Origin of the sequence: Chitinophaga silvatica, from assembly GCF_003419895.1 — a bacterium.
GTDB lineage: Bacteria > Bacteroidota > Bacteroidia > Chitinophagales > Chitinophagaceae > Chitinophaga > Chitinophaga silvatica.
Genome location: NZ_QPMM01000010.1, coordinates 346028 through 403698 on the forward strand (window position 1 = coordinate 346028; position 57671 = coordinate 403698).

Genomic DNA, 57671 nt, shown 5'->3' on the forward strand with positions numbered 1-57671 from the left:
TTTTTTTCCAGAACCGATAATACCTGTTGGAGAAACTGTTCATCTACCGGTGTTATAGCAACTTCAGAAGGTTGAAGATCGAGATGTGTCTTTTGTTTCTTACCATTAACTTTGGCCAGGGCAATAAGATTTTTCATTCTTGAAGCCAGTATCTCGTATGTAAACGGCTTAGTCATATAGTCGCTTACTCCAAGTTTATAGCTCTCGAGCTGCATTTCTTCATCTCCTACAGCTGTTAGCAATATGATGGGAACAGATGATAATGTTGGATGTGTTTTAATACGGCGGGTCAATTCTATTCCATCCATAAACGGCATCATCACATCACTAACCACAAGATCGGGTTTCCATTTATCCAGATCTTCCCAGGCCTCCTGTCCATTTGCACATTCTATTACTTCATAATCCTGCTTCAGGTTATCTTTCAGATAAAAACGAAAATCGTCGTTATCTTCTACCAGTAAAATTACCGGTCTGTTCTGACTTCTGCTTTCCTTTGCTTTATTTTCTGCTTTTATTTCTTCAGCCTCGGGTTGAATTAACGGAAGTACTATTGTAAAGGTAGCTCCTTTCTCCGGCTCACTTTCAACGGTAATAGTTCCGTTATGTAGTTTTACAAACTCCTTTGTGATAGCCAATCCTATTCCGGTACCAGGATGCATGATATTGGCAGGTACATCCTGCTGAAAGAATCTTTCAAAGATACGTTCCTGCTTATCCTTCGGGATTCCCATTCCGGTATCCGCAACACTGATGCTAATAGTATCCCCTCCGGTTTCCACAACATTTACGGTAATGGAACCACCTGCAGAAGTATATTTAAAGGCATTAGATAACAGATTGAACAAGATTTTCTCCAGTTTATCCCAATCGAAAAAAGCTCTCAGACTTTTCTGCGGTAAGTGGGTAAGCAGACTGATCTTTTGTCGCTCTGCCACATCAGAGAACGAGTTACAGATATCCTGTATACAGTGAACCACCTCACCTTCTGTTGGCTGCAATTTAAATTCCTGTACTTCCATTTTACGGAAGTCGAGCAACTGATTTACCAGATTTAACAAGCGTTTACCGTTGCGGTGAATCAGCTGCAATTGTTTTTGCTGGGCCGGATCTGATATGGTTTGCAACATTTTATCCAAGGGCCCGAGGATCAGGTTTAACGGAGTTCTGAATTCATGGCTAACGTTGGTGAATAACTTAGTTTTCACAGTATCCATTGCCAGCACCCTTTCTCTTTCAGTACGTTCCTGTACAACTGCAAATCGCATCCTTTCCTTCTCGATAATATAACTTCTTGCCAGATATAAGAGCGCGAGTATTGCAACTGCATAAATGATAAAGGCCAATGGAGTTTTCCAGAATACCGGGGTAATCACTACTTTCAGTGTTTTTTCATTATTACCCCAGATACCATCGCCATTCGTAGCTTTCACCTTGAAGTAATAAGTTCCCGGAGCCAGATTGGTATAGGTTACCTTTCTGTTGGCGCTTGTAGTGTAGGACCATTGAGTGTTTAGACCTTCCAGTTTATAGGCATATAAATTATTGCCTGAGAAATCCAGTGCGGCAAATTCTATTGAAAAAATATTTTCGTTATGTCTTAATTTAATCTCTGAAGTAAATGGAATTGCTTCGGTGAGCACAACATTACGGTTGAGTAACTGACCTACATTAATTTCATTATTAAAAATATCGATATTGGTAAAAACCAGTGGCACACTGCCTTCGCTAGCATCTACCTTATCTGGATTTATAATATTGAAACCATTTGCACCACCTTCATAAATCAATCCTGATTTACTAAGCATTGCTGCACTTTCATTGAATATTTTTCCCTGAATATTATTGCTGTTATTAAAGTTTCTGACTTCCAGGGCAACCACATCCCCATCCTTTCTTTTAATAAGTAACTGGCACAAACCTTTGGAGGTGGTCATCCAGGCATTATTATGTTTATCGATCAGCAGAGAAAGAATTGTGTTGTCCGGTAATCCATCTTCTGTGGTAAATCTTTTAAATTTTTTTGTTCGAGGATTCCAGACATTAAGTCCAACCCGGGTTGCTACCCATACGAGGCCATTCTGATCTTCAACCAGGTCGCGGATATGGCTATGAGTAAGACTGTTTGGGTCGTTGCTATGATTATAGTGAGTAAATGCAGTTCTTTCAGGATTGAGTACTTCTACTCCTTCGGAAGTTCCGATCCAGAGATTGCCCTTACTGTCTTCAAGCATGGAAGGAATGTAGTTGGAATGCAGGGCTAATGGTTGTGGGCTTTCTACAGCGTATTTATAGAATCTGTTAGTTTGATGATCATATCTGTTTACACCCCCCAGCAATGTTCCAACCCAGATAACATTGTTTCTGTCTTCCATCAGGTGCCATACTCTGTCATCGGACAGGGAATAGGGATCAGACGAATCGTGGCGGAAAACTGTGAATTGTTTTCCATCAAAAACATTCAATCCACCTAAAAAAGTACCTACCCAAACTTTACCGCTATGATCTACACATAAACTAACGATAACATTATTACTAAGACTATACGGATCTGATGGATTATTTAAGTATTGAGTGAATTTACGGGTTTTAGTATCGAAATAAATCAGGCCACCACCGTTGGTTCCGATCCATACATTCCCTTTTGCATCTTCGGCAAAGCAGTTGATATCATTATCGGGTAAACTGGTTTTATTATCGGGTTCGTGGCAATAGAGTTCAAATTGTGTAATCTGCTGATCTATATAATTCACTCCTTTTTTACCAGCACCAATCCAGATAATACCCTGGTTGTCTTTATACAAAGTTTCAATGCTGTTATAACTAAGGCTTTTTTTATCGTCTTCCCGGTTGAGGACATATGAAATATGAGCAGGTTGAAGGGCATCTATCACATTTATTCCGCCATGGTCGGTACCTACCCAGATATCGCCGTATTTATCTTCAACGATGCCTTTGATCAGGTTATTATTCAGGGGGTATGGGGAATTAGAATGGTAATAGATTGTTTCGTTGGTATGGGGATTAATTTTCAGTAGTCCAACCGGATCGCTGAAGGTATATGCCCAAATATTGCCGCCTTTATCGGCATAGAGCCGATAATCGTATGCCTTGCCTTTGAATAATTCCTGGAGTTTATTGTTCTCCTGCAGGGGTGTCAATACCCTTCCATCCAGTTGCAGCAACTTCCCGTTTTTAAGCACCAGCCAAATATTGCCTTTTACATCTTCGCACATGGAGGTAAAACTACTTTCGGGGGCTTTGAAGCTCTGAACCTGCCTGGAGGCAGGGTTAAAACGAAAAAGTCCTTCCTTTTCGAAAAGGAACCAGTAATTCTTTTGGCGGTCCAGCAGGATGCAGATGGCTCTTTTGGCAGGAAGGCCCATTGTTTTGAGGTAGCGGGTATAATGGCGGTCGAATTGTTCGGTGAGGGGGTTGTAAATGGCTACAGCATCCAGACTTTTAGAGCCTACCCACATTTTATTACCCGGGAATGGGAAAAGATCGGTGATAAAGCTATCTTCCAGAGAGGTAGTATCGCTGGGGATATTTGTAAATATTTTACAATTATGGCCATCAAAGCGATTTAGTCCGGCGGCGCCTCCAAACCATACAAAACCGGTATTATCTCTATAAATAGTATAAACCTGGTTGTGAGATAAACCATTATCGGTATCCAGTCTTGAAAAATTATAGGTGCGCGGTTGTGCGACCAGTATAATTGGCAGTAATAATATTAGTAAAAATAACCCTACACGGCACTTGAATGGCATAACGTGCTTAAAAAATTATCGTGATTTTGGCAAAATAACATTGAAATAGGCGGTGTTAATGTACTAAAAAAATAACTCAGCACTGCATTCAGGCATACAAATCAGCAATTACTGATAAAAAAGTATCAATATTTTGGCAAGGATGCATAAGGATTTTATGCAGGATGTAAAAAAGTACAACTAATGTATTCCCGGGGGCAATTTTTTCGCGGTGGCATGATAATTACTTAATTTAAATTAAGATTTATGGAGGTATAAGTCATTAGTTTCATATAAACAGGAAAGCATGTTATCTAACCGCCATCTGGTATTTATGGAAGTGGCCCAGCAGAAGAATTTTTCCAAGGCCAGTCAAGCGCTCTTTATCTCCCAACCTGCCGTTAGTATGCATATAAAGGGGTTGGAAGAGCATTACAAAACCAAATTATTTGAAAGAAAGGGATTACAGGTTGAATTAACCGAAGCTGGTCAGCTATTGTATAACCGCCTGATTACAGTGCTGCATATACAACAGGAGACAGAATTTGATATTTCTGTAATGAATGATGAGCAACAGGCCAAGGGGGTGCTTCACCTGGGCGCCAGTACTACCGCTGCCCTGTATATTTTACCCAAGGTAATGTCGGCCTTTCATAAAGAATACCCACTGGTTGATATTACACTGCTAAACAGGAATAGCGAAATTGTATTACAGGCACTATTAGATAAGGAAATAAATATAGGTGTTACGGAAGAAAAAGGGCAGTTGAGCAATATTACCTACCAACCATTCCTGAAAGATCAGATTGTAGCGGTATGCAGCCGGCATAATCCTCTTGCCAGGAAAAAAAACTATGGCATTAAAGAATTGTTAAATATGCCTGTTGCCATCCGGGAACGGGGAAGCGGTACTTTGGAAGCCATCCGGCAAGGACTTAAGAGAAGTAAGATACAATTGAATGATTTGAAGATAAAAGTTAGGCTGGGGGGTACCGAAGCCCTGAAAAACTTCCTGCTGGAATCGAATTGCGTAGGATTTCTATCTACCCGTTCTATTGTAAAAGAATTGCAACATGGAGAACTAACTATATTATCATTTGAGGGGTTACGTATTGAACGTAATTTTTATTTCGTTCAGCGCAAGGGTGAAACGAGTGAACTGAATAAAAGGTTCATCAAAATGGCCAAATCTATCTATAATTATTAATTATAGGTTATAAGTAGATTATATAGCCAGAATTATAGCTTAAGCCCTACTTTTGAATGAGACAAAACTGCCGGTTTATGAACATGCTTTTTTATTACGACGAATTATACCATACTGCCGTTGAAAGAATTAATAAGATAGTAGATCTTTCCGTTAGTCAGAAAAACAGCCTGTTACAACGTTTGCAACAATCACCATTTCTTTCGGCTACTACTGAAGATATTGAACAGGTAACCAATAAAATAATACATTCATTAGGTTCGGTACTTTGTCCGGAAGCCTATGCAGATTATGCAGGCAATGGTAAATTACTGGAGATGGAAATGTTGGATAATGAAGAATAGGCTACTTCTATTCTTCATTATCAATTTTCTTATCTGTATTCTCTACAGGGGGCTTTTTTAAAATATCTTCCTTTTCCCAGGGATGGGATGCTAATGCCAGCAGTAAAGTATATCCTTCCACTAAATTCTTTTTGAATTCTGCCTTTTCATTTTCAGTTTTTATTCTCGCATGAAAGCGGAGAAAAACATCCAGATTTCTGTCTGGCTCCCAATTATTATTCTTGCTATCATTTAATTCATCCAACATGATAGCATGACGCTCCTTTAATAAAAAACTAAACAAGGCTTTTACTTCTTTTCTAAAACGGCTAAACAACAAAGGCATCCTGATTTTATTTACAAATACTCATATTTAGTGGCTCCCCGGCTTTCATGCCACGGGTATTGAACTCTTTAATCTCCCTTCTCATATTCGGATATGTAATTCTGATCTCGTAATCTGTATCTCTCTCCAACATCAGATTAATTTCCCTGCCCGATTCTCCCAAAAAGCACCACCCCATATCACGCTGCTTATTGTAGATATAAATACAGGTTCCTGCCAATTGCGGGCATACTGTACCCGTAAATGGAATTACGAGCATTGTAGGGATCTTATTTACTGTATAAATCTGAGGAGTGTTGATCATATAAATATCATCACTTCCCTTTCCATTCATTCTGTTGGAAGCAAAATAAGTACTGCCATTTGGAACCGGCATGAAATAAAAATCATCGCCCGGCGAATTCGTAGGATAACGTAAATTCTCAGGAGCACTCCATTGGGCTCTGCTTCCGGTAGCATGGAATATATCAAATCCACCCATGCCTACCCACCCTTTACTGGCAAAAAACAATCCACCGTCTAAAGCAATTGTTGGAAATTCTTCATCATCCGCAGTATTAATTGTTGGACCGCAGTTGACGGGAGCACTCCACTTACCATCTGCCTGCCGCTCACAATACCATATATCAGTTCCTCCCTGCCCTCCAGGCATATCTGAAGCAAAATAAATAATACTTCCATCTCCTGAAATCGCAGCATGACCTAAAGAATATTGATCCGGATTATTATAAGGGAAAGCACCTACGTTTTTCCATTGTCCGTTATTTTCCATTTCCGCCTCGTAAAGCTCTAATCTTCTGTAACCATATGTTACAGCCGGTTTACCTTTCTTCACTTTACCAAGAAGCTTCCGCTCAGGATAAGTAAGCGTATAATAAGCACGCCTGTAATCATTGGTAAAAACAACAGGACCCGAATGATATTTATACTTGTTAAATGCAGGAGAAAAATCCCTGACAAACACATAGCCATATTTTCCGGTATCAGCCGCATATAACCTGTAATAGTTTCTGCCAGTACGCTCATAACGGTTGCGATTATGCTTACTTCCAGGGTCTAATTGATTACGATATAAAGTATCAGACATAAAGACGATACTTCCGGTTCCGGGATAATAGACAGCCCCCCAATCTGATTTAGCTGTATTTAAGCGCTCAACATTAATGATGTTTACATTTGTAGGATGTTGCATCCAGTCTTCCGCCGCATTACAACCCTCTATTTTATTCTGAAGAACAGGTGATGTTGCTCCGCTTTGTGCATATTGACTATAAGCAGCTTTTGCCTCAGCATATCTTCCAAGGCTCTTAAGCATATCCGCATAATATAATCTGGCATCAGGCGGTGCATCGGGTCTGGCCAAAAGTTTGGAATACCAATCGGCTGCTCTGCCATAATCATTGATTTCCCGATATGAATTGGCCAGTCGTGCTATCACAATAGTTGGAGTTTTCTCTTTACGTCGGGCAACCACTCTTTCATACATAGAGGCTGCACGTGCATAATCGTACTTCGAATAGTAGATGTCGGCCTGGCGGCTAAGCGACTTTTGTTCCTGCGCCTGAACCGAGGATGCAGATAAAGCAATCAATAATATACCCAGAATTTTTTTCATAGATCAATATTATATTAGTAGCACCTGGATTATTAAAAATATCGTGGACTAATCACCCTTGGTTTTTTACCAGGGAATAAAAAGCCTAGAGATATTTCATGAGATCCACTTTGGAAAGAAGCCATTTTATTGATCATCAGATCATAAGAATAACCTAACCTAAGTTGATTGGTGATATTAAACATTACGATGGCACTGCATGCATCCAGTTGTTCGAGGTTGCTCGCTAAAGCAGGTTTGCTCCAGATCTTAACTCCGGTACGATAGGAAGCACCTGCCCAAAGCCTGTCGGCAATTAAAAACATGGCAGTAAGATCCACATTGGAAGGACCTTTAAAGTCTTCCTTCCACAATATGGAAGGTTTAAATTTTACCTGCTCCGACAGATCGAACATAGCACCAACATTTACATACAAGTGCTGGGTTTTGCGAATTGTTTTATACTGATATCCTCTCCAGTAATACCTGGTGGGATCGGTATATAGTGAGAAAAGGTCCATTACCGAAGCACCAGCATAAAATTTAGAGGTATAATAATAAACTCCAAACCGGGCATCCGGAATCCATGTAGAAGCTCTTCCCATCGGAATAGCTGCATCATTGTCATCTATGTATTTCAATGCATTTCCATCGATCCCATATTGAGTAACTCCGGCTCCTACTCCGATACAAAATCTTTTATCTCCATCTTCGTTTAATGGAATACGATAGGAATACATTCCATAAATGGAGGTAGCATCCTGAGGCCCCAGCTTATCATACATAGCCTGAAACCCTAATCCAACCCTATTATCGCGGGAAGCATTCAGCGCTCCATCAATTGAAACACCACCGGTTTGTGGTCCTCCCGGAAAATCGACCCATTGCTTACGATAAATAGCATTCGCAAAAAGATCTTCCTTATACCCCGCATATGCAGGGTTTACGGCCAGCATGTTGAAGGCATACTGACTAAACTGAAGATTTTGTTGCGCACCTGCTTTGCCGGGCATCAGCACAGGTGCAATACACATTAGCAATAATGCCCACCTTAGTTTTAAAAATGAATTCATATTGATTCCATTTAGGATGTCTGTAACAAACAGTTATCGTATTAATAAGATCCAACCCTTATACTTTCTCTCACCTTGTGGTGTACGTAATCTGAGGATATAGTAATATGTTCCTTCATTCAGATCATGTCCATCCCATGTATTATCATAGTTATTACTGTGGTATACCTGGTTACCCCATCTGTTGTAAATATCCAGAATAGAGCCAGGGTATCTGTCTATTCCCGGTATTACAAAGTGATCATTCTTACCATCTCCATCCGGTGTGATTGTATTCGGTATATCAATATCCCTACCTGTTATTTCCTGAGTAATAGTGACTGTATTGTCTGACAAGTCAGGATCGATTTCATTACCAGCAACTGTTGCTGTATTGGTAAGTGTACCTCCCGACATCAGTTTCACATTAAACGTTAGTGTTTCTTTAGTACCAGGTGCCATATCCGGGATAGTCCATATTATGCTCCGTGTACTTATATCATACACTCCTACTCCCTTAGTCGTAACAATATTGGTTGCCTGTTGCAGTTTATTTTCCAACGGATCTTTCATCACTACACCTGTAGCCGTATCCGGACCATTATTTTCTACTGTAATTACAAACTGCAGCACCTGATTTACATTCAATGGCAACGGTGTTGTCAGTTGTTTGGTAATCTTCAGATTTGCATACTTGGCAGTATTAATGATTACAGTATCAGTACCCGGGTTACTGATATCCGGTGGTCCTTCCACTACTGCTATATTCTTAATTGCACCGGCAGCCTTAATTTCAGTGGTATAAGACCAGGTAGCTGTTTCACCACCGTTAAGGGCGCCTACTGTCCATATCAGCCTGCGATCTGCACTATTAAACACTGCACTGCCTTTTGCAGGAGCGTTGAATACCGGATCACCCAGTTCTGTTGCAGCCGGTAATTGATCCGTTACCACAACAGGGTCTATGACAGTAGTTCCCGGATTATTGACCGTTAATGTATAAGTGACCTGCTGACCTATAGCGTAAGGACCAGTAGGTGGACTCACCGTCTTGGTAATATTTAATGTTGTTTTATTAGTTACCTGTGTGATGATGGTAGCGCTGCGGTTATTGGAGCTATCCAGATCCGGAACTCCGGCAGGAGTATTAATAACAGCAGTATTGGTGATAATGCCAACCTGCGATGCAGTACCTTCTATTTCAATTACGACTGTAGCTCCGGCCGGGAAGATGCCTATATCTGCTCTCACTACTTCACCAGTCAGACTGGTTGATACATTACCCGCACCACCGGTAGTTTGCACTACTGTGATTTGAGGCCGTGTAAGCGTTGCAGATATCGTATCCAGCATCACTGCATTATCAGCAGCATCAGGCCCATTGTTTTTAATCGTCAGCTGATAAACAACCTGACCATTCACCACTACCTGGGCAGGACCGGTTTTACTAATCGACAGATCTGTACTTGCTACTATAATTGGTACTATAGAAGTATCTGGCCTGGTGGTATCAGGAGGCCCGGTTACTATTGCAATATTGCGAATTTCGCCCGCACCTTTGATCACAGTGTTATAGTTCCAGGTTACATTCTCACCTGCAGCAAGAGTTCCAATATTCCATACCAGCACCCTGGTACTGCTATTGTAAGTAACAGTGCCTTTTGGTGGTGCACCATAAGTAGGATCACTAAGTAACTGAGCAGAAGGCAGCGTATCTGTAACCACAACAGACGGAGCGGACGCCTGTCCGAGATTGGATGCAGATAAAGTATATGTTAGCTGTTGCCCTACTTTATATGGCCCAGAATCCGGTGTTACTGATTTGGTAATATTAAGCTGACTCTTAGCTAATATGATAGTATTAACAGTTTGACTACGATTATTCGCACTATCAGTATCCGGTACTCCGGCCGGGGTATTTACAACCGCTATATTGGTAATTGCTCCTGGTTGTCCGGCGATTCCTGAAATCTGCAACACTACTTTACCGTTAGCAGGGAAAGTACCTATAGTTGCAGTGGCAATATTGCCGGTAACAGAAGTCTGTACATTGGCCGCACCGTTGCTGGTACCTGTTACACTGATTACCGGATTGAGCAACTGTGCAGATAAGGTGTCCTTAACCACGGCACCATCTGCCGCCCCTGGTCCGTCGTTATCTATCGTTACTGTATAAGTGATATTAGCACCTGTGTAAACGGTATCTGGTCCGGCTTTGGTAATAGCAAGATCGGTACCGGTAACCTGGATTACATTGGTAGAAGTATCAGGATTGCTTACATCAGGAGGTCCGGTAACTATAGCCACGTTTTTAATGTTGCCGGTTCCTTTGATGATTGCATCATAACTCCAGTTCAATGTTTCGCCGGCATTCAGCAATCCAATGTTCCATTGCAGTACTCTTGAACTGTTGTCGAAGGTAATAGTGCCTCTTGGAGGAGCAACATAAGTTGGATCACCCAACAGATTAGCTGCAGGAAGTGTATCTGTAATAAATACAGGATTTACTCCGGCATTGCCTGCATTAGTGGCCGACAAGGTATAAGTAACCTTTTGACCTACTGTATATGGTCCGCTTACCGGATTGATTGTTTTGGTGATGTTGAGGTCTATTTTTGGCAGCACAACCGTAGAAGCGGAGCTGGTATTATCTGGCAGATTGGTTTCTGTAACATCTGGCGGAGTGGTAATTGTAGCAGTATTGGTTACTGTACCCACTTCAGTAGCTGTACCAGTTATCTGCAATACAACCTGGCCAGTTACAGGGAAGTTACCTAACGTAGCCGTGAGCTTATTATTTACGATAGTTGCCTGTACATTGCCCGCGCCGTTATTGGTTTGTAAAACTGTTACTGTAGGATTAACTATACTAATCGGAATAGAGTCTTTAATCACTGCATTATTCGCATTGGCAAAACCAGTGTTATTTGCAGTAAGTGTATATATCACCTTACTACCAACATATACCTGAGGAGTAGCAGTTTTTACGATATTCAGATCTGCGGTACTGATCACGGTACTTACAACTTCCCTTGAAGGATAATCTGTTCCGTTTACACTTGCATGAGCAGTATTAAATACAGAACCGGCAGGGGCATTCAGATCTACTATACCATCAATCCTTATAACTAATCCGCTTGTATCGGCAGGAATATCGGCTACAATATTCAGGTTATTTCCATTGCCTGTAGCGCCGGATTTAATTACAGTATTTTTTACTACCTGGGTGGTCCATACTACATTCTGAAGTACGGAAGGTATCAGATCTGTAATCACCACGTTCTTAGCATCACTTGGACCAGGATTTAACAATGCGATTTCATATTCAGCATCCTGACCTCTGAACATCAGTGTTGGTCCTACTTTCAGAATCTGGATATTTGATTGAGTAGCAATTGTAACGGCCGTAGATGAAGAGGAAGATCCTGCTCCCGGTTCAGAAGGAGTAACTACAGCTGTATTGGTAATAGTACCTGTTGCACTACGAGGAACTAAACCTGTAACTGTAATCATCACTGTATTATTAACACCCGTTGGTATATTAGCCGATATATTGATGTTATTACCAACTCCGCTACTGCTTCCATTGATAGTTGCAGTTCCGGTAACCGTTGTTTGCCAGCTAACCTGAGTAATAGGAGCAGGTACCAGATCAGTAATTGCTGCATTAACAGCATCACTGATACCCTGGTTACTTACAGTTATATTATAGATGATCTGCTGACCAGCAATAATAGTTGACGGACCACTCTTAGTAATACTTAAGATTGGTTGTGGAACTACAACTGTTTCAACAATGGCCGAAGTATCTGCCACTCCATTGGGTTCGGACGGATATGCAGCTGCAAAGTTTTTCAGTGTATCACGGAACGCAGGAGATACAACACCATTTACAGTAATTGTTATCCGGTCGTTAGAGCCGGTTGGAAGGTCGCCGGTTACATCAATAATATTACCACTACCACTGGTTGCGCCATTGATTTTGGCATTACCAGAAGCAACTGCCGTCCACTTCACATTTGATACCGGTGCCGGCACCACATCCTGAATTAATGCATTCAGCGCCAGGCTAGGACCAGCATTATTGGCAACAATTGTATAGGTAATATTATCTCCTGACCTGATCACAGCAGGACCACTCTTAGTAACCTGCAATACCGGTTTGAGCAGCACTGTAGTTACGGCACTACTAGAATCGGCTGCTACTCCAGGTTCGGATGGTGTTATGGTAGCAGTATTTCTGATTGCTCCTTCAAAGGCCGAATCCATCGTTCCTTTTACTGCAACCAGTATTTCAGCACCGGCAGGAATATCGGCTGAAATATTTAATGTATTTCCAGTGCCTGTATTACCTGTATGTATCACTGCCCCTCCGCTTACTGATTGCACATTCCAGCTTGCATTTTTAATTACAGCCGGTACCTGATCAGTGATTACACTATTCACTGCATTACTTACGCCATTATTATCTACCTGCAATACATACTCAATTAATGCACCTGCACCCAGAGATACCGGACCGCTCTTAACGATCTTCAGCAATGGTTGTTGCAAAATCTGAGTGATTACAGGTGGTGAAACTACTGGCGGGTTAACGGTTAACTCAGGAGTCAGTGTAGCCGTATTCCTTAATGTACCGGTAGCACCAGGAGCAACTGTTCCTGTAACTGTAATAATTACTGCTGCATTATTAGTTGGAGGAATGCTTGCAACAAGCGACAGTTGATTGCCGCTTCCGCTGCCACCACTTTTAATTACTGCGCCGTTTAATGTGCTGGCTGTCCAGGTAACTCCTTGTATTCTGCTATCCAGTGTATCGGTCACTGTTAGGTTATTGGCAAATGCAGGGCCCTGATTGGTAGCCGTTATGGTGTAAACGATCTGTCCACCTGCTGTAACGGTAGCAGGACCATTTTTCTGAATATCAACAGCGGCAATACCGTCTACCTGTGTAGATACGGAGTCGCTTACTTCCGGGATACCTGTACCACTTGCAGTAGCCCTATTTAGAATAATGCCGTTGAACTGGTTATTTAAGGTGCCTGTTACAGTAATAACTACACTATTTCCAACACCTGCAGGAATATTTGCTGTGGTATTAATATTATTGGTAGTTCCTGAGAATGGCCCTGTTATGGAAGCGCCACCGAGTACAGAGGCATTCCAGCTAACATTTTGTATTTCAGCCGGCACTATGTCTGTAATCTTTATTCCGGAAGCATTTGATGGTCCGTCGTTCGTTACAACAATACGATAGGTGATTCCATTACCGGCAACTGCCTGTTTAGGGCCGCTCTTTCTTATTTTCACACCGGTAGACCGGCCTACTACTGTTTCAACCGTGCTGGTATTATTAGCAGGGTTATAATCAACCAGGCCTGTTACTTTAACATTAGCGGTGTTTACAATAGTACCCGCTGTGAAATTTCCATCCACTATTCCGGAGATGGTGATAGTGATGAAATTACTTCTGCCTGCTGCCAGCTTGGCTGGTAAATCGATATTACCTGAACTATCGATCTCCATACTATCCAGTATAGAACCATTTCCTGTTACAACCGCTTTCCAGCTAACATTGGTTATAGCCGGTGGTATTACATCCGTAATCTGCAACTGATTGGCATCTCTGGGTCCATCATTAAATATCTGGATGGTGTAATTAATTGGCTCACCTGCTAAAATATTTTGTGGCCCACTCTTTATCAACCTTACTTCTGTTGCATTATTGATTAAAGTAGTGATAGAACTTTCCTTATTACCACCAGCAGTTACAGTAGCAGTATTAGTAACAGTAGTTCCGGCAGTTGATTTAACTCTGCCTTGAATCAGGATGAAGATTGCATTACCTGCTCCTACCGGAATATCGCCCGTTGTTTGAATAGTATTGTTAGTTCCTGAAGTAGCTCCCGTAACTGTAGCTGCACCTAATCCGCTGGCATCCCAACGGGTTACATCTATGGCTGCAGGAACAAGGTCTTGAATCAATGCACCGGTAATGTTACCTGAGCCACCATTTGTTACAGTGATACGGTAAACAAGACTATCATTAATATTTGCAATATTAGGTCCGCTCTTGGAAATCCTGATTACAGGATCATTGTCTATTACCGTAGTAACTGAGCTGCTGTTATCCGCAGGATATGGATCCACAATCGTTCCAGGCGGTAATGATACTACTCCGGTATTGGTAATGGTTGTATTATTTGTAACCGCCGGACTAACGATACCAGTGATTGTTACCAATAAATAGGTATTTGAATCGGCCGGTATATCGGCAGTCAGATTTACATTACCATTTCCTGAAGTCGGAGAAATGTTGGTTACATTTCCTATCGTGGTGGTGGTCCATGTTGCATTTAGAATATTTGCCGGTAGTATATCTCTTACAATGGCACCTACAGCAGTAGACGGACCATTATTTTCCACTCTCAGTACATATTGGATAGATTCACCAGCAGCCCTGTTTGCCGGACCGCTCTTGGTTAATCTCAGATTCGCCAATCTGGAAATCGTAGTAATAACAGTAGATGTATCTGAATTTACAAATACAGCAGGGTCATTTACAACAATAGCTGTATTAGTCATAGTTGGATTAGGATACACCGGATCTACCAATCCAATAACGGTTATATGAATAGATGATAATGGAGTATTAGGAATATTACCGGTGAGAAGGATATTACCAGTTCCGGTATTACCACTGGTAATAGTTGCGCCATTCACGCCAGTGGCTGTCCATGTAGCATTTAGCAATCCGGCAGGCAGATTGTCTTTGATTGTAATATTGGTAGCGTCACTCGGGCCAGCATTAGTGATATCAATATCATAACGCAGACCGCTACCAGCAGGGGCTTCAGCCGGACCAGATTTACTGATCTGCAACTTCACTTCCCTTGTCACAGTTGCTGTTACATGCGAACTAACCGGCGGTACACCAGGTTCTGCTGGTGTAGCTACTGCTGTATTTTCAAGTGTTCCGCTATAATCTCCTTTCAGGGTACCATTGATCAGGATTGTTACTGCATTTTGTTCCCCAACCGGAATATCGGCAACTACTCTTACCTGATTACCGGAACCAGAAGCGCCAGACTGAATAATTGTAGAACCGCCACCGATGGCTAACCAGCTGGCATTTAACACCGCAGCCGGAATAGCATCTGTAATCACTGTTCCTATTGCATTGCTAGGACCAACATTCACTACTTTAATTCCGTATATCACAGGTTCTCCTGCTCTTAATTCCTGAGTTCCCACTTTAGTAATCAGCAATCCGGGTTTGCTCGAAATTGTAGTTACAACAGTATCAGAGTTCACCGGAGGATTTCCGGATTCTGAAGGAGTACCGATCGCAAAGTTGCTGATAGTTTGAGCACCAGCGTCTGGAGGAATAGTACCAATTACTGTAATTGTTACCAATCCCTTCACCGGAATATCTGCAGTTACCCTTAATGCATTTCCTGTTCCGGTAGCACCATTATCAACCACTGCTCCACCACTGCCAACTGCCTGCCAGCTAACATTATTTAAAAGGGCAGGCACCTGATCTGTAATAACTGCATTTGCAGCACTTGAAGGACCCTGGTTAGAAACCAAGATGGTATATGTAACATTATTTCCGGAATTAGCGGTAGTCGGACCTGATTTGGAGATTCGCAGCGCTGTTTGTTTGGTAACCGTAGTAACCACCGGAGTAGCAGATCCAGGAGTAGCGCCAGGTTCTATTGGCTGGTAAGTAGCGCCATTCTGGAATGTACCGCTAAATGTAGGATCAATAATACCGGTAACAGTAATAGTGACAGTGGCAGTTTTACCACCTGGAATATCGGCGCTAAGATCTACATTATTACCTGTGCCATTAGCCCCTCTTATTATATTGGCTCCATTAGTACCAACTGCCGACCAGGTTACCTGTTGTACCTGTGATGGCACCTGATCATTGATTGTCAGTTCCTGTGCATCAGCAGCACTTATATTGGTTACAATAATCTTGTAGGTAATCTGAGATCCAGCTGCCGCAGTAGAAGGACCGGATTTGGAGATAGTTAAATTAGGAATTCTCCTTACTCTCACTACTTTGGTAGCACTTACCGGAGGTACCGGTTCTGATGGAGTTGCAGTAGCTGTATTGGTAATACTTCCCTCCAGAGATGACGGAGTGGTACCTGTTACGGTTACGGTAATTGTATTGGCAGATCCTGCAGGTATAGAACCAGTAAGGCTTATATTATTTCCGGTACCGCTATTTGTTCCGGAAATAGTAGCATTACCAGCAGCAACAGCCATCCAGGTTACATTCATCAATTCAGCAGGAACTGCATCTGTAATTTTAAGATTATTTGCATTTGCATTACTGATATTGGATACAGTAATGGTATAAGTAATATTGGTTCCGGCGCCTACTATATTGCTGGCCGATTTTGTAATTGCCAATTGAGGCAGCCTGTTTACAGTTGTAATTTTTGTGGCGCTATCGGTAGTTCCTGTACCCGGTAATGGGGCAACAATAGCTGTATTGGTAATCTTTCCATTAAATGCCGGATCAACAGTTCCCTGTATGGTGATCGTAATATTATTTCCAGTACCCGCTTCAATATCACCTTTCAGATTTATATTATTACCAGTACCATTCCTTGAACTGGTAATTGTTGCATTACCGTTGCCAACTGCACTCCAGATAACATTCTGAAGCGTTGAAGGAACAATATCAGATATTGTAATACCTGTGGCATTACTAGGGCCATTGTTGGTTACAATAACCGTGTAGGCAATACGGGAACCTGCACTGGCAGTATCAGGACCTGTTTTTGTGATATTTAAACTGGCCTGCTGACTCAACGTTGTGGTTACAACATTGGAGTTAACAACAGGGATATTTAATTCGGAAGGTGTAACAACTGCACTATTTTGTATAGGATTTACAGCAGATGGCCTGATAGTACCCTTGATAATAATCCTGCACAAACTACCAGCATTCAGGTTGGCAGTTACCTGCACTGCATTTCCAGATCCTGTTCCACCGTTAGTAATAGTGCCGGTGCCGCTAACAATGGAGGCCGTCCAGATTACATTTGTAATGGATACTGGCACATTATCACTGATCAACGTAGCTGTGCTGTTTGATGGACCATTATTTCCAACATCCAGCGTGTAGGTGATAGACTCCCCGGCTACTGCAGTTGCCGGACCACTCTTCACTGCTGTTAGTGCCAGAGATTTCTGAACAGTTGCTACATCAATATCCGTTACCGGAGGTATACCTGGTTCTGAAGGTGTAGCCGTTGCAAGGTTGGTAATAGTACCACTAAAACCAGGATTAACAGTTCCTGTAATATTAACAATGATGTTATTTGAACTACCCGCTGGTACGCTTCCAACTACTCTGATAATACTACCGCTACCAGTCTGACCGGAGGTTATCACAGCTGCACCTTGTGCGGTGGCGGTCCATGTTGCATTCTGAATAGCAGCTGGTAATGTATCCGTTATTACAGAATTCACCGAATTACTTGGGCCGTTGTTCATCAATGTCAGCACGTAATTGATGGGTTGACCGGCAATAACTACCGGGCCTCCAGTATGGCTTTTATCGATGATCAGCCCCGGAGAACTGGTAATTAATGTATGGGTAGTATTAGAAGTTGAAGGATTTACAGTTACTTCTGTAGGAGTAATATTGGCAACATTATCTATGTTTCCTGTTGCATCAGACTTTACTGTTCCGGTAATTTTGATATATACTTTACCGGTATCTCCACCAGGCATATTTGCACGAACCTGCACTAAATTTCCGGTTCCTGTATTGCCGGAAAGAATAGTGAGTTTACCTGTTGCGGTAGCCGTCCAGCTAACATTTGTCAGCTTACCGGACACCTGATCTGAGATCAGGGTATTAACGGCATCACTTAATCCGGTGTTATTGACAACCAGATTAAAGGAAATATTGCTGCCGGCTATGGTGGAAGAAGGTGCAGACTTAATTGCCTGGAAGAACGGTTTACGAACCGGTGATACTGTTATTGTACTGGTTGCACCATTAGGATCTGGCACATCAGGCGATACAGCGGTTGCTGTATTGGTAAGATCACCTTCAAAGGAAGGGGAGATCTTACCACTTATTGTAATAATAACAGAGCTTCCATTATTTGTAGGAATATTTGCAACAACATCAACATTGGTTAATGTTGAATTATTTTGAACTACCTGTGCACCACCTGTAATATTCACTGTAGCAGCACCACTTGCAATGAAGCCTGCAGGTAACGGATCTGTAATTCTTACATTGGTAGCATTACTTGGGCCTGCATTTACAACAACAATACGATAGATGAAATCCTGCCCTGAAATATAAGGGCCCTGTTCCAATATTGTTTTCTCGATCTGAATATCTGCCAGCGAAATGTAGGTTAATACAATTGTATCTCTGCTAGGCGGACAAAAATCATTTTCAATTGTCCACACCAGTGTTGCACTGGTATTAGGTGAAAGTGTGACAGCTGTATTATTATGATCAGGATTCGCAATGAATGCAGTACCGCTAACAACCGTCCAGGTACCTGCACCTACAGTTGGTGCATTAGCATTCACTATAAATATACCAGTATTGTATTGGGTTTGATCGGGTCCTGCGTTGGCAGTAGTTGGAGGAGCCGTAATGGTTATGCCTACTGTACTGGAAGAAGATGCGCAACTTCCATTTGCAATAACCCATCTGAAAACATAGTTCCCTGGCTGTAGTCCACTTACTGTAGTTGCCGGATCATTGCTGTTTGCAAAGCTGGCGGTTGTAGGGCCGCTTACCTGCATCCAGGTACCCGTACCTACTGCAGGAGTATTGGCGGCAAGGATAGTTGACGTTGCACCACATAAATTTTGATTTGGACCTGCAACAGAAGTTGAAGGTTTTCCATCAATATTAAGTGTAAACGGATAAGTGACAGAAGAACAATTACTACTACTATTATTAAAGGTGATATTAAAATGATAAGTACCAGGGGCAATTCCTGAAGGAATCACTACACTTATTGGAGAAGCTCCCAGCGTACCATTGGTAATACTAATGAAGCCAGGTATATCTGAACTGGTCAGGGAATACCTGTTCGGGCTTCCGGATGTAATAGTATAAGGTAAAGAGAATACAGTAGTTCCTTCACAAATACTATTTACAGTACCCAGAGTGGCTGAAATATTAGGATTAACATTTACCAGGAAGGATTGGGAAGCACCATTTCCGGAGCATCCATTTACGGTGGCGGTAACACGATAATATGTATTTGCAGTTAATGCCCCCGTATTTAATGTGGCACCCGTCTGGCCTGCAACCACTGTCCATCCACTGGTTCCATTAGCACTGGTTTCCCACTGATAAGTAATACCAGTTGATGGAGTTCCGGATCCTACCGCGTTAATAGTTGCCGAAAGCTGGGTGCTCGTATTATAACAGATAGGTTGATTTCCACTTATACTTACAGTGAAGTCTATTACTTTTAATTCTATAGGCGAAGAAGTAACGCGGCAGTTAACGTTACTGATTTCTGTTGTTCCACCAGCTGCCACTACCCTATATTCATAACCTCCTACGGCATTAGGAACCGAAAAAGTATGTTGATTGTTACCACCATTATTAACAACGCTACCTACATCTGTCCAGTCGGTTGCTCCCAGCAATCTTCTCTGTAACTGGAAGAAGTAGGAAGAATAGCTTCCTGCCGGCAGGCTTACATCTAATGTAGCAGTGCCACCTTTACATACTGGGCCAGATCCCTGAGTGAAAGTAATTGGCGGGCCACATGCTGCAAAAGCTATATCGTCCAGTGCCAGGTCATTACCATTGCTGCTGGGTGTATTACTGAATATTTTGAGGATCACTGAACTGGTAGTAGAAGGCATTCTGAAAACGCCAGCCTGGCGTACCCAGGTACCGGGCGACTGATAACTTACCTGTCCGGTAGATACACTGGCCAACGGGGTTCCATTAGGATCGTTGGCATCCATAATATCAAATCTCAGGCTAGGTTTGGATACTCCGCTCTGAGGATTTATATTCATGATCCATGCAGAAAACTCAAAAGTCGTTCCTGCACATAATCCGGTTATAGTACGCTGATAAAACTGATCGGGTGTAGCATTTGCATCTACCACCATACAGTAACCGGTAAAATCACCGGTGGTGTGATCTGGTCTATCAACAAAATAAGTGTTATTGTAACCCCTGGTTGTATTACTAATGGTATACTGACCAGGATAAGGACCAACTGGTCGACTTACGGTAGCCGGGCTATAATAAGTATAAGTAGTAGTTCCGGCGGCCAGTGGTGGGCCCAGGGTAGGCCTTACCGTAGTTCCGGCGTTACCGAATGTTTCCTTAAATATTGGATCTCCTAAAGAGCCAGTACAGGACTGTGCAATTGTTGTGGCTGGTAAAAATACAGAAAGGAATATAGTGATATATGCTATATATCTCCGGGAGATTGATTTTTTCCTATCTAACAAACGTGATAAGATCAATCTGGATCCCAGACAATCGGTAATTGAGGACATGGATGACTTAAGCCACATAAAATAAAATTTGAGTCAATCTGGCGCTAACCAGTTTATCATCAGAGGATCAATACAGCCATCTGCATACTGCCACATGACTATCATTGAGGTATTTTATTAAATTTTCCAGGATCAATACAGCCGTCTGCATACCGCGACATCGCTATAATTGAGATATTTTATTATAGTCTTTCAGGATTAATATAGCCGTCTGCATCTTGCGACAAGACTATAATTGAGATAATCTTTAAAATTCTGTCAGGATCAACATTGCTGCTTGCATAAACAGACGTACAAACCAGATATAGACACTACAGCCACAAATGCCGATCAAAAAAATTGGGAGATACAAATCGATTTTTCTACATCCATCGACGACAAAGTATCTAACAGGATTTATCAACAATAAAAAAGTCAGAAAGTTTAGAAAATTTATATGATTGATAATTAGTTATACTAATTAACATACTGAATGAGTATACGAAAAGCCTGAAACAACAAGTAGCAACACCCCCTCCTCCACTGCTGATGGTGCATCAGCGGCAAATGGCCTCATTTAGATCACCCAAACAGGCATCCTAAACACGAAAACTTACAGTTCGATCATGCTTACATAACTGATGTAGGGCAGCCACTTACTTTTACAGGTAATTACGGGGGAAAAATATCGACCAAATATCATTCTGCCTATACAACTCAATATACACCTGTCAACAAACTCCAAATTTTCAAAAGCTAAGAAATGAGAAAATTACTACTTGGGTTATTATGTGTTTTGTTTACGTTAGTGACAACGGCTCAAACACAAACTAAAACCTACACCGGAAAGGTTACAGACAACAAAGGTAATCCGTTGCCCGGAGCCACAATTCTGGTTCTTAAAACCAAGAAAGGCACGGTTACCTCAGTAGACGGACAATTCAGCATTCAGGCTCCTGAAGGATCTACGCTGGTTGTCAATTTCACTGGTTACAGAACGCGGAATATAATTGCCGGTTCGGAATCATTAAATATTAAAATGGAAGAAGACATCGCCAAGCTCGATGAAATTGTAGTAACAGGTTTGGCTACCAGTGTAAAAAGAAGTAATGCCGCCAATGCCATTGCTACGGTATCGGCAACAGAGCTTACGGGAGCCGCACCAGCGCAAACCTTCGATGTGGCACTCAGCGGTAAAATTACCGGTGCAAACATTGTTTCCAATTCGGGTGCACCAGGTGGAGGTATCTCCGTGAAACTGCGTGGTATTTCATCCGTATATGGTACTATACAACCATTATTTGTAATCGATGGAGTACCTATCAGTAACCGCGCTATCAGCACCGGTTTAAACGCTATAACCAATGCCACCGGTAACAACTCTATCACTTCTACTCAGGACAACGCTACCTCCAGAATTGCAGATATTAATCCACTGGATATTGAGAATATCGAAATCCTTAAAGGCGCTTCTGCATCTGCTATCTATGGTTCGCAAGCTTCTGCCGGTGTGGTACTTATCACCACCAAGCGAGGTAAGGCTGGTAAAACCAAGATATCCGTTTCCCAGGATGCCGGTATTAACAAAATACAACGCTACATGGGAATTAAGACACTCTACACTCCGGATGAATTACACATTCGCGTAATTAAGAACGGCTGGGACTCATTAGAATATGTAAATGCCAGAAATTCCAATAAGCTGATTGATTATGAGAAAGAAATTTATGGAAATACAGGACATTCAAGAAATACCAATATTAATGTTAGTGGCGGTAACGATAAAACAACTTTCCTTTTTGGAGCAGGTATGCGTAAGGAAACCGGAATTATCAGAAACACCGGATACTCCAATAATAATTTACGCCTGAATGTTAGCCATAGAGTAAATGACAGGATTAATGTTACATGGACTAATAGTTATATCAATACATCATCCGACAGAAGTTTGGCTAATAACGATAATACAGGTGTATCGATTCCGCTTACCGTTTTAACTACCTCTCCATCAGTTGATTTCCGCCCCGATGACAAAGGAAACTTCCCTGATCCGGTACATGGAGCAAACCCACTACAGATAATAGAGCTGATGGTTAATAATGAAAAGATTAACCGTTTTGTGTCGGGAGCTAACGTTGATGCAATAATTCAACAATCTCCCATTTCCATTACTAAAGTTGTGGGAAGAGGCGGACTTGACTTCTATCATCAAAAAGGACAGGTACTTTTCCCTGCTAACCTGACTTATGAAATAGACAGAGAATCGGGCGGTAGAAACGTACAGGGAAATGCTTCTGAAATCAACACAAGCTGGGCTGGTTTTCTGATCAATACCTTAACACCAAATTCCAATCTGACCTTTGTTACCACAGGAGGTCTGACACATGAATACGGATCGTTTGATAACATCATGAACATAGCTGCCAAACTGATTGGTACCCAGACCAGTGAAAGCCAGGCAGGTTCTGTTTCCGTACAGCAAACCAGATACGCTTTCAGAAACGATGGTATTTTTGCCCAGGAAGAATTTGCCTTCCGCGATTTCTTAAACTTCACTGCCGGAGTAAGATTCGATAAATCTACCAACAACGGTGACTACAAGAAATACAACATCTATCCTAAAGCAAATATGTCGTGGAACCTCACTAAAATGCTACATAATAACAGCGCAGTGCTGAATGACCTGAAGCTGCGTGTTGCATATGGCGAAAGTAGCGGCTTTCCGACATTTAACAGTCGGTTTACCGTCTTAAACAGCCATAATATCGGTGGCCTTCCGGGTTCAAAGGTATCTATCGGAGCCGGAGATCCGAATATTAATCCAGAACGTCAGACAGAATTGGAAGGAGGCATAGATGTTAGCTTCTTTGATGGTAAAGTAAGCCTGGAAGCAACCATTTACAATAAGGTAATTAAGGATATGTTGATGGCTAACAGAATTCCAATGTCGACGGGTTATACCACTAACTGGACCAATGCTGCCACTCTTCGTAACCGTGGTGTGGAACTCGGATTGAGAGCTACTCCGGTTAATAATGAAAAAGTAAGATGGAATACAACGCTCAACTGGTGGAAAAACCGTTCTAAAGTAACTCAAATGTCGGTTCCTGACTTTGATCAGGGAGAAGATTTCGGAGGTTCCTATGGCTCTTTCTACATTCAGAATGGCCGACCAATTACACAAATTGCAACCCAGAGCAGTACTGGAAACTGGCTCATTGTCGGCGATTTAGAACCAGACTTCCAACTGAGCTTCTTCAATGAAGTGAATTTCCTGAAAAACTTCAGCTTACGGGCCTTACTACACTGGAAAAAAGGTGGTGATAACGTAAACCTGACCCAAAACGTTATGGACTTAGGCCGACTGACACCAGACTGGGACGAAAAAAATGAGAAAGGAGTCGCAAAAGGACAGGCCAGATTAAGTAGTAGCAGAGCCGGTTCTTATGTACAGGATGCCAGCTACATCCGTATCCGTGAAATCGGGCTTTATTATAAAGTACCATTAAAATCCAAAACAATACAGGGTCTTCGCCTGGGAATGTCGCTGAACAATTGGTTTACATGGACTAAATACTTCTCCTATGATCCTGAAGCCTCCAACTTTGGTGCTGGTTTCGCTTCAGGTATAGACCTAGCTCCATATCCATCATCTAAGCGCATGCAGTTCCACCTCTCTGTTGATCTATAAAAATGATATTCATGAAAAAAGTAATTAAATCAATATATCTACTATCTGCAATAACGTTGGGTTTAACAGGTTGTAAAAATGAACCTATACTCAATCCCAATGCCCCAACAATTGAGGCAATTATTAAAAATCCAAGCATTGGTGAATTAAATAACCTGGTAACAGGTAGTGAATCAGCGATGCGGGTTGAACTTCCACTATATACAGATATAGTAAGCATCATCGGGCGTGAATATTATTATATTAATACATCAGAACCCCGCTATGTACAGGAACTTGCCGGAGATAAGGATTTTTCATTAGGCTCCAGTACCTTTTATGCAGGTAATTCATGGCTGTCGCGCTACAACGTTGTAAAAAACTGTAACATACTTTTACAGGCAGTTCAGAATTGTACATTCCTGAAAAATGATAATGAACGAAATGGTTACATCGGGTTTGCCAAAACAATTATGGCCTACCAGCTGCTGTTAAACCTGAATAATGTTTATGAAAATGGGATACGGGTAGATGTTGCAGATCCTAAAAAGCTAGGCCCTTTTGTTACTAAAGATGAAGCACTGACAGCTATTGCCGGGTTATTGGACGAAGGAGCAACTGCATTAAAAAATGCAACCGTTCTGTATACTTTATCTTCTGGCTTCGCAGGACTTGATGATGCCGAAGGTTTTAGAAAATTTAACCGTGCGTTGGCCGCCCGTGTAGCACTTTACAGGGAAAAATGGACAGATGCCCTTCAGAATATTTCTGAATCCTTTGTAAATCTGCCTCTAACCAATAATAATTTATATGTTGGTGCAAAACATATTTTTTCGGCCTCTAATGGTGATCTGTTAAATGATATGAAGTCATTACTGAATGGCGAAAATGAAGCGAGAATAGTACAGGCAAAATACCTTCCGGAAATGGAAGCTGGCGATGATCGTGGCTCGAAAGTAGCTGCCCGTAATAAAGCTTTATCAGCTGGTGGTCTTACCTCCAACCAGGATGTAAATATCTATCCTGCAGATGTATCACCGGTTTATATTATCAGAAATGAAGAACTCGCGCTGATAAAAGCTGAAGCAAGTATTCAGAATAATGATCTGGCTACTGCAAAGGATATCTTAGATAATATTCGTCAAATTCATGGCCTGGCCCCTACGCCAGAAACCACAAAAGATGGTTTAATCAATGAAATGCTGAAGCAAAGAAGATACTCCCTGTTTGGAGAAGGACACAGATGGATTGATATGCGTAGATATAACAGACTGAATCAACTACCACTCGACAGACAAGGAGATCAGGTTTGGAAACAGCTACCTATTCCTAATCAGGAAACAACCAAGTAGTTTAATCATGATGGTGATATTTCAGATTTTCAGGAGGGCTCCGGCTCTCCTGTTTTTTTATAACCAGCCGGCCAGCAAAGCCGCCGCCAGAGTATTACCCAGGTTAACCATATCATTTGTGATATATCCTTTACGCTCTAAAGTAGCGCCTAAAACAGAATCTACTATATTCCCGAAGAAGCCGGCCAACACAATGATATAGCAATTTGCTCCAAAGCCATAGAACGCACCATATACCAACGCGATAATTACAGCCCCAATTACCCCTATTATAGTGCCTTCGATACTAATAACCCCATCGAGACCCTTAGGCTCATTTTTGAAGGTTAAAATGTTGAATGTGCGCTTTCCGTAAACCATTCCTAATTCAGAAGAGAGCGTATCGGCTGTAGCGGCTGCAAGGCTCGCCGCCATCATCAGAATATAAGTTGAGGGGTTATGAGAATGTAACCAGGCCAGGGCACCCATTAGGCCGGCTACTCCCCCATTTGCCAATACCTGTTGCGGAGTACGTTCTTCAGAGACAGTGTTCTTTTGTTCTTTCTGATGAGAAGTAGCCAGAACACCCAGAACGAAAAAGACACCCAAAAGCACTACCCCACCAACTCCGGCACCTAAAAGTAATAACAATCCGATTAAACCGCCGGACAGCGCTGCCCGTAAAGAGAGTTTACCGGTTTTAACAGACAGGAATACGCCGATTATAATCAGCAGGAGGCATAAAATATTGGTTACAGACATTTGCATAGGGGCGTAAAGCTATCAAATATCTTCCATAAAAAAAGAGCAAAGGATTGTGGCAAGCATTACAATCCTCTGCTCTGGGTTTCTACTTTTTAGAAACTGTTACGGCATTACTGTGGATCCAGAACCGTCTACTGTAACTTCCTCAATCATTCCGTTTCTCATGACATCAACACTGTAACATGTTTGTCCGTTGGAACAAGTCATGGTTGTAATGGAGTACAGACTGGCTCCAAAAGTATTCCGGATATTAGATACTACATCTGCTGGCACATAGTTATTGGTTACCGGTAAGGATGGCATAGGCCACATATACTGATAACGATAGCGATAGTATTCAGGATTGGCATTATAATCATAATAATAATAACTATAATTCATGTTAGGCATTTCAGCTACCCACCTTTTTTCTTTTCGCACTTCACGGTGACGATGCTCTTTATTTTTTTGCTTCATAGCATAGTCATAATCCTGATCCTGTGCTTTAGAAGATAATGGGGCCAATGCAAATAAACCGATTCCCAATCCTACCATCAAAAGACCTTTCATCAACTTTTTCATAGTACTTCGAAATTTAGATGAATTGAATTTGTTTTGCGATTCAAAGATCCAAACTTTCCATATTCTAACCACCAGTTAAGCTTGTCTTTTTGCCAGGTTGATTTTTCTCAACCTTTCAAACCTCTGTCAAATAAGCATTTCATCCGATGAGCTGCAGTTAGCAAGCTGCAATTTTAACGTCATTTAAATAGATTGTATAATTAATTATGTATCCGATAATTTATAACTTAAGAATTTTATCTACATAAAAAACGTCTGAAAGACCCTACTTTCAGACGTTTTTAATTATTTAATTCGCTCTTTATCTAATCGTGTTGTTGTTTACGTCGGTGAAATAAGTTACTTCACCTTCAGGAGAAACCTGTAGAACAACCCGTTTGTTTTTCTTATCTGTTACTTCAATAAAATAATTATCTGAACTTTCGAATTGAACACCATACATAATCATGTCATCTTCATTCAATTCATTATCATCGTAGAAGATAACTGGTGCATCTTCATAGTTCGAATAATGCCTCATAATATAATCTTTGGCATTGGCTGGCAGATCATTGAAGCTGACTGGAGTGGAAGTACCCACCAATTGTCCGTCATAGTCATAGAACGCGGATGTTCTTGTTCCCTTTGAATTAGTAAAGGTTGCTTTGTCGAAGTATACATCGTGCGACCATACAACATCTGGCTTATCTCCGAAGTCACTTATAAATTGAAGTTTAGACTGTTCGCTTACATCAGTTCCATTTAGCTCACGTAAATATCTCCTTTGTTCGCGACGGTCTTTTCGTACTTCTTTACTCTTCATCTTTCCTTCTTTGCTCTTCATTTTCGAATTTGCCATCGGCGGATCAGTTTGGGCATTCGTTGCCAACACAGCCAATATAAGAGCCATCGAAATCATTAGTTTTTTCATAGTCAGCGTATTTTTACATTCACAAAATTTCATGCTCATACCAATAACAACTGACCAGAAAAAGGGGTTTACAACAATATGTTAAAAGGCTCATGGAATTCGGCCCGAATTATCTAAATCAAATGCTGCGTCTGTATTTTTATTTTTTGGCAGGCGGCCTTCTGTCAGCCATCTCGGAGGATTTTCGTTTCGCAGGTAATAATTAAAAAACTGCATCATCCTGATATTAAAATCATCACCTTCCTTCCCTGTTACAATATGACTGCTGTTGTTACCATACTCGAGCAGCCAAACTTTTTTACCCAGGCGCTTGGCAGCCAGATAAAACTCCATGGCATTGGAAAACGGAACCGTAAAGTCTTTGGTGGTATGCATCAGTAATAAAGGTGTTGTTAAATCAGGAACATTAAAAACCGGCGAATTACGAATATAAGCCTGTGGATTTTCCCATAGCTTGCTTCCCATCTGATAAGGACCTCCATCTTCAAATTGCTCCTGTTTTATAGCTCCTCCGTTGATGCTATTATAACCACTCACAAAATCGGCCAGTCCGGATGCCGAAGCCGCAGCCGCAAATCTGCCGGTATGTGTAACTATATAGTTGGTAGTAAATCCACTAAAACTACAACCCTGAACACCCAAACGCCTCTCATCGATATACGGCCGCTTAACTAATTCATCAGCGGCAGACGTTAATGCATCCAAAGCACTCTTTCCGGTTTCTCCTTTTGTGAAATAAATATCCGGAGTAAATACCAGGTAACCATTGCTAACATAAGTAGGAATATCGATCACGCATCCGGGATACTGTCTGGGAATCATATAGGCATTTAAGTTAGCCGATGCCTTCCTGTAATGATAAAAAATGATCGGATACTGGCGGGTTGAATCAAAATTTTCAGGCTTATATAAAACTCCCTGTAGCATTCTTCCTCCCGGCACCTGCCAATTAACCAATTCAGTGGTAAACCAGTTATATTCCTTCTCGGGATGCAAATTGGTAAGTTGTGTAAATTTATTAAAGTCTTTCGTAAGAAAAAGATTGGGAAATTCTGTAGCTGTCGAATATTCCAGAAGGTAAAGGTCCGAATTGGCAGCTTTAACCGGCTTAAATGAATTACTGGTAAGTCCAGGAAAACTTAATGCCAGAGATGAAATCCAATAGGTTCCATCTTTCATAATCAATTTAACCGGATCTCCTGTTGCCTTGCTGTTTTTAATATAATAAAAGCCATTCTGTTTAGTAACTTTATTAAATGCCACCAAAACTATTTTCTTATCAGCATCTATAATCAGCTGATTAAACATTGGTTTTGTTTGATTAACACCTATAATTGTAAAAGCAATTTTATTTTTTCTGCCATATTCAGCAGTCAGGCATTTGGCGCTGGTTTCACCAGTAAGATCAAATTTCCATAGATCAAATTCATCCGCGATGTATACAGAATGGTCATCTTTTCCCCAGGCCACAACACCTGCTGTAAGGTTGGCAAAATCATAATCTCCATCTTCAGTTTTTATCCAGGTATTATTTAGATGAGCTGTAAGATTTGTTGTGGTTCCGGTAGCAATTTCATAGGCGAAATAATCTTTCCCATTTACATATACCAGAAATTTACCGTCAGGAGCTGAAAAAACATAGGGGCCAAACTCTTTCATAACCCGGCCATCGACAGAGGATATTAAACTCGATTTCGGAGTAAACCTACTTCCATCCAATAGCGAATCTCTAATTTCAATAGCATATCTATCGCCGTTGCCGCTAAGTAAATCGATCCTGCTTTTTCCATGCTGCAGGTGCACAATACTTTTATCCTTAAAAGAGAAAACAGAATAAAGATCATTCCCAAAACTCATTATCGGATCATACATCCCTGGTGCATCTCTATAGGACCAGATATTCAGATCTGCCAGACTTTCGCTCCTGGTACTATCGAGTTTTGATTGCAGAAAAAATAAACGGTTGCCATCTTCACTAAATCTCATCGGATAAATCAGCTCGGTTGTTGACCTAAACAAATGAGTAGATTTATTCTCTGCAATGTTATAATGCCAGAGGTCTGTGGTATGATCGCCTATGGTAAAAGTAAACTGACTATTTATGGTATCAGGAGTAATAACCCTAAGATCCTGCGATTTGGAAATTTCCCTTACTTTAAGAGTTGTTAGGTCTATCAGTTTCAAATCGAATTGTAAAGAATCTTTTACTTTTACGAGCAATGATTTCACCTTAGGAAAGAAATAATAACTATCAACAACTCCCAGGTCTTTTATCTCCCGGTTCTCTTCAGAAGTAATATTCCTGATAAACAAATCATTATTGCCGCTACTCTGAAAATATAATACATTCCGCGCCTGATCATCTGACATACCATAGGAGGATACCTTTATAGAGAGGGTTTTATCAGTACCTAATTTTATTAAATGCAAAGTATCCGAACTCTTAATCAAACAATATTTTTCGTCGGCTACCATTTCTCCATAATATTGATCAGGAATAGTTTTGTTCCATTTTCCATCTGCCGACATCAGGTGCAATACACGTCTGTTTAAATCTCTGTTCATCAGCGTATAGGAAATATATTTACCATCGGCAGTCAGAGAAGGATAACGGATTTCACTCCAGTTGGCATACGCTGTTGTATCTATTATTTTCTTTTGGGAATAGGCAGGCAGTGAAACCAAAACAATATTCAATAGTAAGAGGATAAATTTATTCATTACAGTGGAATTTTGACATAGGAAATACTTCAGCTACTGTAATGTAAACAATGGAGATGCAGCGGCACGACAGTTGAGAAAGCTTTTACATGAAAGATTTCATAGGATACAGGATTTATACTTAGTGGTGGTGCAAGCTCAATGCTATTAAATTAAAGAGATCAGTATATATTGAATATTGATTTCAATTTAAATGATTGAGGTACTTTACCGTAAGCAGGGCCGGGCAAGCTTAATGCTATAAATTAAGGGTTACTGTTCCTATAATTTTGAACTCCTATTTGTTTGTAAAACTTTTGCGGCCGTATATAGGGCGGGGGCAAGCCCCGCCCCTACAGGGCTTCAGCTCATTACAGTTTCTATATTGTAGATTTATTTCTTTATAGAATTGAAATTAGTAGATTGACATTTAACATGAAATATTAATACCAGATGAAAATATAATTTCGATGAAACCCTGTAGGGGCAGGGTTTACCCCTGCCCAACCTACGGTAAAGGAACCAAGTCCTTTAAATCGAATTCAATTCGAACAACATCCTTCCTCTTAACTTAATAGCATTAGGCTTACCCCCGCCCTAGATACGGTAAAAGAAATAAATCCAATAATCAGATATCAAGAGTCCATGAAATCTATTTCTTTAACTTAAAAGCATTGGACTTATCCCACCCTTCCTAAAAGAAATCCATCAATCACATAAAGACGAATATTCTCTCTTTCAACGATTCAATATAAAATTTACCTGATCAACAATACCCATCCTTTGTAATCTTTGAATCCTTGTGGGGTGTTTAATTTCAGGATATAGAAGTAGGTACCTTCATTCAGGTTATGTCCATCCCACTCATTCGCATAATTTTTAGATTCATACACCTGATTACCCCAGCGATTGTAGATCAGTAAGGTAGATCCAGGGTAGTTCTTAATTCCAGGAATTACGAAATGATCGTTTTTACCATCGCCATTCGGGGTAATGGTATTTGGTATTTCAATTACATCACCGGTTACAGTAACGGTAGGCGTACGTGCGTAATTGTTAGTAGAATCAGGATCTGGTGTCACAGCAAATACTGAAGCTTCATTATATACTTCACCGGTGGCCTCAATTCTTGCTACCAGCTGCAGGGTTGCCGATTCTCCGTTTGCCAGGCTATCTATAGACCAGGTAATGTTATTACCAGCTGCTTGCACTGTTCCTACACTAACATTATATCCCGGAAGCAGCGTTAGTTTATTCTGAAGTGCATCCGTTACAATAATAGTTCTGGCGGTGTTAGGGCCCTGGTTCTTAACGGTAATAACAAATGTCAGCTTATCTCCAACCTTTAATGTTGCAGGTGCAGCACTGATAGTTTTGGTAATTGCCAGATCGGCCAACACGGCAGAAGAAATAGAGGCCGTTGCCGAATCCGGTGCTACTATTAACCCACCGGATTGAACAGGAGCACTTGCTATGGCCTTATTTTCGATCTGTCCTTCTGCTATGATTGCAGCCTGGTATTCGAGCGTAGCTGATACACCCGCCTGCAGCGTACCTACGTTCCAGGTAATCTGGTTGGTAGCAGAATTATATGAAGCATTCGGATCTGTTAATACAGGATTGCCGAGCAAATTGCGCGAAGGGAGTATATCCGTCACTGTTACCTGGTTGATGGTAAACGGACCAGGATTTTCTACAGTGAGTTTATACGTTACCGACTGGCCAGGAACATATGGACCAGGAGTTACTACTTCCTTCTTCATTATTAATTGGGTTGCACCTTTTACCAGGGTATTGACGAAGCTGAAGTTATCTGAATTATCTACATCCGTGATACCCTGCGGAGTTGCTACCACAGCCAGATTGCTGATATTGCCCAACTGCAGCGGCACTGCACGGATCACAATTGTGGCAGTAGCATTGGCCGGGAAGGTACCCAGGGTAGCGGTTATATTATTGTTTGTAGTATTGATAGAAATATTTCCTGCACCACCACTGGTACTGCTTACAACTGCATCTACCAATTTCAGGGCTGGCAGCAGGTTATCAGTTACAATGGCATTATTAGCGGCCATTGGGCCCAGATTTTTCACGGTGAGCAGATAGCTGATAGTATCGCCAAAGTTTACAGATGAAGGAGCCGATTTAACGATAGAGAGATCTGTTTCCGGTATTACTTTATTTACGAGTGTAAGCACGGTATTGCTGCTAACACTCTTACCATCGGCAGTTCCTTCGGCCGTATTGGTGAGTATTCCCTGGAAGGAAGTATCTACCCTGCCTTTGATAAATATGGTAATCAGTCCATTGATCTGTAACTGACCGCTAACCTGTACAGCAGTTCCTGTACCGGTAGCACCACCTGTTACAGTAGCATTGCTCACCGCGGTGGCCGACCAGGATACACCACTGATACCATCTGGTATGGCGTCTGTGATAGTCAGGTTACTGACAGGTGTGTTGCCTGTATTGGTAATGTTCAACTGGTAGGTAATACTATCACCGGCATTCACCTGGTCTGGTGCTGATTTTACAATACTTATATTGGTGGATGACGGAGTTGAATTAACGATGGTATTTGTTAATGCCACTGCCTTGGTTGGGTCGATAGTTCCGGCAGGAGGATCAAGGGTTACCAGGTTAGCAATGGTGCCTGAAGCTGTATTCATGACAAGACCTTGTATCCTGATGGTTACAGTGCCGGTATTGGCCGGAATATTAAGCAGCATCCTCACATTATTTCCGGTGCCCGACTGAACAGAGCTGCTGGCACCACCAGTAGCCGTAACCGTCCAACTGGTGCGGATGATAGAATTAGGTACTATATCTTCCAATATGGCGCCGGTAACATCGGCAGGGCCCCTGTTTGTGGCAACAATTATGAATTCGATAGCGCCACCTGCATTAACAGATACCGGAGCCAGTTTGGTAACATTTAGATCGGTGGATCTATTGACTGCCGTGGTTATCTCACTTACTTTATTACCATTGTACGTAGCGGTAATGGTGTTTTTGATGGTAGTTCCGGCGGCCTGGGTAACAATGCCTTTCACATTAATTACAACGGTGCCACCACCGGCAGCCGAACCTGCAATGGTTGCCTGGAAGGCAATGTTATTACCGGTACCACCAGCTTGAGTGATCGTAGTATTACCGGTTCCTCCAAGTACTGAGGCCGTCCAGCTTACTCCCTGAATTTCTGCCGGGATCATATCGGCAATCAGTACAGGCGTAGCAGTGGTAGTACCTGAATTGGCTACGGTAATGGTATACCTGATGGTATCGCCTATATTAACGGATGCAGGACCCGATTTAGATACATTAATACCAATGCTGGTATCTACTGCAGTAGTGATACTGCTCTTATTATTGGCTGTATTGATTTCGGCCTGGTCATCTTCTGCTTTTACGGTAGCGGTGTTCATGAAGCTGCCACCCATCAGTGATGCATCTACTGTTCCGGTGATATCAACGATTACACTATCTGTAATAACAGCCGGTATATTCACTGTTGCCTGGAATACATCATTCACAAATTGGTTGGAGCTAACACTTGCCCCGCCGGTTGTGCGGACTACGGCTTTAGGATTAAATACCTGCACCGGCATCACATCTTCAATAAAGGCATTTGTAGCATCGGAGAAACCATTATTGGTAACAACCAACCTGTAAGCAATGGTAGCACCAGGCGTTGTATTGGCCGGTCCGGATTTCACGATGCCTAAATCTACCAGGCGTAGGATAGCGGTAGGTTGACTACTACTCAATGTATCTGCATACGCCGTATTAGTAATTGTTGCACCAGTGAATGATGGATCTATTTTACCAACTATACTGATAGCCACAGCACCATCTACCGGTATATTGGCTGTAATATTGATATTGCCTGTACCACTGGCTGCGCTGGCGGTAGCCGGGCCAGAAGTGGTAACCGTCCAACCGGCGCCAATAATACCTGCCGGCAGGATATCCTTAATCGGTACATTAAAGGCCGTAGAAGGACCTGTATTCGTTACAATAATAGCATACTTCACTGTGCCACCGGCTACTGCCTGGTTATAACCGGTTTTACTGATCTGTAATCCTGTAATACTATTGATGGTAGTAATTACAGAATCCCGGATAACAGGAATGCCTGTATGATTAGCAGCAGCTACATTCACTATTCTGTTACCCGTAAAGGAAGGATCTACGGTAGCATTAATAGTAACCGTTACGCCTGTGGCAACACCTGCCGGAATAGTAGCCCGCAGATTTACATCCCCAATTCCGCTGGTGGCAGATACCAGGGTACCGGTACCCTGAGTGGTGGCCGTCCAGGTAGCATTTATTAACCCGGCTGGTAACAGATCGGTGATTAACAGGTTAGAGACATTGGATGGTCCTAAATTATGTACCACCACACTGTACTGGATGTTACCGCCGGCGGTAGCAGTAGCCGGACCACTTTTAATAACCCTTATATCAGTTTTATGCTCGATATGGGTGATTACCGAGTCGGCTCCCGTAGCCCCGGTATTTAATGCCCAGGTTGCAATATTCCTAATGATAGTATCCGGAGTTTCAGGTTTAACCGTTCCCGTAATATTCAGGATTATTGCATTATCAGGGCCCGGAGCAATATCTCCCAGTATTTTTAATACGCGACCATTGCCGGTAGAACGACTCCTAACAAATGCCTGTCCAACTGTTGTAACAGCTAAGTCACTCAGGAGAATGGCTGAAGGCAAAGAATCTGTAATCAGAATATTATGTGCATAAGATGGTCCGTTGTTCTGCACCATTACAGTATAGGCAATACCACCACCTGATGTAGCCGTAGCCGGACCAATTTTACTAATAGTTAATGCAGCTTGCTGAGTTACCTCCGTGAGGATAGTTGAATTACCTGTTTTACCTGTTACATCTGTGTAGGAAGCTGTATTGTTTAGCGTGCCTTCAAATTCAGGATCAATAGTACCACTAACATCTACCTCCACATAATCATCATCTTCCGTAAACAGATCCGCATTAAATATTATGGCAGCAGTAGTACCTGTTAATTGTTTAACTCCGTTGATTGTAGAATTGCCACCCGCAGTAGCCTGCCATTGAATATTTCGTATCTGAACAGGAATTATATCCTGGAATGAAACATTGGCAGCTTCAGATAAACCGGCATTTACCAATCTTATGTGATAAAGAATATTTGTTCCGGCAACCGCAGTTGACGGGCCACCTTTAGAAATAGTTATTGCTACAACCCTACGTAATATAGTATTTACAGAATCCTGTGCAATTACTACACCGGCAGTATCCACTGTGGCCACATTCTTCAGATTTCCGGAATCGGATGGAATCACAGTTCCATCTATCTGAATAATTACACCGTTAGCAATACCTGCAGGAATAATTGCCTGGGTATTTACCTTATTACCCGTACCACTCGTTGGTCCGGTGATAGTAGCAGCGCCAATTGTAGTAGCGCTCCAGGTTACATTTATTACATCCACCGGCACATTATCCAGAATATTAAGGATATCGGAGGTAGATGGACCTGCATTATTTACCTGTAGTGCATAGTGAATTTTATCGCCTGCAATGGTAGAACCAGGACCATTTTTCGTAAGGCTAATCACAGCCTTACGGGATACAGTAGTAGTCACCTGGTTACTGCCGATATTATTTGCAGTTGCCTGGTTGGTGATAATGCCAGCGAATGTTGGATCAATAATCCCTGTTATTTCTACTATTACCTTGTTGGAATCACCTGCCGGGATATTAGCCGTAAAGTTTACAGGCCCTGTTTGCCCCTGAAGGTTTCCTCCCTGTATGGTGGCATTACCAGAAGCTATGGCGTTCCAACTCACTTGTTGTAAGGTGTCGCTCAACCGGTCGAAGACCTTCACTCCGGCAGCATCCGAAGGACCGGCGTTACCAACGATTAACTGATAAGTAAGCGGATTACCTGCCAAAGCAGTAGCCGGACCTGTTTTACTGATAGTAACACCGGGAGTTTGTTTGATGACTGTTGTAACGGTATTTGAAGGTATACTACCCGCAAAAGCCGTGTTAGTGAAACTGCCACTGGCCGAAGAAGGGGTTTGTGCGGAAACCTGAATACGAATGCGGTTTACAGCGCCAATTGGTAAATCGACTGTCAGATCCGGATTACCGGTTTTATTGATAATATTTCCTCCAGCAATACTTGCTGTACCATCTGCAAATGCCGACCATAATACATTGGTTAGTACACCTGGCAGCATATCGCTGATTCTAACGCCGTTGATGGCAGCTGTTCCCGTGTTATAAACGGTTACCGCATAATCGAATGAAGCACCTGCACTTACTGTATCAGGGCCCATCTTCACAATTTCGATCTGTGGCACACCCAGCACAACAGTAGTAACAGTATCGCTATTGGTAGTTTTGGTTGCTTCAGTTATGGAAGCAAAATTTGTAATGCTACCAACGAATGTACTATCCAGAGTTCCATTCACCAGTATATTGACAGTACTGTTACCATCGCCAGGAATATTGGCATTGATAACAACCGGGCTACCACTACCCGTAGTTGGACCAGTAATAGTAGCTGCACCCGATGTATTAGCCACCCAAATTACATTCTTCAGGGCAGCAGGCAAGGTATCAATTATCTGGCCTGTAGCACCGGAAGGACCATTATTGGATACTACCATCAAATAGGCCACCTGACTTCCGACTGTTACCGTATCAGGACCGGATTTCAGAATACTAACCCTGTTTACATTTAACACCTGGGTAGTTATTGTATTACTTGCTAAGGAATCATTACCATTGATAACAATTCCTGTATTGGAAAATATGCCGGTAAAGTTTTCATCTACCTTACCTATTATTTCAATGTTCACTGTTCCGTTTACTGGCAGATTAGCAGTTAGGTTGATGGTATTTCCAGTACCGCTGCCTGCACTTACAGTAGCTCCATTATTAACTTTGGCCGTCCATATTGTATTGGTAACCGGATAAGGAATTGTATCAAAGATTTTAAGCCCAGTAGCCACAGAAGGACCTGCATTATGTACAATCAATGAATAAGTGATGGTAGTACCGGCAGCAATTTTGGCAGGGCCACTTTTCACTATGCTGAGGTTTGCAGCATTTGTAACTTTGGTTGTAGCCACCGCCACTGCCGGAGTGGGATCAGTAACCCCAGGGCCAGGATTGGCCACCGCACGATTTACAATAGTACCCGTAAACGAAGGATCTACAGTACCCGTAACCGTAATAGTTACTAAACCAGTGCCAACAGGGATGCCAGCAGTAAGATCTATATTTCCGGTACCACTGGTTGAGTTTACAGTTGCCCCTCCGGCAACAACTGCTTGCCATGAAGGATTCAGAACCATAGCCGGAATAGTATCCTTAATAGCAACGCCTCTTGCATTACCTGGTCCGTTATTCGAAACTGTTATTGTATAGGTAATTGGTAAACCTGCCTGTAATTGCTGTGGTGCTGTTTTGGTAATTTGAAGATCTGTGTTATTATTTAATTTGGTAACAACTGTAGCAGTATTTCTTCCTCCAAAATCGGCATGCGCATTATTTACCAAACTACCAGCTGCATTTTGTGAAACAGTACCATTTACTATAATAGTAATAGTACCCGGCCCCGAAGTTGTGCCTTCTATATTTGCAGAAAGATGTATGATGCCCGGGGTAGTGCTTAGATCTGTAAAGGTAGTACCGCCATTTCCGGTTACCGAAACCGTATAAGAAGGACTAATAATACCAGCAGGAATAGTATCCAGAATAACTACACCATTCGCATCCGAAACACCGGTATTACTTACATCTATCCGGTAAGTGATCGGATCACCTACATTAAGGGCAGCCGGACCATTTTTGGAGATAGTTACTCCCACCTGGTTGGTGATCTGAGTAGTAACACTACTACTATCATCGAAGGTGTTAATCACATTATTACCGCTACCCGGGCGCACGTAACCTGTATTCTTTATGGTACCAACAGGAGTAGAAGGATCTACTACTCCATTTACCGTAATCGTTACTTTATTACCTGCACCAACAGGGATATTTACCACTGCAAAAATCCTGTTACCAGCAACAGGTTGCAGGTTCACCGTAGCTGTGCCTGTGGTAGTAGCCGTTACCGATACATTACCAATGGCAGCAGGAATAGTATCAGTAACTACCGCAGCTATTGCATCGGCAGGGCCATTATTTGAAACAACGAGTTGATATTGAATTGGCTGACCAGCTACCTTAGTAGTAGGCCCCGATTTCACCATTACTAAATCTACCTTATTGCTAATCACTGTTTGCACTTTGCTGCTGACTGCAACAGTATCCTGGTAGCCGGAAGGTAATTGAGCAACAGCAGAATTTATAATAGTAGTATCGCGTTGTGTTGCTGCAATAGTACCATTAACTGTAATAATTACTTTACCGGTAGTAACAGGAATATCGGAAGTAAGTAAAATATTTCCAGTACCGTTATTCACGGAAGATGTAGCACCACCGGAAGTTTGAACCGTCCATACAGGATTGATAATACCAGTAGGAATTGTATCCGTAATTCTGACTTGTGAGGCCAGTGAAGGACCGGTATTACCCACAACAATCTGGTAGCTGATAGCATTACCTGCGTTGGCAGTAGCCGGACCCGTTTTAATAATGGTAAGTTCCGCATCTCTGACGATACGAGTGGTTACCGTATCTGCAATAGTAGTACCTGTTTCATTCACTAATGCGGTAGCAATATTTCTGATGCTACCGGCAGCAAATTGTGAGTTTACTGTACCTGTAATGGTAAACCTTACCGTAGCCGAAGGATCGGCTGGAATATTGGCGGTTACATTAATATTTCCAGTACCGGAACTACTACTTACAGTAGTTCCAGCGCCGGAAGTAGTGGCCGTCCAGCTGGCATTATCTATACCAGCAGGTATAACATCCCCGATATTTAAGTTCGTAGCAGTGGCAGGACCAGTATTGGAAACAACAATGCCATAGGAAATAGGTTCTCCTGCATTTACAGAATCCGGTGCCGTTTTAATTACAACAATACCCGGAGTTACTTTCACGGAGGCGATAGCGGAATCCTGTTGTAAGCTGCCACCATTGGCCTGGGCAGTTGCAATATTTTTCAGACTTGTACCAGTATATGATGCATCCAGTTTACCATTGATAGTAACAGTAATGCTATTGCCTGCACCTGCCGGAATAGTACCGTTGACTGAAATATTATTACCACTACCGGTAGCACCACTTGCAATGGTAGCAGTACCTGCCGGGATAGCCGACCAGGTTACATTGGTTACAGCAGCAGGAACCAGGTCTTTGATCTGCACACCGGTGGCATCGCTTGGACCAGTATTTGAAACCAATAAAGTAAATGAAACTGGTGCCCCGCTATTTACCTGTGCCGCACCCTGTTTGGAAATTCTGATACCCGATTTATTTACAACGACGGTATTTACCACATTCGACTTAACTGTGTCGGTATTTATCACCAACGCTGTGGCGCTGTTTTTTAAAGTACCGGTAAAAGAAGGTGATATGATTCCATCTACAAAAATCTGAATAGTATTATTATTACCTGCCGGCAAATTAGCAGTGATCTTTATAAGATTTCCACTACCTGTTGCACCAGCTGTAATAACTGCAGCAGAAGCAGGTTGAGTACTCCAGGTTACATTGGTGATCTGCGCAGGAAGAGTATCTGTAAATACCGCCTGCAAAGCATCGGAAGCGCCTTTGTTTTGCCAGCTAAGCACATAGTGAATAGCCCCTCCTGCATTGGCAGTATCGGGCCCCATTTTAGTAAGAGTAAGTTGCGGACGACTGGTCACAACTGTTTTAACCGTATCAGAAACTACCGGAGGCTGGCCAGGCAATACCATATTGGCAGCATTGGCCAGTGTACCCACAAATGAAGTTCCTGTAGTACCATTAATTCTGATGGTAATGATATTGGCAGCACCAGGCGGAATAGTTACTTTAGTTTTAATAGTATTGCCGGTTCCACTATTGGCAGAATCCACCGTTGCCGCACCCGATGCAGTCACCGCCCAACTCACCGCATTTATGGAAGCAGGAACAATGTCTGTAATTGTAACACCCGTAGCAGTAGATGGACCATTATTATTCGCAGTAATCGTATAGGCAATACCCTGACCAGCATCCAACGTAGCCGGGCCTATTTTTGAAATATTAAGATCAGCAGATGTAAATACCACTGTTGTTACGGTTCCGCTACTGGCAGAATCATTATCCCATTTTGCATGAGCCGTATTTAACAATGTGCCTGCAAAAGCCGGATTGGTAGCACCGGTAACCTTCACCACTACCTCCGCACTGCCAGCTGGAATATTGGCAGTAATAGCCAGCAAATTACCAGCACCGGTAGTACCGGAAAGAATGGTAGCACCATTACTTGCAGTAGCCACCCAGGTAACATTACCCAGATTATTAGGAACGGTATCCAATATATTTACTAATGGCGCATCGGATGGCCCGTTATTGATCACAAGCAGCGAATAGGTTATACTGTTACCCGCCGCAATCCTTGCCGGACTGGTTTTGGAAATGCTAACAGCACTTTGCCTGCTTACTACCGTACTTACAGAATCGCTTACCGATGGCTTACTTGTTAGCGCCCCTGTAGCTTTATTGAGAATGGTGCCTGTAAAGTTCTTATTAATAGTACCCTGAACATTTACCACAATACTATTGCCACTACCAGCAGGAATGTTTCCGGTGACGCGGATATTATTACCGCTGCCAGTTGGATTGGCAGTAACAACCGCTTTTCCGTTGATGGTAGTAGTGTAGGTAACATTGGTAATAGTTGCAGGTACCTGATCTGTAATAATCATTCCTGTGGCATCAGACAACCCATTATTGGCAGCAATGATGTTATAGGTGATTATCGTACCCGCGATGCCGGTAGCCGGACCAGTTTTACTAATAGCAGGCACTGCATTATTCAGCGCTGTAGTTACAACTATGTTGGAATTAACAGAATCATTTTTAGTAGCCGCACTTGCCTGATTTTGGAAACTACCGGTAAAGGAAGGATCTACAGTTCCCTGCACTGTAATAGTGATACCATTGCCATTACCAGCCGGAATATCGCCGGTTACAGTAAGCAACCCATTTTGAAGATTGTTGTTGGTGATTACTGCCCCACCGGTAGATGTTACCGTCATATTGGGCTGAAGAATCTGGGCAGGCAGCTGATCTTTAATACTTACACCATAGGCATTGGAAGGACCCAGATTTGTAACAAACAACTGATAGGTAATACTACCACCAGCAGTAGCCGTTGCCGGACCAGTTTTAGTGATCTGTAACGATGTTTTATTTACCACATTGGTAATAACGGTATTGGAAGTAAATGGCGGGATACCAGGAACAGTAGCAATAGCCGTATTTTGAATAGCTCCCTGGAAGGCAGCTGAAATAGTACCACTGATATTTACGGTAATTGTATTGGCATCGCCGGCCGGAATATTGGCAACAACAGCAATATTGTTACCGGTTCCGGTAATACCACTGATAACAGAAGCCTTGCCAGCAGTGGTGGCCGTCCAACTGGTATTGCTGAGCGATGCCGGGATCTGATCCGAAAGCAGTACTCCATTTGCATCCGAAGGACCACTATTCCTGTACACAATAGTATAGTTGACCACTCCACCTGCATTCACCTGGGCAGGCCCAGATTTCACCACCGTAATTGTTGGCTTGCTGGTGATAGTAGTTTGATTAGAGGACGATACCTGTCCACCTGCGGTAGATTGTGCCGTAGCCGTATTCGTGATAGTACCGGTAGCTCCCGATAGTACCGTACCCGTTACATTTATGACTACCGAATTAGCCACACCCGCCGGCATAACAGCCGTTGTAGCAATGCTGTTTCCACTTCCGCCGGAAGATGCCCCGGTGGCGATTGTGCTTTTTCCGTTGGCGGTAACCGTCCAGTTTACATTTGTAATAACTGCAGGCACCAGGTCATTGATGTTGACTGCCGGATCGTCTGATGGCCCGGCATTGGTAACCGTAATCGTATAACTGATTGGCTGCCCTGCGACCACCGTACCGGTAGCAGGCCCCGTTTTCACGATATTAAGCCCCGTTTTTGCCTGCAAGGTGGTAGTGACAGTGTTTGAGACATCCCGCTTCCCGTTAGGCCCAATTCCCGACGCAAAATTCGTTATCTGCCCCGTTGCATTGGTGGCAATAGTGCCGGTAATATTCAACACAATGGTTCCATTGCCGCCGGCAGGTAAACTACCCTGAAAATGAACCGGACTACCAGTACCAGAAGTTACACTGGCAGTAGCCGATCCTGTGGTAGCAACGGTGTAGCTGATATTCGTTAGCTTACTATCGAGCGTATCATAGAAATTTGCATTCTTCAGATCGGAGAAACCGGTGTTTGTGAATACTACCTGGTAACTGATCTGGTTACCCGCAATAGCACTGGCCGGACCGGTTTTAGTAATATTCAGCGCATAGTTGTTCTGGATTCTGTCGGTATCTGAAGCGGTGTTATTACCAGGATTAGGGTCTGTAATATTCTCATCCAACGTTTGAACCGTGACAGTATTGATCAGGGTTTGCTGACTATAATTGGCAGGAATATCGACTGCGAGCTTAAAGGTGATGGTAGAATTACCCGGCATGGCTGCCTGCTGAAAAATAGTTCCTGTACCGCTGGTAGTTGGGAGGGTAGCGCCTCCGGAAGTGGTGGCCGTCCACCTGGCGGTATTAATGCCCGGTGGCAGGTTATCCTGAATTAATACCCTTTGCAGGTTTACCTTGCCGCTATTGGCTACCACCATGGTATAAGTGGTTTGTGAACCAGGGGTGAAAAATTCGGTGCCATCGGTTTTAGTGACGGATAAATCGGTACGCTTTACTACCGGCGTGGTGATAGTGCTGGTAGGTACATTTACGACAATTACATTATTAGGTGGTTGTATGGTAACAATGTTGGTAATACTGTTGGGAGTATAATCCGGCCTTACCACTCCAACCATGGTAGCAGTAACCGTTTTACCGGGAGGGAAATCGAAGCCCGTCCATCTTCTGCTGTTGGGATCAAAAGTACCTTCATTTACCGTTAACGACTGCACGTCTAACCCGTATGGCACTTGTTCTACCAGGTACCATACCTCATTGGAGTAAACGGGAGAAGGGCCATTGTTTGTGAACGTGAATGTGTAGGTAATTGGCTCGCCCACATAAGCCGTATCGGGATTGGTGGTTTGTTTCAACACCACATCTGCCCTTGCCGGAGCAACATCTATCAGCACATTTCCTACTGCACAGGCACCATTTTTATCACAAACCCTGTAGGAAAATCTATCTACCCCAAAAAACAAATTATTGGGAGTATAGGTAAATGACCCGTCGGCCCGCAACACCAGGGTACCATTTGTAACATTGGTAACCGGAGTGGTTTGCACTGTAAGAGGGCCATTTCCATTGGCATTATCATTGGCCGTTACATTGGCATTTACAGGCACTCCCCTGAATGTATTATAATTATCGTCTACGGCTGTTGGGGCTCTGTGACGCAATCCTGCATTAGCTACACCAGCTAACAGTAACAGGGTTAATAAGAGCAATTTTTTTGACGTACGGACACAGTTATCCGATCCAAGTAAATGTCTAATCATTTGCAGGATTTTTATTGCAGGGTAAACAGGTAGAATAATGGTAAACCTGGAAATAAGCCGATGTCAATTTAACAACAGTCTCCTGCTTAGGTTCATCGAAGCATGATTTTTTTTAGAACAGGAACCAGATCATCGCAACTGCGGCTGCAGTCATCAAAATAAAAGTAAGTAATCCTAATGTATTAGAGAGAGAAGTATTCGTGTATTCTTTCATGACCTTCTTGTTATTGCCAATATGCATTATCATGATGATCATAACCGGAGCGGTTACCCCATATAATATAGCGGTATATAATAATGCCTTCATGGGGCTAATTCCTATTACTTCCAACCCTAAACCCACAATCAACGAAATCACTACCGAAAGATAGAAAGGCTTGGCCTGGGAGAATTTCTTATCTAATCCTGCCTCCCAACCAAAAGTTTCGGCCAGCATATACGACTGAGAACCCGCCAATACCGGTATAGCCAACAAACCCGTGCCTAATACCCCGGAGGCGAAAATCAGGTAGGTAAGCTTACCAGCCAAAGGCTCCAAAGCCCTCGCAGCTTCATCTACCGTATTGATATTTGTTATCCCCGCCGGAAATAATACACTGCCCGTAGTAAGTATAATAAAAAACATTACCAGGTTAGAAAAGAACATCCCCGAGTTAACATCCGTTTTCATATCGCTCATCAACTGCTTATCTACCACAATGCCCTTGCGGCTATCTTCGGCCTCCATCGTTGCCTGCCAGAAAAATAAATAGGGCGAAATAGTAGTACCTAAAATGGCTACGATGATGGCCCAGAAATCTTTGTTCCACTGAATTTGCGGCACAAATGTATTAAACGCCACATTCTTCCAATTTATCGTTAAAATAAACGGTACCACAACGTATAGCAACAAGGATATACATAGCCACTTCAGGATTGTAGCTATTTTCCTGTAAGGATACTGAATGATTACATACATCATAGCTGCTGTAATGCCCACACAAAATACCCAAACCGGCACCGATGGCACTATCATATGACATACCGCCCCCATGCCCTGAATATCGGCTCCAATATTTAATGTAATAGCCGGAAAACTAAACAACAGCATGATATATAGTACAGGCCTGGGATAATGGCGTTTCAACGTTACCGTTAGCCCCTGCGAAGTTACCAGCCCTATTCTTGCACACATCCCCTGTATTGCCGCCATCAGCGGAAAAGTTAATAATGCAGTCCATAAAGTGAGGAAACCAAATTGCGCACCTGCCTGAGAATAGGTGGCAATCCCGGAAGGATCGTCGTCGCTTGCTCCGGTAATAAGACCCGGGCCCAGTTTTTTGAAGAAACCACGCATCCTTTAAGATAAGGTATTTTTCATTCTCCATGAATATTTGTCAATTTGTTATTGGTTTGTTAATCCGTTCAATCAGGGGTATTCTATTTACAATTCGTATGTCGATTTACTACTACATTAGCCACCTAACATGCACATATGAAACCATCAACTCTCATCCATTGGAAGAGCCAGATTGAACTTGCGATCGCAATTACCCACGACGACCCATATGGTTCGCTTAACCTTAAAAAAGTAGCCGCGCTACTTAATGAAGCCGAGGATAATTTCGGTCACAAATTTTCTCTCTTCCAAGGAGAATCATTTACAACCTATAACAGACGTAGGCGAGTAGAAGCCGCTGCCGGAGAACTAAGGCATAGCGGATATACTATTACAGATATTGCCGACAGATGGGGTTATACCAAAGCCAGTTTCACCAGGGCATTTCGTGACCTATATAATGAAACTCCCTCCTCCTTCAGAGACAAAAAATACATCTGGAATGAAGAACATACTTTATACAGAACCCAAATCATTACCTCCCCACATCAACACTATCTGAATAGTATGATCTTTAATCCGGATAATACAATCGACATTCAACTCCCCCACAGCGTACTTTATTACAATATTCTGCCCGGGGAAGGCGATCCTATTAAAGAACTGATGCACTATTACAAGATGTACCAGCAACAACATCAGGGAATCAAAGATACGCTGATGCTCGACGGAACAAAGGTAATACTAGGTACATTGGATGTAGTTCCCGTAACTCCCTATCACAAAATGAAAATGTATATTGGCATAATGGTTCCTAAATTATACCTCTACGATGCCACACATATACAAATTCAACGGAGCTTCCAGGATCACTTCAGATTACATACCAAACATATGACTGGCGGTCATTTTAAAAAAATGAAAGTACCAATGAGCTATTCACAAGCCGGATTGCCCATGTACCAGTTCATCAATAATTCATGCAGGGAAGGCATATTTAAAATGAGCAGCAATCATTTCTTTATGTCGGCATTTACAGAAAACTCCTGTGAAGTGTATATTCCCTGGCTGAAATACTACTAACTTAACTATGGTAATTACACATCTCGATCATCTGGTTCTCACCGTACACGATGTAGACCAAACCTGTGAGTTCTACTCCAACATCTTAGGCTTTGCAGTTATCACCTTTGGAGATAACCGCAAAGCCCTCCAATTCGGTAATCAAAAAATAAATCTGCATCAATACCGGCACGAAATAGATCCTAAAGCCGCCTATCCTACTCCAGGCTCGGCCGACTTATGCTTTATTGCTGCCACACCAGTAGAAGAAGTACTGAAGGAATTAATGTTGCACAATGTGGAGATGCTGAGTGGGATCGTAGAGAGAACCGGCGCTGTGGGAAAAATTAGATCCGTGTATTTCAGAGATCCGGATGGGAATTTGCTGGAAGTAAGTAATTATGAATAAAAATCAAGAAGGATGCAATACATCCTTCTTGATAATATTTAAGGTTTCAAATTAAACGAAGATAACTTTGTTGGAATCCAGATCTCCATTTCTCCCTGGCCCCTATTGGCCCAGGAGAAGTAGGGAATAGCAGTAACCGTTTGTTTTTCTGTAGTGATAGATTCTCCATCTGCCGCAAGCTTAACTACCGGTACTGTAGCTTTCAGGGTAACAACTCCATTTAATAACCCTGGGTTCATTTCTGCCTTAAACGCAGTTTGCTCGGGTACAATAATATTCTTAACCTGTCCATTATTATCTATATGTTCCAAACAATACACCAATGGTCCTCTTTGCAAAGCAATCCTGTTTTTATTCTCTTTTATTTTATCGATAGCGGCAACCTTTCTAACCTCCATCGGTAAGTTGAGGGTGATTACATCCCCCTTCTTCCAGGTACGGTTAATAACGGCATAGCCTTTATCCATACTATATTCTACATCCTTACCATTCACTTTAATCTTATAGCCATCCGAAATCATATCCTTAAAATAATAAGCAGAACCTGGTGTTACTACATTCTGCGCCCAACCCGGAATCCGAAGGTGCAACGGAAATCGAAAAGTCCGTTTTGGGCTCACCGTTATATTCACATTCCCCTCCCAAGGGTAATTCGTTTGTTGCTGAATATAAACATTATTATTCTTCAACTGAAGATTAGCCGTACTTCCCACGAACAGATTAACCCATATATCCTCATCAGTTTTAGCATACACATAATCTCCTACCGAAGCCACTAACCTGGATATATTGGAAGGACAACAAGCAGTGCCAAACCACTCCGACCTGGAGTGCTGCCCACTGCTCGACAATGGATTGCCATAAAAAAAGCGATCGCCACTCAGCGAAAGTCCATCTAATGCTCCGTTATATAAACTACGCTCCAATACATCTATATACTTAGCATCGCCCGTTAACCCATTCATACGCTGATTCCAAAATACCATCCCCACCGATGCACAGGTTTCGCAATAGGCATGCTCGTTAGGCAAATCATAATTTTCCGTAAACCCTTCGTTATGCCCCGACGAACCAATCCCTCCTGTCAGATACATATTCCTATGTACCACATCTTCCCAAACAGCTTCCATTGCCGTCATATAACCACTATCCTTCAACGCCGCCCCAACATCTGCCGCCCCGGTATACAAATACATAGCCCTTACCGCATGCCCGGTTATCTTTCTCTGCTCCCTCACCGGAACACTATCCTGACAATACGCAGCATTTTTCCAGTCATCCCAAATCACTCCTCTCCCATATTTATGCCCCCTCTGCTGCAAAAACCAATCGGCCAACGTCAGATATTTCTTATTCCCTGTAGCCTTATACAACTTTACCAAAGCCAACTCTATCTCCTCATGCCCCGATACCCAATGCCTGTTCTGCTGCCTGAAAGTAACATCTATATGATCGGCCATCCTTGTAGCCACATCCAACAACTTCGTTTTACCCGTTGTATTATAATACGCCACCGCCGCCTCAAATAAATGACCCGCACAATAATCTTCATGCTTCTCCATATCCGTCCACCTCTTATCTAACCCATTTAGCGTATAAAACGTATTCAAATACCCATCCGGTTGCTGCGCCGCCGCAATCTTATCTATCCACTCATCCGCCGTTTTCTGTAGCTCCGCATCAGGATGGGTTTTTAAACTGTAAGAAATAGCTTCCAATGCCTTGTAAACATCCGAATCATCGAAGTAAATTCCCTCATGCCTCTCTCCCTGCTTCCTGGCCACCTTCTCGAAATTCCTGATCCTCGGAGTTTTAACCTCCGTCTGGTATATACATACCGGCAAAGTAACCCTACTAACCGTCTGCTGCCTGGGTGACCAGAATTGATCGTTGATCGTTACCTGGGAGAAGTTGACCGGTTGCAGCTGCAAGGATTGTGCGGTGGCTTGAGCTGAGATAAAGAGTAGCCCTATTATGAGTTTGTGCATTGGCAAAGTTTCTATCGTGACTGGGTAAGATAGAAAATTTTTGCTGTTATTTATTCTACTTTACGTAGGAAGTTTTTGAAACCACAATAACCTGGTACCGTAGTATATGTCCATAAATAGGTACCCCCAGTTACATAGCCACTTCCCAAAAATTGTGTACAAATTGTAGTATTAAATAATGCTGGAATATATACATTAAAAGTACCGGAACCTTTGTATGCTAATGCTCCTCCGGTTATAGCTAGAACAGCGGCAGATACTAAGGCGAATTTTGCTTTCTTCATAGATTATAGGCGCCTTTATGGAAAAGGCTAAATTTAAATGGTATGATCGGGTTAAATCTAAAAGATTGTAGTGCAAGTCGCTTGCATCTGGTTTTAATATTTAAAAGTGAAGAATTTCTGCAGTAGCTATTAGTATCTTAATCTTATGAAGAAAGTAGCTTTAATATTCTTAATTATTAGTTGCGTTGCAGCTGCGTTGCCAACGATTTATTATATGCCGGCTAAGGAGCATGGTGTATGCACCGTGCGAACTGTAATTTACTATAGTATTTCGCCTGATACATTTGTAAATAGACCGGAGTTGAAAAGGATTAGGTTGGCTACGGAGCCTGGAGAGTGTAGGGAGTATGTGGTTTATGATTGAGATCTAGCATTAAGTGTTTAGGATAAAAATTATTTCTGGCATGCTCTTTTTAAATTTGTAGCTTACCAGCAGGCACTCCAAATACATAGCCCTTACCGCATGCCCTGTTATCTTTCTTTGCTCCCTCACCGGAACACTATCCTGACAATACGCAGCATTTTTCCAGTCATCCCAAATCACTCCTCTCCCATATTTATGCCCCCTCTGCTGCAAAAACTAATCGGCCAACGTCAGATACTTCTTATTCCCCGTAGCCTTATACAACTTTACCAACGCCAGCTCTATCTCCTCATGCCCCGATACCCAATGCCTGTTCTGCTGCCTGAAAGTTACATCTATATGATCGGCCATCCTGGTACCCACATCCAACAACTTCGTTTTACCCGTTGTATTATAATACGCCACCGCCGCCTCAAATAAACGCCCCGCACAATAATCTTCGTGCTTCTCCATATCCGTCCACCTTTTATCTAACCCATTCAGCGTATAAAACGTATTTAAATAACCATCCGGCTGCTGCGCCGCCGCAATCTTATCGATCCACTCATCCGCCGTTTTCTGTAGCTCCGCATCAGGATGAGTTTTTAAACTGTAAGAAATAGCTTCCAATGCCTTGTAAACATCCGAATCATCGAAATAAATTCCCTCATGCCTCTCGCCCTGCTTCCTCGCCACCTTCTCGAAATTCCTGATCCTCGGAGTTTTAACCTCCGTCTGGTATATACAAACCGGCAAAGTAACCTTGCTAACCGTCTGCTGCCTGGGTGACCAAAACTGATCGGAGATCGTTACCTGGGAGAAGTTGACCGGTTGCAGCTGCAGGGATTGTGCGGTGGATTGAGCTGAGATGACGAGTAGCCCAATTATGAGTTTGTGCATTAGCAAAGTTTCTATCGTGACAGGTAAGATAGAAAATTTATTTCAAATTCGAAGACAAGCCGTCTAAAAAGAAGAGACGCCTTTTTCTTTATGTACATCTCTTATCAATAAGATTTATTGATTTTCATTTTGATATTTATTAATTTAGTTTGATTTAAGCTATCTTTTTTCTAAAATTATGCGCTAAAGCCAGTAATGCAGCTTCGATGACTACTTAGTGCATTCCTTTTAGCATAAAATATGAGTTGAAATACTTGTTGTAATCGTTCACCTCGGAACCTATTGATTGTGTTATAATCAGGCTTACTCATCCCACTACGCCACATAAAATGTATATTCTGCCTTAGTGACTCTCCTATTTTACGGCTGCAGTATATATTATTTATAAGCATAAATAAGAACCTTCAGCAACATCCTTGGATGATAGCTACTAGTTCCTACTGCTTTATATCTATGCAATAGTTGGCTGATATCTATCCTTTCAAGTACATCATCTATAACTCGCACTGGATGATGCGTTGCTATCATATCACCTATCTCTGGGGGAAAAGCATCGCCTGATGCTACCCATCGGCTTTAAAGACTACTGAAAGTGTTTTTCCTTTGGGCATACTATAGAAACGAAAAAAAACAATCCCAGGATTTTCCAAACAAAAAGAAGGTGTCCTTTTGAGACACCCTCTCTTCGATGAAAATTGGAAAATCCGTTTACTCCATTCTGCTGATAGATATTTTCTGGCAGGGGCCAGGCGTTTCAATTGCACAAGTAGTTAATGAACCAACTCCTGTAACATACATACCTGCATATGCACCACATATGCTAGCTGTTGAAGTAATTTTTTTATAGACTGTAGGATCGGAAGGTGATTTATAAGCAATCGCACCGCCAATAATAGCAATGGTTGCAGATGATGATAAAATGAATTTTGCTTTTTTCATACAACTATTTTTAAGGTAAAAAATAATAACAATATTTCTATTATTTTACAATACTTCCTAAAGAATGAAAATAGGTTTTAAAGAGATGATAATATTAAAATTAGCTCTAGTTGATCTACCAGAGTAATCTTTAAGCTTATACTACAGTCCAGTAATTGCAGCCATTCAATTCTAACAAAACTGTCTTCAATCGTCTTCCACATTATCTCATTCGAATATTTTAAGATAGTCTCTTTTGTCAGGATAACGAGTAAATTGTAACTCTTCTACTAATCATGGCCTCTATTTAAAACTATGGGCTATTTATTATTCTACTTTGTGAAGAAAATTTCTAAGACCACAATAATCGGGGCGTGTGTTATATGTCCAGAAATAGGTTCCCCCAGTGATATAACCACTCCCTAAAAATTGAGTACAAACTGTTGGATTAAATAATGCCGGAATATAAATATTAAAAGTAACAGAACCTTTATAAGCTATTGCTCCGCCAGCAATGGCTAGAACAAAGGCAGATGCCAAGGCAAATTTTGCTTTCTTCACGGCTATAGGTGCCTTTATAAAAAAGGCTAAATCTAGATGGTTAATATAAAGATAACCAGATCTATTGACTTCTCCGTCGTTTCAAAGGAGAAAAAGTTTAAATAATCGAAAGTTTGAAGTAAATATTTCTTGAATATAGCTTGGTCAAATTTATATTAATAGAGTGCAATTCACTTGCAATTACTAATCTATAAAGAATGGCCAATTTGCAACTCTTCAGTTATTTTCTAAGTTGAAGAATCACAGCAGTAGTCTGTAGTATTTTAACATTATGAAAAATGTAGCTTTAATATTTCTAATTATTAGTGGTATTGCTTCTGCATTGCCAACAATTTATTATATGCCGGCTAAAGAAAATGGTGCGTGCACAGTACAAACCTTAGTGTACTATAGTATTGCACCTGATACTTTCACCAATAGACCTGAATTAAAAAGGATTAAATTGGCCACCGAACCAGGGATATGTAAAGAGTATGTGATTTATGATTGAAAATTGACATTATTTATCTTGGAATCCACAAAAATACAATTTTCATTTCGACATAAACGTTTCATATCCAGCATTCCATCGTGTTATTTTCGAGCTCCAGAATCGTCCGCTGTTACTAGGTATCAGTATTATAAAAATATAGTTCCTTTCTGTAACCCTTAGATTATTTTTCATAATGAAATTCTTGAAAACGAAAATTAGGAAAATTGTATCCCCTCAATTTAGGATTCCCATAGGGATACATTTCTTAATCAAATCCTTCATCTAATTGAAAAGTCAAAAAATATCGATTGTCAGTGTCCATAAAAAAATCCAATTGTAGATTTTTGCTAGAAAAGCTAATCAAAATCTATAATTGTGAAATACCCTGATTTTTAATTAGATAACTTGAATGCATTTAGATTGGTAAAGCAAAAATTAGCCTTGACAACCTATTATGAAGGATGATATGTCGCCATTCTTGATGCATTTCCCATTATATTAATTTTAACTCACCATTCTAATTAATTTATCATTTTACATGGGCTTGAGATATTAATTTCTGTCTATTGTCAATATTGACAATTCCCACTAGGTGATTAATGATCCAATTGTTTGATAACTCGTTTGAATGTCAAACTTATCAATAGCTGTATTCAGTACTCCTAGGTTGTATTTTCTACGAAATTTAAAGGATCACCACGGTACACAATTAGCTGATCTCTAAAGATTATCAGCATATACGTCGTGAAGACAGACACATGAATATTTTAAATTTGCAAGCAGATTGATATAGAATATATGCTCACTTGCCATGTGCAGATATTACAGTAGGTAATTATATACAATACGCACCTTTATAGTTTTATGAATAAAGAAGCCTGTCATTTTTCGACAGGCTTTAATTTTATTTGAGAATTTTTGCGATGGCCGTTTTTTGGTGTTCATCGTTTAGCTTGAACCACAAAACAGCTTTCATCACATCTTGATCTTCAAAGTAGTCTTTCGTAGACCAATTAAGTAGAAAATCTAACGCTAAGTTCATGTCGCTTGCCTCTTTCGGTGTGAGTTTTTGTTTAACCCCATTGAATACAGATTTAGCGTTCATTGTCGCCCGGTTCGCTTCATTTAGGAATAAAGCAATCTTTTCTGGATCAGAGTACTTCATGGCGGATTTTATCATTGATTGCGCCGTTATATATTGATCGTAAAAAGATAGCCCCTTAGCGTTTTGAGCAAATGAAAGGGAACATACTAGCAATAGTACAGGAACAATAGAAAAAACCTTTTTCATTTAAATTGTTAGTTTTCTTCACTGCCCCGCGTGAAGGGGTTACAAAAAATTAGCGTGGGGCATTTAGCTAATGGTAAGAAGGTACTGGTATACCTATGGCCCAAATAACTAAAGCCCACGCATTGCGTGAGCGTTAAGTCTATTTAGTGGGCCGTTTGAAAGATTACCAGTTTTTCTTACCCGAAATAGCTAACCGCTAATATTTTCTATATGTTAAATTACTTTTCGTCCTTTTTGTCTTCTTCCTTATCGTCCTCCTTTTTCTTTGGTTTTTTCTTTATTGGCGGAGTATTTAATGCCAATAAAAGCAAAGTGTCGAACGACTGATTGTTTGTTATTATAACATCAGGCATGTTTTTTACTTCTTTCTTCTTTGGCTTTTTGCCCATAATTCACTGATTTTCAAATAAACACGTATACTCCTTTTGCAGCCTTTCAGCCGGAAAAAACAAAAATAGCATAATTAACCGTATTTGAAAATTCCTACGTATCGGGAAAATAGCCAGTTATGTCAATATTTTTTACCCTTATTTTGGAACATTTCAAAAGTTCCGTAAATCGTACCTCAATACACTTTTTCCGCGTGTTATACTTAAACTCAAACTCTCCGCAATAGTTATCTAAATATTTCCGACTAGGGCGATGATAAATGCCCCGGATTGATCTTTTCAATAGTGACCATGCCCCTTCTAATGAATTTACATGGGCATCGCCGTTTACATACTCTTTTATTCCGTGCTGTACTACTTTATGGATGTAAAACTTGTTTAACCCGTTATACGCCCTAAATTCATCTGACATTATTGTACTACCTCTTACAACATTCCCGCAAATTAATCCCTTTAATGTTTTTCCGTTTACTTTCCCTACCGGCATGATTCGTAACGTTCCATTTCGTTCTAACATACCAAAAACAGGTGTTTTATGTTCTGCACCGCGACCGCGTTTAGAACCTCTCCGTTTCCCTCCTACATAAGTTTCATCTACTTCTACAACTCCCCGTAACTTTTTTAAAACGGCCTTGTTGTTTAACATCTCTCTAATCTTATGTGCAAGGTACCAAGCGGATTTCTGCGTTATTTTCAATTCTCGCGCTAATTGCAAAGAAGAAATACCCTTTTTATTCGATGATAATAGGTACATAGCAAGAAACCATTTTCGAATTGGTAAGTTACTACTTTCAAATATAGTTCCCGTAGTCACGCGGAATTGCCTTTTGCATTCTACACATTTATATACAGGTCTGCTTTGATATTCGTAAATTTTCGTGCTTTTGCAGTGTGGACATTCCGGAACACCTTTCCACCTCAACTGTTTCAAATACTCTCTACAATCTTCATCGTCCTTAAACTGATCTAAAAACTCTATTAAAGAGGTAAATTTTTGCGTCAAATTATAGCCGATTTATACAATAAAAATACGCAAAAGTCAGGGTATTTCAAAGACAGTGTAAGGGTTTAAACATTTGATATTCATTTAATTATCATAGTTATTAAAACAATGGTCTATAAAACGATTAAAAACCTCATCCCCCATCCCCTTTTTTAAATCATCAAATGATATTTTTTTGTCATTTGATATTGGGAAAGTAATAGAAAGTAATTTGGCATCTTTATTCGTATTCAGCCAATAGGCTGTATCTCCCATTACGCTGCCAGATTTCTCAAACTTCTGCATTTGTAAATATGCCTCAACTATCTCTATATCTGCGTATAGACTTATAAGTTTATTCATTTCAGGAACCACTATTTTTACTTTCGTGGCCTTTAAAAATACATAATTTTCAAGGTTAAATTTTGTCGTAAATATAGAAATTAGGCTCCCTTCCCCAAATAAGGGGGTAGGACGCAACAAATTATCTTTATGTACCCAACCTATTCCTTTTAGGTATTCGTTAATTACGCGGCTATCCAACAGTTTGTGAAGCTCTTGGATATAATAATTTCGAAACGAGAAATTTATGCTTTCGGGGTCTATGCTCTCTAAGTGTAGACCAATTTCTGGGCAATATATACCAATATTGTTGTCCTGTTTATTCCGATAGTATATAAAATTTGCGTTGATTATCATAGCTCGTAAATTAAAAAGCACACCAATTACGATGTGCCTTAGTTTATAAATATTTTGTAAATTTTAGTTTACTCCGTCGTTAGGTGCGGATAGTATATAATTGCGTTACAGTATTTTACTGATAAGCTCATTCCTGCAGTAAGATTATTGATGCACAGAGTAATAGCAAATAACTACTATCTTTTGCATTAAAGGAGATACCAACGTTATATACTATAAAATAACCATTCAGGGCGGGATAATTGAGAAGCGCAAATAAAGTACCATTGGATTTTGCTATCCTAAATCATTTAGGTGAATGGATGTAAAAGGAATAATTATTACTCAATCCTCAAATCTCTTATTATACAAATGTTTGCCTATAGCAAAAAAAATATAATAAATTAAGCATATATCCTCAAACTAGTAACTTAATGATCGATAATAACGCGATAGTAAACTGATCTAGCCTATTTTTACGGACACTAAGTTAAGTTTGCAAATCTTAATTTGGATCATAGGTCACAGAGAAAGACTTACAATAAAGGATTTAAAGAAGAAGCCGTAAGTCTGGTAATAGATTCTGGAGTAACGCAGATGGCACATGACTTATGTATCCATCAGAATATGATGTATATATCAAAGTGTCAATAACTGGACAGAATCCAGTAGTGCTAAATAAAGTATATACCTTAAGGAAAATACAAACTAAAAAAACATATCAGTTCTGAAACTTCTCAAGGGAGTAAGACTCTACTGCATTTTAGTTGCAATGAATTTATTGAAATTGTAAATTCAGTAAATCTATTGCATGAAAATTCCTTACTTAATTTTTTTAGCACTAATATATATAAATGTAAAGGTTCAAGGACAACAAATAATAACTGGGCATATAATCGATAACGAAACACTAATTCCTTTACCTGGTGCATCTATTCAATTTTATAGATCAATAGATTCTGTAAGGATAAAAATAACAAGTACCGATTCAAATGGTAAATTTCACATTGATAGTGTTCCTGCATTTCAATTATACATATTGGTAAGTTATTTAGGTTATGAGAACAAAATGATCGAAATTTCAAACAACAAATATCCATCTTTGATTGCTTTAAAGAGACTCCAATATAATCTTAGTGAGATAAAAATAATAGGACAAAAAAATCCAATTACTGCTCAAAAAGACACAATATCTTTTGATCCAACTTTTTACAAACTTAATGAAGAGGCAAATCTTGCCTCTATTTTAAAGAAGTTCCCTGGATTTAGGTTCTCTAGTGATGGGCAAGTTACTTATTATGGAAAAAACATTGATAAAATAATGATCAACAACCATGTGTATTTCGGTAATGATATCAAGACTGCCTTAAAAAACATATCGGCTGATTTAATAAGTAAAATTCAATTAATAAACAAATACACAAGTGAATTACCTTCTTCCGAAGACTTAACAGAACCGGAAAAGATATTAAACATTGAAATAAAGAACAATAAAAGGAATAAATTTCTAGGAGATGTTAAAGGCTCAATTGGAGAAAAAGGTAGATTTAGTTCACAGCTACAAATTAATAGATTTGGGGTAAAAAATAATTTAACTCTCTTTATATCAGGTAATAACTTAAATGGGTACCTAGACGGTAATTATAATAGTGGACAACTAATAAGGAATTGGGAAGGTGGAG

At 41.2% G+C, this 57671-nt stretch carries 28 protein-coding genes (2 of these 28 running past the window's edge); 7 read left to right on the forward strand and 21 right to left on the reverse strand.

Translation table 11 applies throughout. The features are described from left to right. Nucleotides 1–3773: the 5' portion of a hybrid sensor histidine kinase/response regulator gene (locus DVR12_RS19290; RefSeq protein ID WP_116977423.1), read on the reverse strand. 286 nt of this gene lie to the left of the window's left edge; the window shows 3773 of its 4059 coding nt (coding positions 1–3773); the start codon lies at nt 3771–3773; the stop codon falls past the left edge of the window. 286 nt (nt 3774–4059) lie between these two features. On the opposite strand from DVR12_RS19290, the gene DVR12_RS19295 reads away from it, so the two are divergent. Together DVR12_RS19295 and DVR12_RS19300 are read left to right on the forward strand one after the other, a co-directional pair. Further along, on the forward strand, nt 4060–4959 hold the full coding sequence (locus tag DVR12_RS19295) for a LysR family transcriptional regulator (protein ID WP_116977424.1): 900 nt from the start codon (nt 4060–4062) through the stop codon (nt 4957–4959). A 77-nt stretch (nt 4960–5036) separates the two neighbouring features. Then, nucleotides 5037–5303: a hypothetical protein gene (locus tag DVR12_RS19300; protein WP_116977425.1), complete on the forward strand. Its 267-nt coding sequence runs from the start codon at nt 5037–5039 to the stop codon at nt 5301–5303. A gap of 7 nt (nt 5304–5310) precedes the next feature. Here the strand turns inward: DVR12_RS19300 and DVR12_RS19305 are convergent, their stop codons facing one another. Genes DVR12_RS19305 through DVR12_RS19320 form a run of 4 tightly spaced genes read right to left on the reverse strand, consistent with a single transcriptional unit; the run spans nt 5311 to nt 20829 of the window. Next, nucleotides 5311–5628, reverse strand: a complete 318-nt coding sequence (locus DVR12_RS19305; RefSeq protein ID WP_116977426.1) for a hypothetical protein — start codon at nt 5626–5628, stop codon at nt 5311–5313. Nucleotides 5629–5635: 7 nt separating this feature from the next. Continuing rightward, nucleotides 5636–7243, reverse strand: a complete 1608-nt coding sequence (locus tag DVR12_RS19310) for a tetratricopeptide repeat protein (RefSeq protein ID WP_116977427.1) — start codon at nt 7241–7243, stop codon at nt 5636–5638. Between the two features lie 32 nt (nt 7244–7275). Beyond that, nucleotides 7276–8295 carry a PorP/SprF family type IX secretion system membrane protein gene (locus DVR12_RS19315; RefSeq protein WP_116977428.1) on the reverse strand — a complete coding sequence of 340 codons (1020 nt, stop codon included), beginning with the start codon at nt 8293–8295 and terminating at the stop codon, nt 7276–7278. 33 nt (nt 8296–8328) lie between these two features. Next, nucleotides 8329–20829, reverse strand: a complete 12501-nt coding sequence (locus DVR12_RS19320) for a DUF7927 domain-containing protein (RefSeq protein ID WP_116977429.1) — start codon at nt 20827–20829, stop codon at nt 8329–8331. A 724-nt stretch (nt 20830–21553) separates the two neighbouring features. Between DVR12_RS19320 and DVR12_RS19325 the strand changes: the two genes are divergently transcribed. Together DVR12_RS19325 and DVR12_RS19330 are read left to right on the forward strand one after the other, a co-directional pair. Continuing rightward, the gene (locus DVR12_RS19325) at nt 21554–24481 is read left to right on the forward strand and encodes a SusC/RagA family TonB-linked outer membrane protein (protein ID WP_116977430.1); all 2928 of its coding nucleotides are present in this window, start codon (nt 21554–21556) and stop codon (nt 24479–24481) included. Between the two features lie 11 nt (nt 24482–24492). Beyond that, a complete protein-coding gene (locus DVR12_RS19330) occupies nt 24493–25812 on the forward strand; it encodes a RagB/SusD family nutrient uptake outer membrane protein (protein ID WP_158563308.1) in 1320 nt (439 codons plus the stop codon). Between the two features lie 57 nt (nt 25813–25869). On the opposite strand, the gene DVR12_RS19335 is transcribed toward DVR12_RS19330, so the two are convergent. From DVR12_RS19335 to DVR12_RS19360, 6 genes are all read right to left on the reverse strand, one after another. Further along, nucleotides 25870–26553 (reverse strand): DUF92 domain-containing protein, encoded by a 684-nt coding sequence (locus tag DVR12_RS19335; RefSeq protein WP_116977432.1) that lies wholly within the window; start codon nt 26551–26553, stop codon nt 25870–25872. A 105-nt stretch (nt 26554–26658) separates the two neighbouring features. Beyond that, nucleotides 26659–27117, reverse strand: a complete 459-nt coding sequence (locus tag DVR12_RS19340) for a hypothetical protein (protein WP_116977433.1) — start codon at nt 27115–27117, stop codon at nt 26659–26661. Nucleotides 27118–27418: 301 nt separating this feature from the next. Next, entirely contained in the window at nt 27419–28027 is a 609-nt protein-coding gene (locus tag DVR12_RS19345) for a hypothetical protein (protein ID WP_116977434.1), read from the reverse strand. Between the two features lie 90 nt (nt 28028–28117). Next, nucleotides 28118–30748, reverse strand: a complete 2631-nt coding sequence (locus DVR12_RS19350) for an alpha/beta hydrolase family protein (RefSeq protein WP_116977435.1) — start codon at nt 30746–30748, stop codon at nt 28118–28120. A 737-nt stretch (nt 30749–31485) separates the two neighbouring features. Then, a complete protein-coding gene (locus DVR12_RS19355; protein ID WP_116977436.1) occupies nt 31486–44394 on the reverse strand; it encodes a DUF7507 domain-containing protein in 12909 nt (4302 codons plus the stop codon). Between the two features lie 112 nt (nt 44395–44506). Next, nucleotides 44507–45730, reverse strand: a complete 1224-nt coding sequence (locus tag DVR12_RS19360) for an NRAMP family divalent metal transporter (protein ID WP_116977437.1) — start codon at nt 45728–45730, stop codon at nt 44507–44509. 138 nt (nt 45731–45868) lie between these two features. On the opposite strand from DVR12_RS19360, the gene DVR12_RS19365 reads away from it, so the two are divergent. Both DVR12_RS19365 and DVR12_RS19370 read left to right on the forward strand, forming a co-directional pair. Then, complete coding sequence (locus DVR12_RS19365) at nt 45869–46795, forward strand: helix-turn-helix transcriptional regulator (RefSeq protein WP_116977438.1); 927 nt, start codon at nt 45869–45871, stop codon at nt 46793–46795. Between the two features lie 7 nt (nt 46796–46802). Next, entirely contained in the window at nt 46803–47183 is a 381-nt protein-coding gene (locus tag DVR12_RS19370) for a VOC family protein (RefSeq protein ID WP_116977439.1), read from the forward strand. A gap of 38 nt (nt 47184–47221) precedes the next feature. Here DVR12_RS19370 and DVR12_RS19375 read toward each other — a convergent pair whose 3' ends face one another. The 10 genes from DVR12_RS19375 to DVR12_RS19420 form a co-directional block, all read right to left on the reverse strand. Next, on the reverse strand, nt 47222–49171 hold the full coding sequence (locus DVR12_RS19375) for a glycoside hydrolase family 127 protein (protein ID WP_116977440.1): 1950 nt from the start codon (nt 49169–49171) through the stop codon (nt 47222–47224). 50 nt (nt 49172–49221) lie between these two features. Beyond that, nucleotides 49222–49455, reverse strand: a complete 234-nt coding sequence (locus DVR12_RS19380; RefSeq protein WP_116977441.1) for a hypothetical protein — start codon at nt 49453–49455, stop codon at nt 49222–49224. Between the two features lie 580 nt (nt 49456–50035). Then, nucleotides 50036–50698, reverse strand: a complete 663-nt coding sequence (locus DVR12_RS19385; protein WP_199417148.1) for a beta-L-arabinofuranosidase domain-containing protein — start codon at nt 50696–50698, stop codon at nt 50036–50038. Nucleotides 50699–50874: 176 nt separating this feature from the next. Then, entirely contained in the window at nt 50875–51090 is a 216-nt protein-coding gene (locus DVR12_RS28160; protein ID WP_116977442.1) for a transposase, read from the reverse strand. 316 nt (nt 51091–51406) lie between these two features. Beyond that, nucleotides 51407–51637 carry a hypothetical protein gene (locus DVR12_RS19395; RefSeq protein WP_116977443.1) on the reverse strand — a complete coding sequence of 77 codons (231 nt, stop codon included), beginning with the start codon at nt 51635–51637 and terminating at the stop codon, nt 51407–51409. A 306-nt stretch (nt 51638–51943) separates the two neighbouring features. Then, complete coding sequence (locus DVR12_RS19400; RefSeq protein WP_116977444.1) at nt 51944–52177, reverse strand: hypothetical protein; 234 nt, start codon at nt 52175–52177, stop codon at nt 51944–51946. A gap of 1376 nt (nt 52178–53553) precedes the next feature. After that, nucleotides 53554–53940 carry a hypothetical protein gene (locus DVR12_RS19410; RefSeq protein WP_116977446.1) on the reverse strand — a complete coding sequence of 129 codons (387 nt, stop codon included), beginning with the start codon at nt 53938–53940 and terminating at the stop codon, nt 53554–53556. Nucleotides 53941–54158: 218 nt separating this feature from the next. Beyond that, nucleotides 54159–54329, reverse strand: a complete 171-nt coding sequence (locus DVR12_RS27625; protein ID WP_158563309.1) for a hypothetical protein — start codon at nt 54327–54329, stop codon at nt 54159–54161. 94 nt (nt 54330–54423) lie between these two features. Beyond that, the gene (locus DVR12_RS19415) at nt 54424–55332 is read right to left on the reverse strand and encodes an IS1595 family transposase (RefSeq protein WP_116977447.1); all 909 of its coding nucleotides are present in this window, start codon (nt 55330–55332) and stop codon (nt 54424–54426) included. Between the two features lie 84 nt (nt 55333–55416). Further along, nucleotides 55417–56010, reverse strand: a complete 594-nt coding sequence (locus DVR12_RS19420) for a hypothetical protein (RefSeq protein WP_116977448.1) — start codon at nt 56008–56010, stop codon at nt 55417–55419. A 790-nt stretch (nt 56011–56800) separates the two neighbouring features. On the opposite strand from DVR12_RS19420, the gene DVR12_RS19425 reads away from it, so the two are divergent. Next, nucleotides 56801–57671, forward strand: the 5' portion of a protein-coding gene (locus DVR12_RS19425; RefSeq protein WP_116977449.1) for an outer membrane beta-barrel protein. 1742 nt of this gene lie beyond the right edge of the window; 871 of the gene's 2613 nt are visible here — the first part of the coding sequence; its start codon is at nt 56801–56803; the stop codon falls past the right edge of the window.

What these genes read in the sequence shown, in the direction of transcription:
- DVR12_RS19310 (WP_116977427.1), bottom strand. Translation starts at nt 7,243, where the DNA reads ATGAAAAAAATTCTGGGTATATTATTGATTGCTTTATCTGCATCCTCG.
- DVR12_RS19385 (WP_199417148.1), bottom strand. Translation starts at nt 50,698, where the DNA reads ATGCACAAACTCATAATTGGGCTACTCGTCATCTCAGCTCAATCCACC.
- DVR12_RS19355 (WP_116977436.1), bottom strand. Translation starts at nt 44,394, where the DNA reads ATGATTAGACATTTACTTGGATCGGATAACTGTGTCCGTACGTCAAAA.
- DVR12_RS19320 (WP_116977429.1), bottom strand. Translation starts at nt 20,829, where the DNA reads ATGTGGCTTAAGTCATCCATGTCCTCAATTACCGATTGTCTGGGATCC.
- DVR12_RS19380 (WP_116977441.1), bottom strand. Translation starts at nt 49,455, where the DNA reads ATGAAGAAAGCAAAATTCGCCTTAGTATCTGCCGCTGTTCTAGCTATA.
- DVR12_RS19370 (WP_116977439.1), top strand. Translation starts at nt 46,803, where the DNA reads ATGGTAATTACACATCTCGATCATCTGGTTCTCACCGTACACGATGTA.
- DVR12_RS19330 (WP_158563308.1), top strand. Translation starts at nt 24,493, where the DNA reads ATGAAAAAAGTAATTAAATCAATATATCTACTATCTGCAATAACGTTG.
- DVR12_RS19375 (WP_116977440.1), bottom strand. Translation starts at nt 49,171, where the DNA reads ATGCACAAACTCATAATAGGGCTACTCTTTATCTCAGCTCAAGCCACC.
- DVR12_RS19365 (WP_116977438.1), top strand. Translation starts at nt 45,869, where the DNA reads ATGAAACCATCAACTCTCATCCATTGGAAGAGCCAGATTGAACTTGCG.
- DVR12_RS19420 (WP_116977448.1), bottom strand. Translation starts at nt 56,010, where the DNA reads ATGATAATCAACGCAAATTTTATATACTATCGGAATAAACAGGACAAC.
- DVR12_RS19410 (WP_116977446.1), bottom strand. Translation starts at nt 53,940, where the DNA reads ATGAAAAAGGTTTTTTCTATTGTTCCTGTACTATTGCTAGTATGTTCC.
- DVR12_RS19360 (WP_116977437.1), bottom strand. Translation starts at nt 45,730, where the DNA reads ATGCGTGGTTTCTTCAAAAAACTGGGCCCGGGTCTTATTACCGGAGCA.
- DVR12_RS27625 (WP_158563309.1), bottom strand. Translation starts at nt 54,329, where the DNA reads ATGGGCAAAAAGCCAAAGAAGAAAGAAGTAAAAAACATGCCTGATGTT.
- DVR12_RS19305 (WP_116977426.1), bottom strand. Translation starts at nt 5,628, where the DNA reads ATGCCTTTGTTGTTTAGCCGTTTTAGAAAAGAAGTAAAAGCCTTGTTT.
- DVR12_RS19345 (WP_116977434.1), bottom strand. Translation starts at nt 28,027, where the DNA reads ATGAAAAAACTAATGATTTCGATGGCTCTTATATTGGCTGTGTTGGCA.
- DVR12_RS19350 (WP_116977435.1), bottom strand. Translation starts at nt 30,748, where the DNA reads ATGAATAAATTTATCCTCTTACTATTGAATATTGTTTTGGTTTCACTG.
- DVR12_RS19340 (WP_116977433.1), bottom strand. Translation starts at nt 27,117, where the DNA reads ATGAAAAAGTTGATGAAAGGTCTTTTGATGGTAGGATTGGGAATCGGT.
- DVR12_RS28160 (WP_116977442.1), bottom strand. Translation starts at nt 51,090, where the DNA reads ATGCTTATAAATAATATATACTGCAGCCGTAAAATAGGAGAGTCACTA.
- DVR12_RS19395 (WP_116977443.1), bottom strand. Translation starts at nt 51,637, where the DNA reads ATGAAAAAAGCAAAATTCATTTTATCATCATCTGCAACCATTGCTATT.
- DVR12_RS19295 (WP_116977424.1), top strand. Translation starts at nt 4,060, where the DNA reads ATGTTATCTAACCGCCATCTGGTATTTATGGAAGTGGCCCAGCAGAAG.
- DVR12_RS19300 (WP_116977425.1), top strand. Translation starts at nt 5,037, where the DNA reads ATGAACATGCTTTTTTATTACGACGAATTATACCATACTGCCGTTGAA.
- DVR12_RS19325 (WP_116977430.1), top strand. Translation starts at nt 21,554, where the DNA reads ATGAGAAAATTACTACTTGGGTTATTATGTGTTTTGTTTACGTTAGTG.
- DVR12_RS19335 (WP_116977432.1), bottom strand. Translation starts at nt 26,553, where the DNA reads ATGTCTGTAACCAATATTTTATGCCTCCTGCTGATTATAATCGGCGTA.
- DVR12_RS19315 (WP_116977428.1), bottom strand. Translation starts at nt 8,295, where the DNA reads ATGAATTCATTTTTAAAACTAAGGTGGGCATTATTGCTAATGTGTATT.